This window comes from Patescibacteria group bacterium, assembly GCA_018817085.1.
Classification (GTDB): domain Bacteria; phylum Patescibacteriota; class WWE3; order CG2-30-40-12; family CG2-30-40-12; genus CG2-30-40-12.
The window spans coordinates 1-56,464 of the sequence record JAHIUT010000038.1 but is presented as its reverse complement, the minus strand read 5'-3'; the positions used below and the strand labels follow the sequence as shown (position 1 = coordinate 56,464).

The following is a 56,464-nucleotide window of genomic DNA, read 5'->3' as shown; positions in this document are numbered from 1 at the left end:
TTTTGCTCCTTTAGCAAATATGGCAGTAACCGTTAGATATGGGGATACCGTAGTTTTAGTTACCGCAGTTTCTAAAAAACAGACCGCTCCCGAAACAGTGGAATTCTTCCCGTTGAGAGTTGATTATCAAGAAAAACTATACGCGGGGGGATTAATTAAATCATCCCGATTTGTTAAAAGAGAAGGCAGACCTTCCGACGAAGCTACCATAGTGGCAAGGCTTATAGACCACGCCATACGCCCTCTTTTTCCAAAAGATTTTGCGGATGAGGTGCAAGTTATTGCCACCGCTTTGTCCATAGACCATGTGAGCGACGCCGAAGTTTCGGCAATGATTGGCGCTTCTGCGGCTTTGTACGCCTCGGACATACCTTGGAACGGTCCTATGGCAACCGCAAGAGTATCCATAGAAAAAGAGAACGGCGAAAATTTTATCCTAAACCCCACAAACGAACAGTTGGATAATTCTTCTTTAAATCTAATAATTTCAACTTTAGAAAACGATAAAGTTCTCGCTATGGAAGCGGGGGCAAATATTATTCCGGAAGAAAAAATTCTTAAAGCCATAGAATTTGCAAATAACGAGAATAAAAAAGTTATCGCGCTTATAAAAGATTTTGCAAAAGAGGTGGGAAATAAAAAATATGAATATGTATCCGTAAAACTTCCAAAAAAGTTAGTAGATGCGGTTAAAAAAGATTTTAACGAAAAGATAGAAAAGTTTGTTGAAACCCCTTCAGATAAAAAAGAGTCCGCGGAACTTATGGCAACCATTTTGAACGAGATGCACAAAAAGTATCAAGAAAAGTATTCCAGCGCTTATATAACCAAAGCCTTTGAGGAGTTGGAAAAAGCGGCGGTTAGAAAATTGGTTTTGGAAAAAGGCAAAAGATCCGACGGCAGAGATTTGGATGAAATAAGGCCAATAACCATAGAATTGGGTATCCTGCCAAGAACTCACGGAAGCGCGTTTTTCAGAAGAGGTTTAACCCAATCATTATCAATAACCACACTAGGTTCCGCTTCGCTGGAACAATTAATACAAAATATGTACGGAGAAGAAACCAAGAGGTATATGCACCATTATTATGGTCTGCCTTATTCGTTGGGCGAAATAAAACCTATATTCTCCCCCGGCAGAAGAGAAATTGGGCATGGGGCGTTAGCCGAAAAAGCGCTGATTCCCGTTATTCCTTCAAAAGAACTATTTCCTTACACTATACGAGTGGTATCGGAAATTTTATCACAAAACGGGTCGTCTTCAATGGCGGCAACCTGCGGTTCCACACTCTCGTTAATGGATGCGGGTGTGCCCATAAAAGCGCCGGTTGCGGGAGTGGCTATTGGTTTAATAACAGACGAAAAGCAAGAAAAGTTCGTTTTGTTAACGGATATGGCGGGGGTGGAAGATTTTAATGGCTTTATGGATTTTAAAATGGCAGGAACGAGAACAGGCGTAACCGCTATACAAATGGACATTAAACTAAGCGGAATACCCTTAAAACTGTTCGCCGAGCTTTTTGAAAGGTCGCAAACAGCGCGAGTTAAGATTTTGGACCTCATAGACCAAGCCATACAAAAGCCAAGAGATGAGGTATCAAAATACGCGCCTAGGATTGAACAGGTTAAAATAAACCCTGACCAAATTGGGCTAGTTATAGGTTCGGGAGGAAAGACCATAAGAGAGATTATGGCAAAAAGCAAAGCCACCGTGGATGTGGTGGAAAATGCCGACGGTAGCGCTTTTGTAAGCATAGCCGGAGTGGATATTGAGTCGGTTAAAAAAGCCAAGGAATTAGTTGAAGGCATAATCAGAGAAGTTAAAGTAGGCGATGTTTTTGATGGCGTTATTAAACGAGTTGCCGATTTCGGGGCGATTGTAGAAGTTTTGCCAAATAAAGAAGGACTTATGCATGTAAGCGAGATTTCGCACGAGTATGTGGACGACCCTAATAAATTATTTAAGGTGGGCGATACTGTAAAAGTTAAAGTAATCAATGTGGAACGAGACGGAAAAATGTCTCTTTCAAAAAAGGCGTTGGAGGAAACTTCCAAAAATTACGAAAGGAAAAGACCCGCGCCAAAACCCACCTCTGGTTTTGGAGGGAGGTCGTACTTCCAAGGTCCAAGAAGGGATCTTAACAAACGCCCTTCCTTTAGAAGATAATCGGCAAAAATGTTTAGAACCTGTCCTAAATGTCATAAAACCATAAGATCAGACTCCGCTCTTTTTTGCTATCATTGCGGTTCTGTTTTAGGCATTATGGACGGTAAAAACGACGAAAGCAAAATTCCCGCAAACGAAACGGGAAGCAATCCAAAACAACCGCTTGCTTGTAAAAGCAGATTTCCCAAAACAGCCCTTTTATTTTTCTTTCTCGCGTTAATTTTAGCGGGCGGATATTTTGGGTACACTAAATTTAAAAATCAAAAAAAGCCGTCCAACGATATCATCAGCCCTGTGGATTTATCAAAAGACCAAAAGTTTGAAATTGACCTAGCGAATCTGGACATAACCCTTTCCCCCGGCGCGTTTAACGCAAATATATTGTCCCAAATTTCTCCTGTGAGTGTGGATTTTTTTATAGCTCTAAACAACCCAAGCTCTTTTTACGAAAATTTTATAGAGAAAGATTCCAAAGTGGATATAAACAATTTAACCGGTCTTTCTGTGGAAGAGGTAGCGAGTTTTTTGGAACCCTCTTTTTTCATCATTGGCAGAGAAAAGTCGTGGGCATTTATTGCAAAAACTAAAAACAAGGAGTTTCTGCAAACCAAACTTGAGGAGATAAATACAAAAGACCTTGAATATGAAATATCTTTGGTAGGAGACTTTTTGATTATCACAAACGATGTTAATATATTAAATGAAATAGAAAATGTGGAGAAGGGAATTTCTTTAAGTTTGTCTAAAGACGCTTTTTTTGTAGAGGCTGTTAAAAACCTGCCAACGGACGGCGTGGCTTTAGTGTTTTATCGGGATATAAATAAACTAACGCCACTTTTTGAAAAGGTGGGCAATAAGGATAAAGTAGATTCTAAAGGAAAAAACGCTTTTGTGGCAATAAAGAGCGGAAAAGGAGTTATTTTGCAGTTTTAAAAAATTATGCCCAAAAATTCTCTGCTTGCGGAATTAAAAAGTCTAAACCAAAAAGTGGATGCCTGCGCCTTGCCAAAGGACCTTAAAGAAAGGGTATTGCAAATGCTTGATAGGTTAAACCGCATAAGCCAAACAAACACTTATTCTTCCGAGTTTGATGTTATAGAAAATTACATAAACTGGATAACCGAGATTCCTTGGGACAGAAAAACCAAGGACAATTTGGACTTGAAAAATGCCAAGGGGGTGTTGGATAAAAACCATTATGGATTGGAACAGGTAAAGGAGCGAGTTCTGGAGTATTTAGCGGTTGAGAATTTAAAAATCATCAATAAAGACAAAGTTGCGTCTTATGAAAAGGCGCCTGTTTTATGTTTAGTGGGCTTGCAAGGTCTTGGAAAAACCACACTCGCAAGTTCAATTGCCGAAGCTTTGGGCAGAAAATTTGTTAGGATATCTCTGGGAGCTTTAGGTTCTATACTAGAACTTAGAGGAAAAAGCAAATCTCTGCCCGCCGCCGAGCCGGGACAAATTATAAAAGCTTTAGTTAGAACAAAAGTAGGAAACCCATTAATACTTCTTGATGAAATGGACAAGGTAAGCGGAGAGCAGGGTTTGCGTAGCGATATGATGGCGGCTCTTTTAGAAATTTTAGACCCGGAACAAAACACCTCTTTTGTTGACCATTATGTGGATTATCCAATAGATTTATCCAATGTTTTGTTTATTTCAAGCGCGAACAATATTGGAACTTTTTCAGCGGCTTTAATGGATAGGTTGGAAATAATAAGAATGCCGTCTTATTCGGATAAAGAAAAAGAGATTATCGCAAGGGATTATCTTCTTTCTAAAATTATGAGAACAAGCGGTATTTTGCCAGAACAGCTCAAAATAAAAGAGGAGGTTTGGCCAAAACTAATAAGGCCTTTGGGATATGATTCGGGTATTAGAAGTTTGCAAAGGATTTTGGAAAGCGTTTGCCGAAAATCAGCGAAAATCATTATAGAACAAGGGGAAAGGGTTGTTGTGGTGGACGAAACAAACTTCAAATCCTTTTTACCCATACTTTAGAAAAAAGGGACTACCCCGAATCGGGGTAGTCCCTTTTTGGACATTGTAATTAAGGGTTAAACCCTCCGCCAGCTGGCGGAAGGGTTTATACCCTAATGGATTTGCTTTTTTCTTATATCCTTGTATAAAAGCGCAAACTGTGGTAATTTTATAAAATGCAAAACATATCAGACCTCACATTAACAATCAAAGTTTTCAAAGAGGCCAGCTCCAAGGAATATCCTTTTGTTGCGTATAATCCCGAATTTGATATATCTTCTTGTGGCAAAACTCAAGAAGAAGCGCAGAGAATGTTAAAGCAGGCTATCCATATTCTTTTAGAAGGGGCTACTGAAGATAAAACCTTATATAAGGTACTGGAAGAAGCGGGGTTCTCGTCAGATTCGCAAAAACCCGAAATTTATTTCTCCTTGTTTTCTTTACCTATTAAAACATCCAATAAATACGCTTATGCCTAAAATAACGCCCCAAAATTATAAAATTCTAGTTAAATTATTTGGAATGGATGGTTGGGAATATATTGGAACTTCAGGAGACCACATCCAACTTAAAAAAGCGGGCTTCATAAGGCGCATTGTTATACCCAAGAAAAAAGACATACCTGTCTTTATTATCTTAAATAATTTGAGAACGGCGAAAATTTCTCGGGACAGGTATTTTGAATTACTCAAAGAAGTATAAAGGGCTGATTTAAGGGTCGAACCCTCTCTTGGGGTCCCGCACCCCTATGAAATTTTCCATAAGTTAATTATACCACACTACAGGTCGTGTGTCAAACCCTTTTAAACATCTTTTCCAAATCCTCTTTTGTTATTTTTATCTTAAAAGGTCTTCCGTGCGGGCAGGTGTATATTCCTTTTAATTTAATATTCTCCTTTAAAAGCCCCAAAGCTTCGGTATGAGTTAATTTATCTCCCGCTTTAACAGCGGAACGACAAGCCATAATGGAAAGCGCCTTTTCCTCCATACTGCTTACCCCTTTAAACTTGTTTTTCTCCTTTAAATCTTCCGCAAACTCGCAAAGCATATTCGTTACCGCAGAAAAGTTAGCGCCCAAAAACGACGGGATAGCTTTAATTTCTATCGCGCGCGTCCCCCAAACTTCTATCTCAAAACCAAGTTTTATAAAAAGTTTGAGATTGCGATTAATAATCTGAAAATCATCCTCCGCAAACTCAAACGATTGCGAGGTTAACAAAACTTGCGAGGACGGTGTTTTTTCTAAAAGCGCTTTTTTAAACTTCTCGTACAGCACCCGCTCATGCAAAGCATGCTGGTCGTAAATTTCCAAGCTATCGTTAATATTTGCCACAATATACAAATTATTAAACACCAAAACTTCAAAAGTGTCTTGCGTTCCTAGTTGCGAATAAAATTCTAATGTATCTGAAACAGAAAGGGGGTTTGCGAAAGAAACATCCCTAACCTTTTCATGTATGTAGTAACCTTGTCTGCCCGAAACATTTTCAACATTGGACGACTTGTACGAAGACATTCCTTCCGGTCTAAACGACAAATCTTCTTTGGACAATGACTGTGAAATCGTGTTTTTAACCAAAGAATATATTAAGTTAGGGTTAATAAACCTAACCTCCTCTTTTCGGGGATGAATGTTGGCGTCCACAAAATCAAGCGGAGCAGTAATTTTAATAAAATATAAAGGAGAAGCACTATGCATTATTAAACTCCCAAAACCCTCTCTAACCGCGGAGCTTATTATTCTATCTTTTACAGGCCGGTTGTTAACAATAATAAACTGCTTAGATTTGGAATCGTAGGACATTTGCGGTTTGCCCACAAACCCCGAAATTTTAATATGAGGATGGTCGCAAAAAACAGGGATGAGATTTTCGTAAACATTTTTTCCAAAAAGCTGTTTAATCCGCAAAGAAAGGTCTGAAACCGCGCTTAAATTATAAACTTCTCTGCCATTATGGATAAGCTTAAAATCTTTGTTAATGTTTGCCAAACACAAATCCACAAAAACGCGTGTTATGTGCAAAAACTCGGTATATGGAGTTTTTAAAAACTTCTTTCGCGCCGGAACATTAAAAAATAGGTCTCTTACTTCAATACTTGTCCCATCTTGAAAAGCTTTAGTACCACTATCCAAAAAATCTCCCCCAGAAACTGCGTAAAAATATCCCGTTTGAGCTTTTTTAGTTTTGGATATTAAGCTTACTTTAGAAACTGAAGAAACGCTCGACAAAGCTTCTCCTCTAAACCCCATACTTTCTATATTTAATAAATCCTCCTCCGTCTCAATCTTGCTGGTGGCGTGATGTTCAAAAACAAGGGGCATATCTTCCTTCTCAATCCCAAATCCGTTATCCGAAACTTTTATTCTTTCAATCCCTCCTTTGTCCACTTCAACCACAATTCTTTCCGCTTTAGCGTCAATTGAATTTTCAACAAATTCTTTAACTACCGAAGCGGGTCTTTCCACCACCTCTCCCGCCGCAATTTTTCTATACACTTTTGAGTCCAGTCTTTTTATCTTCATTTTAATAGGGTTCAACCCTATTAGGGTTGAACCCTAATTGCACTCTTAATTGTAAATCTTAACTACAAATCTATGGTTAGTTGGTCATTACTCGCTAAACTTTCTTTAGGTTTCTCTATTTTCCGCTGTTCCAAAAGTTTAAGAACACTATACGCTCTTTTAACAACCGAGTCCGGAAGACCCGCGAGTTTAGCCACATGTATTCCATAACTTTTGGACGCTCCCCCCGCAATAACTTTATAAAGAAAAGTTATTTTTTCTTCCCCGTTATTTTTTTTCTCTTCCTCAACCGCTACTTGAAAATTAACCACATTCTCATATAGCTCGGACAATTTTAGAAGTTCGTGGTAATGCGTGGCAAACAAAGTTTTCGCCTTAACTTTTTTGGCAAGATACTCAACTATCGCCCAAGCAATGCTAACTCCATCATAAGTGCTGGTGCCGCGACCAACCTCGTCTAAAATAACCAAACTTCTATCCGTGGCGTTGTTTAAAACATTGGCGGTTTCTAGCATCTCAACCATAAAAGTGGAAAGACCTAAACTTAAAATATCCGAGGCGCCAATCCGCGTAAATATCCTATCCACCGGAGATATTACAGCTTCTCGCGCGGGAACAAAACAACCCATTTGCGCCATTAAAACAATAAGAGCCGTTTGCCTAATAAAAGTGCTTTTACCGCTCATATTGGGTCCTGTTATTATTAGAACTTGCTCCTTGTTACTTAACAAAACACTATTTGGAATAAATTCTCCTTCAGAAAGCAAAGTCTCTATAACCGGATGTCTACCCTCTTTTATGCTAATTAAATGCGGTTTATCCGCAGGCAAAATCGCTGGTCTTATATACTTTTTTTCCTGGGACAATTTGGCAAAACTTATTAAAACATCCAAAATCCCAATAGCAGTGGCGGAATTTTTAATTTCCTTATTATATTTTAATATCTCCGATATAATTTTTAGATATATCTCATACTCTTTTTGATTTATTAATTCTTTGGCGTTTAAAACTATTTCCTCGTGTTTTTTAAGTTCCTCGGTTATAAACCTTTCGGCGTTAACCAAAGTTTGTTTTCTTATATAGTAGCTTGGAACAAGATGCAAATTTGATTTGCTTACTTCAATATAATAGCCATAAACTTTGTTAAACCGAACCTTTAGAGAATTAATTCCTGTTTTTGATTTTTCGTCAAACTCCATTTTTGCCAAAAACTCGGTACTGCCCTTTATTGTATCTTTTAGATTGTCCAGCTCTTTGTTTACTCCAAAATTAATAAGACCCCCTTCTTTAGCCGAAAAAGGTGGCTCGCTAACCAAAAATTTTTCCGTCAACAAAACCACCTCTAAAATTTTTTCTTGTATGTTGCCGTCTATTTCTTTTAACAAAACGGAATTAAAATTTCTAATGATATTTTTTATCGCAAGCGCGCCTTTTATGGAATATTTTAAAGAAATTAAATCTTTGGGGTTTGCCGCGCCAAGAGATATTTTGGCAAAAATTCTTTCTATATCGTAAATATGAGTTAAAACACCCGCCATTTTTTCTTGGGTCGCCGAATCTTTGACTAACACGGTCACACTATCAAGCCTTTCATCAATATCCTTTTTCGCTTTGAGAGGGTTTAGTACAAACCTTCGTAAAGTGCGCGCGCCCATAGAAGTTTTGGTTTTATCAAGCGCAAAAATAAGCGAACCTTTAGTGTCCCCCTCTTTAAAAGTTTTAAATATTTCCAAATTGGTTATTGCGTTTGCATCAATTCTTGCGTATTTAGGATTTTTAATTTCCAGCGCTTTGGTAATGTGTTTTATCGCCATTTTTTGAGTTTCTTCCAAATACCCCATAAGGATAAGAGCGCTTTCTTGCGCGAGGGCGCTTTTAATGTTTTTTATAAAAGGACTGTTTCCGTTGCTGTATTCTCGGTTGAAGTGATAAATACTGTTTGAAAGATTTTTCATTAAGCTTAAAAATTCTGGGTCGTTATATAAAGAGGAAGGCAAAATTATTTCCGAAGGTTCTATCACTCCCAAAATTTCGGATATATTAAAATCAATTTCTCCGCTGTAAAAATCGCCAGTGGAGATATCGCAGTAAGAGAGGGCAAATGTTTCTTTTTTTCCTTTATCGGTTTTGGATATCGCCGCTATAAAATTATTTTCGTTTTTGTTTAAGGCATTTTCATCAGTAGTGGTGCCGGGAGTAATTATTCTTACCACTTCTCTTTCCACAATTCCGGGCAAATCGGGAGAGGACACTTGTTCACATATAGCAACTTTTAATCCTGCGCGAGTTAATTTGGCAATATAACTTTCGGCAGAATGATAAGGCACTCCGCACATAGGAATTTTGCCGTTTTTGCCTCTAGTTCTACTTGTTAAAACAATACCCAAAACTTTGGAAGCGGTTTTGGCGTCATCCATAAACATTTCGTAAAAATCGCCCAACCTAAAAAAGAGAATAGCGTCTTTGTACCCCTTTTTTATGGAAAGGTATTGTTTCATCATTGGCGTTTCCATTTCGGTTTTCATATCTTTATTGTATAGCAGAAAACCGCCCTCTTTGCCAGCGATTAATTAGGGATATGTTTGCAGGTAGTACAGAAATAATTTTGGTGTATAATAATTAAAATGACTGATGAAGAACTTTTGTCCAAACTAGAAAAAGCCGTTGAAGCTTGCAAAAAATGCCGCTTGTATAAAAACGCCACCAAAGCCGTTCCCGGACACGGAAATCCCAACGCCGAAATTGCGTTTGTGGGGGAAGCCCCCGGTTACAACGAAGACCAGCAAGGTCTGCCTTTTGTGGGAAGAGCCGGTAAATTGCTAGATTCCATGCTTAACTCCATAAAAGTTAACAGAGAATCCGTGTGGATAGGAAATATTATAAAACATCGACCCCCCGAAAACCGAGACCCTATGAAAGACGAGGTTAGGCAATGCTCCTCCTTTCTTGAAGAACAATTAAAAGTTATAAAACCAAAGATTATAGTAACTTTAGGGAGAATCTCCTTGGAATATTTTGTAAAATCAGCTAAAATAAGCGAGTATCATGGAAAACCGATTTCTTACAAGGGGCGCGTTTTCTTTCCGTTGTATCATCCTGCGGCGGCTTTAAGAAATTCAAATATCGCCCGCATCTTAAGCGAGGATTTTAAAAAACTGCCAAAAGTTTTGAAAGGAGAGTTATCCGCAGTATCTCTTGATAAAAAAGGACAAGAAGAGAAGGACGAGGAGCAAATGAGTTTTATATAATAATGCCTTTAAAAATAATCCCTCTTGGGGGAACAACTAATGTAACAAAAAATATTTATGTGTACGAGTATAACGAGGACATAATTATTGTGGACTGTGGAATAGGATTCCCCGACTCATCTGATTATGGGGTAGATTTGGTTATACCCGATTTTTCATATATCCTTAAAAACAAACATAAGGTAAAGGCTCTTCTTGTAACGCATGGCCACGAAGACCATTTTGGGGCAGTTCCCTTTTTACTTAACGAGTTTAACATTCCTGTTTACGCCACAAAGCTTGTTATCGGCTTTATTCAAAACAAACTTAACGACTATGGCATAAAAGACGCAAAACTAATAACTATAGATAAAAAAACTCCTCTAAATATAGGACCCTTCAAAATCACGCCTATAGCCGTAAATCACTCTGTTCCCGATAGCGTTGCTTTTGCCATTGAAACAACGGACGGGGTTGTTTTGCATGTGTCGGACTTTAAATTTGACTGGACACCGGTAATGGACCCTCCTTTTGATGTATCGGGACTTACCCAAATTGCGGATAAAGGCGTGGATGTATTAATGTCCGACTCGTTAGGTTCCACTTCAAAAGGGTACACCGAATCAGAACGATACATAGAACATACCTTTGATGACCTTATCTCAAAAGCAAGAGGGCAAGTTCTCATAACCACTATGTCCTCCAACATTTCAAGAATCCAACAAGCTATAAACTCAAGCCTTAAATTTGACAGAAAAATTGTTATAAGCGGAAGGTCTATTGAACAAAACCTAGAAATAGCGGTGCGGCTTGGGTACTTAAATTTCCCAAAAGAAGCTTTTGTTAAAGAACACGAGTCTCAAAGGTTTGCGCCTAATAAATTAACTCACATAGTGGCAGGTTCTTATGGTCAGACGAATTCCGCTTTGTATCGCATAGCAATGGACAAACATAAATATATCCAAATAAAAAAGGACGCTACTGTTATTTTCTCCGCCGACCCCAACCCTCCCGGAGTTTTGGAGCTAGTTAATTTTGTAATAGACAAACTCACTCTTCTTGGAGCCGAGGTTTTATATTCAGAAATACAAGACAACCTTCATGTATCTGGGCATGGTTCTAGAGGAGATATTTCTATGCTAGCCGCTTTGGCGCATCCCAATTTCTTTGTTCCTATTGGGGGGTCGGTTAAATTTATGCGAGCGTATGTAAATCTAATGGTGGATATGGGCTTTAAAAAAGAAAACATATTTGAACTCTTGGATGGGGAAAGTATAGTTTTGGACAATAAAAAAGTGTATCGCGGAGAAAAAGTCCATGTGGGCAATGTTTATGTGGACGGAAGCGGAATAGGCGATGTGGGTTCCATAGTTTTGAGAGACAGGAAAGAACTTGCCGATAGCGGCATGTTGGTTATAGCAATCCCTTACAAAAGGGACAAGAATTCGTTTGGAGACAGAATAGCCATAGCTTCAAGAGGATTTGTATATGTTAAAGAAGCAAAACAATTAATAAGTGAAATAGAAAACAAAGTTAAAGCAAAACTAAGGGCTAATAACAATCCAAAAGACATTACGAAAATAAAAGCGGATATTGAGAGGGATATTGCCAAATTTATATACAAAGAAACCGAACGGAACCCCATTGTTCTTGCTATTACCGTAGAAGTGTAAGATTGGCATCCTCGTTATCCAAAAGGTAAATAGCGGTAAAGTGAGAACCCCTCCAACCTACTTCAGCGGATTGCGCATGTAAATCGTAAAACCCCACATCTATTTTTGCCCCCTTTATAGCGCCCCCCACATCTAAAGCTTGGCAAATACCATAACCCGGGACATATATAGTGGTGTAAAGTTTGATAGTTTGAGGGTCCACCGCGCAAACCCCATAATCAAGTTTTGCTCCTAACGCCGTGTATTCATTGCACCCGTAACAACTTTTATCATAACTAGTTGCCCATACATTAGAGATTTTCCGCCAGTACGAAATTTCGTTATCCTCCACATTCTTTTCTCCCAGAGAATTTATTTTTCTCCATACAATTTTGGTTCCAATAGTTATAACCTCGTTTTTAGGTAACTCCCGTTTGGTGTCTAACAATTCCCTCTTAGTTTCCTCGCCATACCAATAGGTAACTTTGTATGTCTTAACAAGATTTCCTTCCGCGCCCTTTTCTGTTACAGTTTCTTCGCCAATCTCAATACTTTCATCTTTTACATAAATTGTTTCGTAGGGAATGGGTTCTTCCACCACTTCCTCTTTTTCCTCAAAGGAAGTTATCGTAGATATTACAGAGTGAGAATATTGCCTAATAGGCAAATTATTATAATTGGAAGCGGTCGCTCCTAAAACATGCGATTGCCCCGCCCACGCAACAGTTACTTTATACACAAAAAGTAAAGACAAAATAAAAATTGTAAGTCGCGCTATTTCCCTCATAGTATCTAAGGAGACTCCTTGTACAAGGAGTCTCCTTCCGTAAGGTCTCTCCTTAAAAAAGGAGAGACCTTAGTTAAATAATCGTTCATCATCTAAATCGTCTAGATATTTTTCTAACCCATGGGGGGTGTGAATAGTTTGCATCCCGCTTCTGGTATTGTAAAGCAGTAATTCCTGCGGGATTTCTGATACAAATCTGGATACCACGCTACTGCCCGATGAACCGAGGTATAACCTCCGTCTAGTATAAGTTAAATGCAATTTCTCTTTTGCTCTTGTTACTCCCACATAACAAAGTCTCCGTTCCTCCTCCAACTCTTCTTTGCTAAAAAGGCTTCGGGAATGAGGAAAAAGCCCTTCCTCCATACCCACAATAAACACCTCCCTAAACTCCAAACCTTTGGCGCTATGGAGGGTCATTAAAGTTACGGCATCCGCGTCTTTAGAAATAGCATCTAAAGATTCCACCAAAGAAACATTTTCCAAAAAATCTCCCAAAGTTAAAAACTGCCCAGCTACCGACTTTAATTCTTCCAAGTTTTCCAACCGCGCGAGGTTTTCTTCGGAACCGTCTTTAAGATATTCTATGTAACCCGTTTTTTGCAAAACCGTATCTAAAAGTTCAACCACCGAAAGGGTATCTTTTGCTGTCATAAGTTCAAAAATGGGTAGCTTGGATTTATTTTGGATGAAATCCAAATCCCAATTAACCTTTTTAAACCCTTCTAACGCCTTTTTTCCAATACCTCTTGGGGGAACATTTATTATCCTCTCCCACGAAACTGTGTCTTTTGGATTATGCAAGACTCTTAAAAAGGAAAGGGCGTCTTTAATTTCTTTCCTATCATAAAAGCGAACTCCCCCAACAAGTCGGTAAGGAATACCTAGCTTTATAAATTGTTCCTCCACTACTCTTGATTGAGCGTTAGTTCTGTACAAAACAGCAAAATCTTTAAAAGAAAAAAGATTTTTTGTGGTCTTTTCTAAAATATTAAGACCAACATACAAAATTTCTTCTTTTTCATCGTTTGCTTCGTATAAAGAAATTAAATCCCCGGTAGAATTTCTAGTCCAAAGTTCTAAAGGGATATGGGTGTTATTGTTTTTAATTAAATTTGTAGCCGCCTCCAAAATTACTTTAGTGCTTCTATAGTTTTGGGCAAGATTAAAAATTCTAGCGTGTGGATAATCTTTTTTAAAATTTAAAATGTTTCTAAAATCCGCTCCCCTAAAAGAGTAAATGGATTGGCTCATATCCCCCACCACATAAAGCTGGTTATGCTTTTTTGCCAATAACTTTGAAAAAACATACTGGGAATGATTAGTATCTTGATACTCGTCAATTAAAATATATTTAAAAATCTCGGAGTATTTGTTTAATATATCGGGGTATTTTCTAAAAAGTTCTACTGTTTTTGCTATTAAATCGTCAAAATCCACGGCGTTGTTTTCTTCAAGTTTTTTTTGATATTGGGGGTAAATTTTGGCAACTTGTTCTTGAAAAAAACCGTAAGCGAGTTTTTCGTAATCCAAAAAAGAAACCAGCTCGCTTTTTGCGCTTGAAATAGCCCCCGCCACCGCGTCGGGGCTTATTTTTTTAGGAGGGCTAAGCTTTTTTATTAAACCCCAAACTAAAGATTTTTGGTCAGAAGAATCATATATAACATAATTGGGGGAAAGACCCACAAATTGACCGTCTCTTCGCAAAATGCGCGAGCAAACGCTATGAAAAGTACCCAGCCACGGGATTTTAATGCCTCCATTTACAAGGTTAAAAGTTCTTTCTTTAATTTCGTTTGCCGCTTTATTGGTAAAAGTAATGCCCAAGATATTGTAAGACGGAATATTAAGAGTATTTATAAGATACGCTATTTTATGAGTTAAAACTCTAGTTTTGCCGCTTCCCGGTCCCGCCACAATGAGGGCGGGGCCGTTAAAATACATCACTGCCTTCTTTTGTTCCTCGTTAAGAGAGTTTAGGATATTATCCATAGAGTGAGTATATCACCTATTTAGAGGTGATATAATTAAACACACGGGGACTGGTCTAATGGCATGGCGCTGCGTTCGGGACGCAGAAATTCGCGGTTCAACTCCGCGGTCCCCGACATTAGAATTTCTCCCTGAGGAACGAAGGGTTAGAAATTCTTATGTCCTGAGAGAATGGCGAGCGAAGGCGAGCCAGAATCGAAGGGCAAGAAGTTTTAACGAGCGTAGGAGGACCGTTCAGAATTAGGGGAAAATTAAAAAATGGTATACTATCAGTAATGCTTTTATCACAACAAGCACAAACAACATTATTCGGGGAAACGATTAAATCGCACAAATTGCCGAAGACACAATATCTTGGCAGTAAAGAGCGTTTAGTAAGATGGATTTTTGAAAATGCCCCAAAAGAAATAGAGAGTTTTTTGGATGCATTCAGCGGCACTTCGGTTGTTGGTTACTATTTTAAGAACAAAGGTAAAAAAGTTATTGTAAATGATTTCTTAAAATTCAATTTTCATATTGGCAAGGCACTCATTGAAAATAAGGACATTACTCTTAACGACAACGATATTGACTTGCTCTTTTCACAAAATAAAAAGTCAGACTCTCTTATCGAAGATACTTTTACTGATGTTTTCTTTGAACGAGATCAAGCTCGTTTTCTTGATAATTTCAGATCAAATATCAATTTGCTTGATAACGAGTATAAAAAATCACTTGCTCTCGCGACAATGAGCAGGTCTTTAACCAGAAAAATTTTACTCGGACACTTTGCTCATTTAAGTGCTTTGCGTTACAGCAAAGACCCGCTACGAGTGAAAAGGAATCCTACTATAGCCCGCCCTCTTAAAGATTTATTTCTCGAATTGGTTCCGGAATATAATAATGCAGTTTTTGATAACGAAAAAGACAACGAAGTTTACTGCGAAGATACAATCCAACTAATCCCAAAACTGAAAAATATCGATTTGGTTTATTTTGACCCGCCTTATTACGGTTGCCACCCAGATTATCAGGCCTTTTATCATTTTCTAGAAACCTTTGTGGAATATTGGAAAGACAAGGAATTTATCAATGGAACAAAACAGTATTTTCCTAAAAAAGAAAGCGGTTTTGTACGCAAAGAAGAAACTATCGATTCTTTCAAAAAACTTTTTTCCGTAAGCGCACATATTCCTTTTTGGCTTATTTCTTACAACAGCGAAAGCTATCCCGGAAAAGAGACTATTGTTGATTTGATTAGTCAGCACAAAAAGGTAAAAGTTTTTGAGCACGAATATCAAAATCATTATGGTGGTAAGGGCTCAAAAAAAGGAACAAAAGAATATTTATTTTATTGCTATGAATAAATTTAAACATTTCAAACAACTTTATCAGGATAATAAATTTGATGTTCTTCTAAAAGAAGAGGGCAGTATTTATTGGCTCAAACTTCGCTCAATTTCAAGGAAAGATCTTTTGGTTGAATTTCGCATGCTCGCGAAAATTGACTGTTCAAATGTTAGAGGCACAGCACTTTTTGAGCATGTTTACGAAGCAAAACCATCAGAGGAGCTACTCGATAAATTTATAGCTCAAAAGCACCTCGCCGAAAGATCGGGGAGAAAGGCGAATGAAACCGCTCTTGTTTCCGAGCTTTACAAAATGAAAGTTTTTGATTGGGGCGGCTTGTATCAAAACAACCTCGAAAGAACTATAGTTGACAACTATATCAAGAAAATTCGTAGCTTTGATATGCTCAATGAAAAGATCGAGAATGAAATACACGACAGCATGCGCGGTTATGTCCAATCGTCTTGGTACAACCACTGGACTTCAATTTTGATTGAAGACATTTTCAAGGATCATAAAAAAGTTACTCCAACAGTAGGGCTGATCAAAAAAGTTGATTTTTTCATTGGCGATATTCCATTTGATTTGAAGGTTACCTATTTCCCCGACGGGTTTATGACGGCAAGTAGGAAAGCGGACGGCTTACCCACCGAATTACAGGTTTTGAAACGCTTTGTAAAAACGCTCGGCATTAAATATAACCGAGAACAGAAAAACAAAGCCCTGTTTGCGGAATTACTGGCACGAGTTGAAGAGAGTCAAAAACCAGAAGTGAAAAACTTCATTGCGGAATTTAGGAAAACGAGGTGGTCAATGATTCAAAGAGTTATCAAAGAACCGCAGAAACTCATAAAGTGGCTTTATGAGAAGCAGGGAGAACGACGTTTTGACGCGGCAAATCGCTTGTTCTTGGTGCTTATTGATAAGAATAATCTTGAGGAAAGCTGGAAAATGAAAAGAAATCTGGATATATTAAAAAATACTATCAGCGGATATCTTGATAGATTCAACGGCAAGGAAGCCGAGAAGTTAAAAATAGAATTTGACTGGATAGACGGAAAAAGATACACCGCTCTTTCCGATGTAATTTTTGTCGTTAAAGATTAAAAATATGGATAATATTACTAAACAAATTATTGAATTTACGCAAAAATTGGTTGCGATGCCGTCGCAGAATTTTATTGATTCGGAAAGCGGCATTGCTAATTTGGTTTTTGACAAGCTGAAAAGTTTTGGTTTTAAGCCCGAAATTATTGGACCAAAAGAGCACCCGTCTGTTATCTGTCATATTAAAAAAGAAAACCCATCTAAAACAATTTGGCTTGAAAGTTGTTTGGATACTGTTCCGGCTGGCGATGTCGAAAAATGGGAACATCCGCCTTTTGAGGCAAAAATCATCGACAACAAAATGTATGGCCGAGGCACGGCAGATTCAAAAATTGCAATCGCTTTATTTTGTCATCTCGTAAAAGAACTGTCCGAAGATAAAAATTTTAATGCCTCGTTTTTTCTTGGCTTTGACGCAGATGAACAAACAGGAAATTTTACTGGAGTTAAAGAAGTTATTAAACATGCACCGAAAGCCGATACTTGTATTCTCGGCTATCAAGGAATAAATGAAATCTCAATCGGTGCTCGTGGTTGGCTACGAATCAAAATTACTATTCTTGGCAAATCGGCACACACAGGAAGCAGAACGAATAAAGGAATAAACGCAATTCATGCAATGGGTAAAGTTATCAATGTAATAACTTCTCTAAATCTTGACCAAAAAACGGAACCGTTTTTTGAATTTGGCTCATCGCTCAATATTTCTCAAATCAACGGCGGGGTGGCAATCAATATTGTGCCGGATAAGTGCGAAGCAAATATAGATATTCGTTTACTTCCGTCGCAAACAAAAGACGAAGTTTTGGACATAATAAAAGCAAAGCTGGATGAGTTAAAAGTCCAGCATAATTTAGAAATTTTACAGCATGAACAGGCATATCTAACCGATTCCAAAAATTCTTTCGTACAAATTTTGAAAAATACTGCAAGCGAAGTTTTAGACCAAGAAATTTCGCTTGTCGCGAGCGGTCAAGGAAGCATAGGAAATGTTATCAGTAAACTTAATATCCCGATCATTAACGCTTTCGGCGTGGATAGTAATAATGTTCACGCACCAAACGAATGGATAAACATAGATACAATTCCAAAGATATTTGAAATATACCGAAAAAGTTTGATAGAATTCAGTAAGATTTAGGCGGCGCGCCAACTTTGTTGGCACGAAAAATTGCGGCGGCGAAGGCGAGCCAGAATCGAAGGGCAAAGGAGGATATTCCTTTATGCATTTTAATATTTTGGGGTCAGCCCACTATGTATGAAACTTCAACTCCCCCCACAAATAAATGGTATAATTTACAAAGATTAAGGCGTTAAAATTTCCCCGCACATGGAAAAGGCGAGTTTGAAATTAAATGGAATTGTTGAGGATTTAATAAAAAAATCATGCCAAACTTCAATGATATAAATTTAGCGGATTGGAAAAATACCGAAATTTGGACGGATAGTTTATGGATTATACCGGAACGAGATAAATCAGGAAAACACGACGGCTTTTATCATGGCAATTTTGTCCCGCAAATTCCTCGTCAATTAATTTTACGGTACACAAAGAAAAACGATGTTGTTTTTGATCCATTTGTCGGAAGTGGAACGACCGCGTATGAGGCCGAAAGTTTGGGCAGAAATTTTGTTGGTGTTGATATCCAACCGGAACTTATAAATCACATTAAAAACAAGGTAGATAACAAAAGTTACTTTGCAGAACTTATTTCTGGAGATAGTGCTGACAAAAATACTTTTTTTGGCATAGCCCAAGTATTAAATAAAAAGCAAAGGACAAAGGTGCAATTAGCAATTTTGCACCCCCCCTATGCTGATATTATTAAATTTAGCAACTTGAAAGATGATCTATCAAATGCCAAATCACTTAAAGAGTTCTTAGAAAAGTTTTCACTGGTTTTGAAAAACACCATTGAAATTTTAGATGACGACAGGTATTTGGCAATCGTTATTGGTGATAAATATACACAAAGTAAATGGGTCCCATTAGGATTTTATTGCTTAGATGAAGCTAAAAAGTTGGGGCTTACGCTAAAAAGTATTATAATTAAAAATATGAGCGGTAATAGAGCTAAACAAAATAAAGAGGCAATATGGAGATATAGAGCATTATCCAGCGATTATTATATTTTTAAGCACGAGTATATTTTAATTTTCAAAAAATAATTATGGAATACATTAAATCAAAATTATCAGAGGATTTGGCGCACAAAATTATTGGTAGCCAAGAAAAGGCAACGGAATATTTATTGCGCTTAAATTATATAAAACAGGTACCCTCTCTAAAATTTAGAACTATTAGTCGAGGACAGAATGCTGGTAAAAAGGTTTTGGATTTAGATACAAAGGAACTTTGGAAAGCCGTTGTTGATAGCTGGAATTATGAGGCAAGCAAAAAAGTAATCAGGAGTATTTTTAAAGAGACTGAAAAATATAAAAGCGGGAAAGAGGCCGACAGCGCAATGGATGTGCTTATTAAGGAATGGAGATCATTGAAATTGGGCTATATTGCGTGGCCTTTTTCGCAAGGAGCTTTTGATGACTTTGTGCAAAGAGTGAATTCTGAGAAAGAAAATGGATTTGTTAAAGATGAAAAAGTAAGAGTCGCCGCTGTAAAATATAGACGAATAAAGGAAATCAACACTGTTAGAAATGATTTTATAGAAACATTGATTTTCGAAAAAAATAGCAATATTTTGCCGACATTGAATCATAGGCGAGGTGTGGATTTTTTCATCAATGGAATTTCTTTTGATCAAAAGGTTGCAAAAAGTCCAACCGACGAGTTCAAAAGACATTTCAAAGATAAATGGCGCGAAACAGCAATTAACAAACCGGAGCTTGTTGCGGAATATCTTTACAAACATCAAGACGAGGGTAGATTTGGAGCCGACCCAAGATTACTAGTTGTTTATATTGACGAGGATGTTTCAATTGAGAAAATAAGAAAGATTATAAATAAAACCGATTTAGATAATCCACTTGAAATCAATTTTGCTTATAAGCATAAAATTCAAGGCGAGAAAAATTACAAAGCACCTTGCTTTGTAATCTTATTGCATAATTAAAATTATGAATTATATCGGCAGTAAATTATCATTGTTAGAATTTTTGGAAGATTCAATAAACAAAGTAGTAGATAAAAACTGTGCTACTTTTTGTGACCTGTTTGCGGGAACAGGAATCGTTGGAAGTTATTTCAAGAAAAGGGGTTATAAAATAATCGCAAATGACATTCAATATTACAGTTATGTTTTAAATAGACACTACATCGGCAATCACAAAGAGTTGTTTTTTTCAAAACTCGGAAAGAAAATTCCCGAATTAAAAAATATTGAAATAAAGAATCGGAAAAGATTTGTTTGTGATTATCTTTCACTCTTAAAAGGCAAGAAAGGATTTATTTACAAAAATTACTGCCTTGGAGGGACAAAAGATGAAAAAGAGCAACGGCAATATTTCTCTGATAAAAACGGAATGTTGTGTGATGACATCCGCCAAAAAATTGAAAACTGGAAAAAAGAAAAGCGGATTTCCGAAAACGAATACTATTTTTTGATTGCAAGTTTGGTGGAGTCAGTGGATAAACACGCAAACACAGCTTCTGTTTACGGGGCCTTCCTAAAAAAACTAAAGAGGACTGCTCAAAATACTTTGGTTTTGAAACCAGCTGAACTAATAATCAATGACAGAAAACACAAGGTTTTTAATGAGGATGTAAATATTGTGGCTGAAAAAGTTAACGGGGACATTGTGTATTTGGACCCTCCCTATAATCATAGACAATATGCTACAAATTATCACCTGCTCGAAACTATTGCAAGATATGACAATCCCGAAATTCACGGAAAAACAGGATTGCGTAGCTACCAAAATCAAAAATCGCTTTACTGTTCGGTACCCCAAGTTAAAAAAACATTTGAAGATTTGATTTTAAAGGTAAAAGCAAAATACATTTTTTTGAGCTATAACAACGAGGGTTTGATGACTTTGGACGATATTAAGGAAATAATGAGCCTGCGGGGCAAATATGGAAATTTTACGAAAGAATATAACAGGTTTAAAGCCGATAAGTCAGAAAATAGAGACTACACAGCAAACAAAACAATCGAATATTTACATTATGTAGTTTGCAATTAAATTCCAATAATTTTAACTATGACAGAAAATCTGCTTAAAAATATTGCCCATGTAGACGGGTTGTTTTTGGAATGGTGTGTTTTTGATTATAGAGATAAAACAGAAGCTATCTGTTTCGGTTCTTTTCTGGCAATTCCTAATTTATCAAAATCCTTGTCAAACGAAACTATTGTTATTTTGTCTTTAGAAACACTTTTTGTGGACGCTATCATACAATCAATAAATTTTACATTGTTATCCTCAAATAGTTGTAAAGCGGTTTTTATATCATAACCGTCTATGATGGATAACCCCCGCATATTTTTAATTGAATTAACCGCCATAATCACTTCGGATTTGGAAACTTTGTAAAAAGATAAAAGCGTCCATACAACCTCCGCAATAACAATACTTGCCGTCACCGCTTTGCATTTGTTGTTTTTAACTTTCTCAAAAAAGGCTAAACAATCATTAAAAGTGTTCTTATCTTCCTTTATAAGGGTTCTTAAAAAAACATTGGTGTCAATAAAGTATGTATTAATTTCTTTCATATCCTTTCTCTAAATATTCCCTTGCCAATAACGCGGGTTTTTTATTTTGCGTTTTAATTTTTCCCGCAATATCCAATATATCTTTATTAGGGTAAATAAAAATATATTTACCTTTGGACTTAACAGAAACTTTTTTATATGTTTCAATTCCAACAGCGTCCCTTAAAATTTTAGGAATGGTAACCTGCCCTTTTTGAGTTACTGTAGTAATGTACTCTTTCATAACTCCCCTATTATAAGTAACAAGTTACCAACTGTCAATACCTGCATTCAAGTATTACCTTATTAGGAAAAACCTCTGTTGAAAATAGAGTTATCTTGCTATAATAAATCTATGCCGGTAGAAACAATCCTATTAACAATCATAAGCCTTATTAATCTAGCGCTTCTGTTTTATCTAACAACTAAAAAAAAGGACGGGTATAGCGTTGAGCAAAGTTTATCCAATTTAGAAAAACTTCAGGAAAGAACCGAAAAAACCGTTAGGGATGAAATAAAACTAAACAGAACAGAATCTTCGGACAATGAAAAGAGAATCAGGGAAGAAATCTCAAACCTATTCAAAGGCTTGGGGGATATTATAGAAAAAAGACTTGAGACTATACAAAAAGACAACAGCGAAAAGCTTGAAAAAATGCGCGCCACCGTGGACGAGAAACTGCACGAAACTCTGGAGAAACGGCTTGGCGAAAAATTTAAACTTGTAAGTAACCAACTGGAACAAGTCTATAAAGGTCTTGGGGAAATGCAAACTTTGGCATCAGGCGTGGGCGATTTAAAAAAGGTTTTGTCCAATATAAAAACCAGAGGAGTTTGGGGCGAAGTGCAATTAGAAAATTTGTTGTCCCAGATATTAACCTCCGACCAATACGAAAAGAATGTCGCCACTAAAAAAGGTAGTAACGAAAGAGTGGAATTCGCCATAAAAATGCCGGGAAGAGGTGAAGAAAATTCCTTCGTATATCTCCCAATAGACGCTAAATTTCCGCTGGAAGATTACCAAAAAATCCAAGTGGCAAAAGATAAAGCGGATATTTTCCTTATAGAACAACTAACCAAAGCCTTAGAAAATAGAATAAAAGAAGAAGCCAAAACCATTAAAGAAAAATACATAGACCCCCCGCATACTACGGATTATGGTATTTTGTATCTTCCAACCGAAGGACTTTTTGCCGAAGTATTAAGTATCGCAGGGCTCGCCGACAAAATTCAAAGAGTGTACCGCGTGTCTGTTGCGGGACCAACCACCATATCAGCAATGTTGAACAGTTTGCAAATGGGGTTTAGAACTTTGGCAATTGAAAAAAGGACAAGTATTGTTTGGGAACTTTTAGGTTCAATTAAAACCGAGTTTGGGATTTTTGCCGACCTTTTGGACAAAACGCATAAAAAATTGGAAGAAGCCTCCCATACCATAGAATCCGCCAGCTCAAAGTCAAGGACAATAGAACGAAAACTAAATAAAGTCCAAAACCTCCCTGAAAGCTCTCCCAACAAAAACCTCCCCACACCCTAGAAAAGATATAAAAACTCTCATAAAAATTTTAACAATACAACAATATAACAATGAAACAATTAAAATTTTACCTCTTTGAATACTGTTGTTTTTTGCGCGCCTTGCGTTTGTAATACTTTTTGCTCTCAACCGCACGGGAATCCCTTGTTAAGAGACCTGCGTTTCTAAGCTTTGCCCTAAATTCTTCATTGTAGGAAATTAAAGCTTTAGAAATACCCAAAGCCAAAGCCTCTACTTGCGAGGTTTTTCCGCCTCCAAAAAGTTTTACCGTGGCGCTGAATTTAGCGGTAGGGTGGGCAACTCCAACAGTATGAAAGGGTTTTACCCAAACCAACTTTTCCTTTTCTGTTTTAAAACATTCTTCCACAGGTTTTCCGTTTATTGTTATATCTCCTTTTTTGTCGTAAAGCCACACCGCCGCAACCGCTCTTTTTCTTTTTCCTGTTCCGCTATAAAATTTTTTTTCTATTTTTTTAGGCATAATTACTTACTAATATTGGTATGAGGATGCTTTTCATCAACATATAAATACAGATTGTTAAGCCGTTCCCTCCTTAACCTGTTAACAGGAAGCATTCCTCTCACAGCCCGAAACAAAGCTTCGGTAGGCTTTCTCAAAACTAATTTTTCGTAAGATTCCTCTTTTAAACCCCCCATAAAACCCGTGTGACGATAATACTTTTTCTTCTTTTCTTTGCCCCCCGAAAGAACAATCTTGGAAACATTAATAACCACCACTTTATCTCCGCAATTTTGATTAAACGAAAAATCGGTTTTATTTTTTCCTGCCAAAATTTGAGCTATGTCGGAAGCTAGTCTTCCCATAACAAACCCCTCGGCATTAATTAAATGCCATTTCACTTTTATATCCTTCTTTTTTACCGCTTTTGTTTGTCCTTTCATTTGTCTTTAACTTCCTTTTTAATTTTTTTACCCTCCACTTCTTCCTCTTTTTTAACAGATACCTCTTTTTTTGGCATTTTTGACCATTCCAACTTAACCATACTAGCCCTGTCCCCAAGGCGAGTGCCTAAATTAACCATTTTTGTGTACCCACCTTGCTTGTCTTTAAAAACTTTGGCGTCTTCAATAAATTTGGATACTATCTTGCCATCGGGTATATCCGCCAAAAGTTTTCTCCTTGCGTTAACATCCCCCTTTTTTGCCCATCTCACTAACCGTTCCACTTTTGGTCTTAAAAATACCGCTTTGGGTTTTGTGGTTTTAATAAAACCATTAATCACAAAAGACCTAACAAGGTTTTTAAGCAAAGCTCGTCTATGATCATAATCCCTATTCAAATGCGTTCTTTTAACTCTATGCCTCATTTTTCTTAAAGCCCTTCTTTCTCCAAGAGTTTTCCTATCTCAATTATAGATTTTTCACCCAAATTCCTAATCTGGGAGAGGTTGTCCTTGGACAATTTGGTTAAATCTTCCAATGTCTTAATACCCGACTTTCTAAGAGCGTTTATGGTTCTTGTGGGCAAATGAAGTTCTTCTATCATTACATCACTTGGTTCGTAGTTGGGACTGTTTTGCGCAGAAGACTCCTCAACTTTAGGCTCCTCCTTAACACTTTCTTTGCCAGTGGAAAGCCTGCTAAAAAAATCCGACAATATGGTGGCGGCGTCCTTAAAAGCGACAAACGGGTCCACCGTTTCGTCAGTGGTAATTTCTAAAGTAAGCTTATCCAACCCGCTTTTATGCCCCACACGAGTGGACCCCACCGTAAAATTAACCGATTTAACGGGACTAAAAACGCTATCCAAAACAATAACTCCTATTTTTGATATTTGCCTTTCTTCCGCCGGCACATACCCAAAACCCGGTTCCACAACTAGAGATAATTTAAGACAAGATTTAGCATCCGCCAAAGTGGCTATATGCAAATCTTTGCTAACTATTTCGGCATCCGAAGGACATTCAAAATCAGACGCCTTAACTTTTTTGGGTCCTTTTTGGTCTAAAGTTAAAACAACCGGTTTGTCCGAATAAAGTTTAACTCTCAACCTTTTCAAATTTAAAGTCAACTCCACAACATCTTCCTTTACTCCTTTTATAGAAGTAAATTGATGCGAAACACCATCAATTTCTACCTGTGTGGGCGCCGCTCCTTTTATGGACGATAAGAGGATTCTTCTTAGGGAATTCCCTAAAGTATTGGCATACCCCGCAGAAAGGGGTTCAATAACTATTCTTGCGCAGGCTTTGCTTACCTTTTCCTTTCTTATCTTCAAATCTTGCGAAGTTAAAAACATACTAAAAATAATCCACCAAAAACTCTAAATTTAATATATTTAAAGTATCGGGATGGATTACCTTGAATAAAACTCAACTATCAATTGTTCATCTATATCCGCGTCAATGTCCTCTCTACCGGGCAGTCCAACCACCGTTCCCTCTTTTGATTTTTTGTTCCACTTAAGCCAAAGCGGAGTCTCCCTGTCTTCTTGAACAAATACACCCTTCTCCTCTTTTATATTAATAGTATCCCCTGCCAAAACCAAAATGGAAGGGGTTTTAACAGGTTTACCATTTTGCAAAAATTTTCCTTGATTTACCAACACCCGCGCCTGCCTTCTGCTTACCGCAAGCCCAAGTCTATATATCACATTATCCAGTCGCCTTTCAAGGAGCTGTAATAAGTAGGAACCGGTTACCCCTTGTTTTCTGGCGGCGGCGGTGTAATAATTTTTAAACTGCCTCTCACTAACCCCATAAATCCTTTTAACTTTTTGTTTCTCTCTAAGATGCGCCCCGTAGTTGGATGTTCTCCTTCTTCTCGTTCCATGTTGACCGGGAACCGCCGTATGTCTTACCATAGCGCATTTATCGCTTACGCACCTACTGCCCTTTAAAAAAAGTTTCACGCTTTCTCTCCTGCACAATTTGCATTTCGGACCAAGACTAGTTTTTGTCATAATTACATCCTCCTCCTCTTTCTGGGCCGGCAACCATTATGGGGCGTGGATGTTTTATCCGTAATAGAAGTAATATTTAAACCCGCCGCCTTTAACGCCTTAACAGAAGGTATCCTCCCCATACCAGGACCTTTGATATAAACAGCGACTTCCCTAACCCCTTTTTCAATAGCCTTTTTACCAACATTGTCGCACGCTACGGTAGCGGCATAAGGCGTGGATTTACGAGCTCCCTTAAATCCGGAATGTCCGCAACTCCCCCAACAAATAACATTTCCTTTTGTATCGGTAATGGTAATAACCGTATTATTAAAAGTGGCTAAAATATAAGCTCTTCCTGACCCGGTTATCACTTTGGCTATTTTCTTTTTACTTGTTTTAACTTTTTTTTTCTCCATATAAAATTAAGTTTTTTGCAGTATCTTCTTCATTCCGCCTACAGTTGCTCGTTTTCCCCTTTTTGTTCTTGCGTTAGTTCTGGTGTTTTGACCTCTTACCGGAAGCTTTCTTTGATGCCGAATACCTCTAAAACAACGGATATCCATTAACCTTTTAATATTCTGGCTTGTCGTTCTTTTTAGTTCCCCTTCTATAGAAACTTGCAAATCCTCTATTGCTTGCCTAATTTTAGCTGTATCTTCCTCCGTTAAATTCTTGGCGCGCGTAGCAGGGTCAATTTTTGCCAAAGAAAGTATTTTTAAAGAAACTTTATCGCCAATTCCATAAATATAAGTTAAGGCCGTGCCTATTGTTTTTTCATTTGGTATGTCAATCCCCACTATTCTTGGCATATTAATTAACCTTGTCTCTGCTTATGCTTTTGATTAGCAGAACAAATAACAAAAACAACGCCTTTCCGGCGAACGATTTTACAATTTCTGCACATTGTTTTTACCGAAGCCCTTACTTTCATTTTGTTTTGTTAAGTATATCTAAAAACGATCCGTCCTCTTTTGGTATCGTAAATACTCATTTCAACTTTAATTTTATCGCCCGGAAGAACCTTAATATGGTATTTGCGCATTTTACCTGAAATTTGAGCCAAAATTTCGCTCTCGTCTTCCATACGCGCCTTAAACATAGCATTGGGCAAAGACTCCAACACTATGCCTTCCTTAACAATTAATCCCTGTTTTTGCATATAGTTTTGTATAACTCTGGGTATTTTAACATAAATCAGGGTTTCGTCAACACCTCACAACCATTTTTAGTTACAGCCCCCGTGTGCTCAAACATAGCCGATAGACTTTTGTTCTTTGTTGCAAAAGTCCATCCATCCGAAAGCACTTTAAGCGGAATATTTTCCTTAGTGTACATTACCTCAATGGCTAAAACCATACCCTCAATAAGCTTGGGTCCCCTTCCTGCTTCTCCAAAACAAGGCACCTGCGGGTCTTCATGCAAGTTTTTTCCTATACCATGCCCCACCAAATCTCTGACCACAAAATAACCGTTTTCCTCAATTGTTCTTTGCATAGCGTAGGAGATATCTCCCACAAAATTTCCCGGTTTGCATTGTTCAATTGCTCTGTCTAACGCTTTAATTCCCACTTCTAAAAATTTGTTTTGACACCTTTCCAACTCCCAACTCTCCTTTGACCCTTTACACGGCAATAAAAGCTTACCAACGCCTACTTCCAAAGTTCCACACATATCCGAATGATAGCCATCATACAAAACCCCCAAATCTATAGACACTAAATCACCTTTTTTAATTTTTCTTTCCGAAGGCAAACCATGAACTACCTCTTCATTTACGCTTATACAAGAAGAAAACTCATAGCCATCTTGCCCTATAAAGGAAGGCAAAGCGTGAAAAGATTTTATTTGGGACTTTATAAATTTGTCCACCTGCATTGTGGTAAGGTGCGGATGAATAAATCCCAAAGTCCTTTTCATAACGGTAGCCGCCAAAAATCCGCTTTTTCGCATTTTATCTATTTCTAAAGGAGTTTTTATTATTATCATCTCGCCAGCTCTTTGATTAACTCCCGATATAAACCCTCAATTTCCTGTTCACCGTTAAAAGTTCTTAGAACTCCCGTTTTTTCGTAGTAGTCAAGAACAGGGGTGGTGTTTTTGTAATATTCCGACAATCTCGTTTTTATAACCTTGGGGGTATCGTCTTCCCTTTTCCTTTCAATTAAACGCGCAAAGGACACTTCTTTGGAAACTTTTAAATACAAAATTATATCCGGCTTAAATGGAGAATGTTTTGCTTGATACACATTTCTCGGAAACCCGTCTATGATAAAACCGTTTTTGTATTTTTGTTGGGACAATTCCCTTTTTATAACAAGCATAGTGTCATCATCGGAAACTAGTTTTCCAGACAACATCTCCTTAAAAACCCTAATTCCTAAAGGGCTTTTGCTTTTTTCCAGCTTTCTAAAAATGTCACCAGTTGAAATATGCGGAATATTAAGTTTTTCGGAAATTTTTTCCGCTTGAGTAGATTTCCCACAACCCTGCGGGCCCATAATAATAATCTTCATATTCTTAAAACCCCAAACCCAAATCCGAAAGCCTGCCTTGCATTTTTTTGGCGGTCTTTTTCTGACTCTCTTTTACAGCTTTGTTAAAAACGTCTTTTAATTTGGGGCTATCTTCCCCATCCACCATAACACTAACAACTTTCTGGTCGCCTTGCATTACTATTTTTACACCCTTTTCTTCCACTTCTACCACAATCTTTTCCATCTCGCGCTTCATCTCGTCGGCTTGTTTTTTTAAGTTGTATAAATCTTTAATTTTTCCCGGATTAAACATAAAAAACACCCCCTTTTTACTAATCTGTTCCATCCATTTCATCACAAAGTAACTTTCTCGTTCGTCATTGTGAGAATTTTGATTTTGTAAGAATATCAATGTTCGGCTTTGCGGTCTTGTGCAACCGCTTCCTCAATCGCGGCTTTCATAGTTATATCAATAACAGATGACAACCCCCACTCAATACATTTCTTTGCGGTGTATAATTCATCGTCTGTTAATTTTCTGCCGATTCGGCAAATAGCTTCATCTTGTAAATCCTCAACTGTTATGGAATAAATTATCTCCTTGTTTTGCTCATTATTCATACTTTTATTTTCTCAAAACCCGAATTATACTCTACCAATTTTGCCCAATTAATTTTCCCATCATCACAAAATTGCTGTGAAAATTCAAGCGTAAGTTTATTTATAATACAAGCGTAATTTTCCATAAATTCTTCATTTTTTTCTTTTGCTTCATACCCAATAGGCTCAATAATGTTTATGTATAATTCCTTGCTCCCAGAAATAAATTCCCAGAAGCGTTGCCCGCACAGTTTTAAATAATCACCTTTATCTGGTTTGTTGTCTCTGCCAAAGCAACATCCATTAATTGCAACTATTTCTTTACTAGTTTTGACCCGTATTGCTTTTTTCGCGGTTTCGAAATTGATCCGTAGTTGTCTGATTTGACTTGAATTACCCCAATTCCAACCAGCTTTAATTTCAACAATATATATAGTTCCATTTTTCTCAAATTCCAAATCAACACCCGTCAATTCTGATTTTTTTGCGCCAAATACTTTATCACAAACAAAAATCGCCAACCCTTCAATAAAATCCCCAAATAAAGTTTCCTCTTGTGATTGTAAAAAAGCGTCCAAAAACCCCTTAATCAAATCTTGTGCGGTAAGGATATTTTTGGCTTTGAAAAGATAAGGATTTTTCTGCTTCAAAATTTTGAGCAGGTCGACCCTATTTTGCACATAATCCAATCTCCTCTGATGAAAGATTGAGATGTGTTTTTCTACATATTCATAAATTTGTTGCAAATCTAATTCTTTCATACGATAATTTTATTATGACTAATTAAAGATGGTTCTTTTTGAGTTATTTTTTCTTTGAACATCTCTACATACTCAGGTATTATTTCAATGCCTATTGAGTTGCGTCTCATCCTTTGCGCTACCTCCGATGTTGTACCAGATCCCAAAAATGGATCTAAAATCCAATCGTTTTCTTGAGTAAAAAGTTTAATGAACCATTCCGGCAATTCTTCTGGAAAAGCAGCGCTGTGCTTTTTGTTATTGCAAACAGTAGCAAATTGTAAAACATTGGTCGGATATACCATGCTTCGCTTTAACCAGTTGGATATGTTCTTGCCAAACCCACTACCACTTTTAGAATCGTCCCGTATTTTATCAATTTCGCTTAAATTTTTCAGCCGCCCATTCGCCCAATCACCAATTGGCACCATAACCGCTTCTTGATACATATTGAAATCTCGGGTCTTATTAAACTGGAGCATTCGTTCCCACGCGTCGCGAAAACGATTTGGCCACTTACCCGGATAGCAATTTTTTTTATGCCAAATAAATTCCTCTGTCCACAACCAACCCTGTTTTCGTAAAGCCAAAATAAGTTCAAGAACATAAGTAGTGCGCTCCCCGTTTTCCGCCTTTTCTTTAATGTTCAAAATAAATGTTCCTGTTGGTTTCAAAACCCGCAGTAATTGTTCACTTATTGGCAAAAACCATTCAACATATTTTTTTGGCGCTATACCCCCATAAGTATTTTTTCGTCTATCGGCATACGGTGGGGAGGTTATAATCAAATCAATTGAGTCTTCGCTCAAGGTTTCCAACACTTCTTGCGAGTCGCCAAGCAATATTGTTGTCGTTATATCGTCCATAATTGTATTCTATCACAAAAAACCTTCATAATCCCTCATAACAAGTTGGGATTCTACTTGTTTCATAGTTTCAAGAACAACTTGCACCACAATCAAAACACTCGTTCCGCCAATGCTTAAAGTGGATATTCCCGTTACCGATTGCATAACCGCAGGCAAAATGGCAATTAATCCCAAAAACACCGCCGAGGGCAAAGTTATTCTGGTTAAAATAACATTTAGATATTCCGAAGTGGCTCTTCCAGGACGAATTCCCGGCACAAACCCGCCGTTCTTTTTAATCTCGTCGGCAACTTTTTCGGGATTAAAAGTAACCGCAGTATAAAAATAGGTAAACCCCACAACCAACGCAAAATATAAAACATTATAAAGAATGCTGTTTGGCTGAAAGTTATAAGTTAAAAACTTAGCCATCCCGCTTATGGTTGAATTATTAACTCCTTGCAGATAATTTCCCAAAACGGAGGGGAGCAAAACCAAAGACACCGCAAATATAATAGGTATAACCCCCGCTTGATTTATTCTTAAAGGCAAATAGGTAGAAGACCCATATCCTGACGAACCTTTTTTTACAAGACGGGCGTATTGGATAGGGATATTTCTCGTTGCCTCATTTACAAAAACTATACCGGCAATAACCACAAGCGCCAAAACAAAAAACAATGTAAGGTTAAGGGCCCCATCTCCCGTTGTGGATACCGCTGTTCTTCCAATAGAAGAAGGCAATCTTGAAACTATTCCCGCAAAAATCAAGAGAGATATGCCGTTACCCAGCCCATACTCGCCAACCAGCTCCCCAAGCCACATCAATAAAACAGAACCCGCCGTCATAGTAATAACCAAAATAGCTATTGAAAAGATATCCAAACTCGGAACTATTTTTTGAGAATGCAGGAAGAAATACATTCCATAAGCTTGCAAAACGCAAAGAGGCACGCTCACAAGCCTGGTGTATTGATTAATTTTCTGCCTTCCACTCTCTCCTTCTTTTGACAACTCCTCCAGTTGAGGTATTGCCATAGTTAAAAGCTGAAAAATTATGGATGCGTTAATATAGGGGTTTAACCCCAAAGTAACCACCGAAAAATTTTGCATCCCCCCGCCGCTAAAAATATCTAAAAGACCCAAAAGCTGGCTTGACGCAAAAAATTCTTTTATCCCCGAAACATTAACCCCCGGAACGGGAATATGCGCCAAAATCCTAAAAATACCAAAGATAAGCAGTGTGACCAGAAGTTTTTTTCTCAATTCCGGCGATTTCAGTATATTTGAATAATTCTCTATAACTTTAATCATAGATAGTTCACAACGCTAAATACCAATCTAAAAGGTTTTTTGTGTCAGTAAAGCGGGACCCCTCGCTACTGCCCATAACTATAATAATTACTTTTTTATCCTTGCTGGTGTTCGCATAAGCATAGATTAAACACTCTCCCGCTTTTTCCGTAGTACCCGTTTTCATACCCACCGTTCCCGGAAGCGAGAACAACAACTCATTAGTATTTCTAATCGTATAGGTCTTGCTGGAATCGTGGGACGGCGCTTTATAATATCTTGTACCCACAATTTTCATCAGCTCCGGGTTTTTCCATACCTCTCTTGCAATAATCAGCAAATCGGACGCTGTAGAAAGTTGGTTTCCATTATCGCTGTCCAGCCCTATCACATTGTCAAAACGGGTGTGCGTTAAACCCATTCCCTCCGCTTTTTTGTTCATTTTAGCCAAAAAATCCGAAGGGTTATTATGTCCCTGCGCCAAAACACAAGCCGCATCGGATCCTGAAGGAAGCAAAAGAGCATAAAGTAAACTCTCCACTGATAAAAAATCTCCGTCTAACAGATACGCCTGCGTTCCCGGAAGTTTTAGACAATCTTTTGGTATAGGCAAAACATCTTCAATAGAGTATTCGTCCAAAGCCACTAACGCCGTCATTAATTTAGTAGTGGAAGCGGGAGGAAGAATAAGGTCGGGGTATTTATCCGCTACTATTTTGTCTTGCATTACATCGTAAACAATGTAAGACAACGCGGTAACTTTAGGAACTGGGGGGGTTTCTTTTTTAACTGGCGCGGGAGAATCTTCCGTTTTTTCACCCAAAACTACAGTTTCGGTAAGGTTTTCTTTAGGCTCTTCTTGTACTGTTAAAGGCGGGTTAAATTTTTTAACCGGGTGGGTATAGCGAAAATAAAGCGCGTATAAAAAAACTCCTAAAGATAAGACAATTAGAAAAAGGCTAAATATGGATATTTTAGATTTATTTCGCGCCATCCTTTTTCTCCTTGGAAATTTTTATATCCACCCTTTGCATATCTCGGGGAAAGAGCGATGCCTCTCTAATATTTTTAAGTCCCAATACCTGCATAGTAACCCGTTCGGCGCCAACCGCAAAACCGCCTTCGGGGGGCATACCGTACTTAAAAGCCTGTAAATAAATCTCAAAATCCTCTTTTTTATTGCCCCATTTTTTAATGTTATCCAATAACTTATTGTAATTGTTTATTCTTCTTCCGCCGGTAATCCACTCAAGACCTCTGCCCAAAAGGTCAAAGCTGTCTGTATATTCAGGGTCGTCGTCGCTTGGGTAGGTGTAAAACGGTCTTTTCTTGGTAGGGTAGTGAGTTATGAAAATAAGTTCCGACTGATATTTTTCTTTTGAATACTGGCAAATTTCTTTTTCGTCCTCAGGACTTAAATCAGGTTCTTTTGTGTTATCTCGCCCGGTTCTTTTAAGAATAATTTCTTGCGCTTCTCTCATTTTTATTCTTGGAATTTTCTCCGAGACAAGGGGAGTTTTGGCATTGTAAAGCGCAAGCTCTTTTAGACAAGTGTTGTTTAAACTTTTAAAAATTCCTTTAACCACAATTTCCACCACATCCAAAATATCCGAAAAACTTTCTATGAACCCCATTTCGCAATCTAAAGACACATATTCACTCATATGTCGCGTAGTAACGCTAGGCTCCGCCCTATAAGCGTGAGCTATGGTAAACACTCTTTCAAAAACCCCCACCATAATTTGCTTGTAAAGTTGAGGACTTTGCGCAAGGTACGCTTTTCCATCGTAATAATCCACCTTAAAAACTTCGGCGCCCCCCTCGGTGGCGCAAGGAACAAGCGTGGGAACAAAAATTTCCGTAAACCCAAGAGATTTAAGAGTTTCTCTAAAAGAATGGACGATTGTTTCCTGAACTTTAAAAATCGCTTTTGTTTTGGGGTGTTTTAAAGTAAGCGGACGATAATCCAACAAAATTTCTAAAGACACTTTTAAATCAGCATCCCCCATATCAAAAGGAAATTCCCCCGCTTTCTCCAACACTTCCAATTTTTCTATTTCAAGTTCCACCGTACCTGTAACGATTTTGGTATTAACCATTTTTTCGGGTCTTTTTTTAATGGTTCCCAAAACTTTTAAAACATCGCCCATAGAAACTTCTTTTTCGGAGGATAAAACTGTTTGCAAGATGCCACTTCGGTCGGAAATATCCACAAATTTTATTTTTCCGTGGTCCCTAATTGCAGAAACCCAACCTTTAATAATAACTTTTTCATTTAGTTTTTGGAAAGAGTCTATAATTAATGTTCGTTCCATTATGGACATATTCTATAACAAATATCTATTCACACACAACCTCTTTTTTGATTAAGTAAGGAGGCAAGCCTTTTATTTTTGGCAAAGATTGCACCGCCCTAAATTGAGGATAAAAGTTCTCGTTAAAATCTATCCACGAGAAATGGTCAAAGGGGGGATTGTACCTAATAGTAAATGGGGTAACCGCTACAACACGGGTATCCGGTCCCCAAACTTCTTTAAAGGCTTTTACAAAATAGCTTGCCACAACATCTTGGCTCAAAAAATTGTCATTGTAAATAATACCTTCGCGGTGTGCCCAACCAGTCTCGGTTATAAATACGGGCAAATTATTTACTCCAAATAGTTTATTGAGTAAATTTAATTCCCAATCATAAGCCTTTATGCTGTCACGCCCAATCGAAAATGGGCTCCCTCTATAAGCAGGTTGGGGGTAAGGGTGGCTTGCCCACCCGTCCAGTTTATTAAAAATCCCGGGAACGGCTTTGTTCATTGCGATAATAAATTCTTCCTCGTCAATGTACCCATCTCCATTTCTAGCGGAAGAGTTAAAAGCGCCGTTTAACATAAAAAAGTTTTCATTTTGATTTTTAAATATGGCTATAGTTTTGTCTAACACCTCCGCGTACTCGCTAGGGTCCGCCCCCTCTCTCCAAAATCGCGAGTCGTTTGGCTCGTTAAAAACACTTACAAATCTTTTCTTAATAGGCCACTCTAAGGAATCTAAAAGTTGCGCGCATTCTTTTAGTTGTCCTTCTTCGTCTTCTTTGGACAAATCCCATAATTGCAAAATTGGAATTAAATGTTTTTCGTTAAGTTTTCTAAAAACCTCTCTCCATTTACCGCCATCGTAGTCTCTAACATTTATAGGAATAAGAACATATCCCCAATCTCCGCCGTTAGAATTTACAAGGTCGCCGGCAAGTTCCACATAATCTTCTTCCGCGTAAATATAAAGTCCGAATTTATTGTTTTGGTAACCAATAATATCTTGAACATTCCCCAAATTGGTATTGTAGCTTGTGGAAACGCAAGTTTTTGACCCCTCAAATTTTATTTTTGAATAGTTTATTTGGGATACTAACTCTTCAACAGGATGATATCTTTCTTCCAAAGGACGAAAAGAACGGTTTTTCATAGCAACTATTCCCGAAAATAATAAAATCAGAAAGGATAGTAGTAGCCCAAAAAGGACAAGTGCTCTATTTTTATGTTTTTTCCCCCGCCATTTCCAAATACGCATATCTTCTATTTTACCTTAAAAAATGGTAGAAATTAAGAAATGCCGAAGTGGTCTCTTTCGCTAAAGCTACAAAGACCTCTCGGGCAAGGATTCGCAAACAGCTCATCTCTTGCCGAAGTGGCGGAATTGGCAGACGCGCACGGTTCAGAACCGTGTCCCAACTAAAAATCGGGATGTGGGTTCAAGTCCCACCTTCGGCACCAATAAGAAAAGGAAATTTTTGGTTTTGCTTCGCCGTTTCAGACTACAAAATGAACATTTGTATTATATCATTTATGGTTCTTTGGAGTTGTTCATTTCTCCGTCCTCACGGCGATACGAGGCGCTTCCTCTCGGCGTTCTGTGGTGGCTCTAAACTCTGTGGCTTCGATGACTGGTAGTGGTAACTCAAAATATGGATTGTGCTAGGCACAAACAAATCTATATGTGCTTGCCCCGCCCGCCCTGTGCGCGCACAAATCCCCGCCGTTTTTAGGAGACATTATAAAACGGCGGGGATTGCTCCCTTGAATCAGGAAAAACTTAAAGTTTTTCCTTAGTTAATCCAACATGGCATATCATGGTATGTTGTTTCCTTGGTTACAAGAGACAACTCGCCACGATAGCATTTGTTTTGACTTTGGTTGATAGTACCTGACACCGATATAAATGCTTCGCCACCTTCGCCAGCGAAAGGATAACCGGATTTTTCTGCACTTTCTTTATTCCAGAAATTTTGGAAACCTTGTTGCTGAATTTTGGCACCAGTACCTTTCAGATTATACGCACTTACATAATAGTTAAGGGCTTGGGTTTGGCTCTTGAAAGACAACGAGTCGTGAAGATTTACTGTTGATACTCCTATTCGTCCAGATTGTGTTGGGTCGCTCTCAAGAGGAAGATTGCTAGGCGAAATAGTTGGCGGAACACCAAGCGTCATGCTGTCTATTTGATTCACTAGCAACCAATCTTTCTTTACTGCATATCTTATCTCTAATTCACAAGTAAGTCCTAGTGGTCTCAATGATACAGAACTAACAGTAATATAAGCATTAAATTCTGAGTCGGAAAGATTATTTTCTTTCTTGAATGTTTTTTCCCAGCCATCTTGATATGCTTTTGCACTGTAAGTAACTAAATTTTCACAATTATTACTTAATGTAGGGTTTTTAGTTGAAGGTTGGATTGGAGAAGGGGTTGGAGTTTGGCTGGGAGTTTTCGTATCTGTCTTTTGCTGATCTTGATTTGATGACTCTGTTTCAGTATCAATGACAACAGGTGCTTCTATCTTTTTATTTTCGTAAATATAAACACCGCCTCCGACTACCAACACCGCAATAATCACGAGAAGTAATGGCACGATAAAACCTTTTTGTGAGTTTTTCATCTGTTTAAACAATACTCTTATTTTAATAATTTATCAACCGAAATGCCAAGCGCTTGCGCTAATCTATCTAATTGGGAAATAGTGATATTTTTCTTGCCATTCTCAATCGCGCTCATATAACTTCTATCCATATCAAGCGCTCGGCAGATGTCGCCTTGCGACATCTTATGGAGAACCCGTATGCGCTTGATATTTCGCCCTAGTTTTTTGGAAATTTGATTCATATTTAAGATATCCACATCATAGCAGTTGTGGCTTTCTAATTCTATATGGTATTATAGTTCCATATGATAGCGGCGAGATCTGCGAAAAGAGATGTTAATTATGTCCCTTGTTATCGCCCCAATGGGACCTCTATCCGAATTGTTTTATTTGCGCGATTACTGGCAACCAAAAATTCTTACTGGGAGAAGCTTTGGAATAGAAGATCTATTTTTTGCTTTTACTATTGGAGGAATTGCCGCAGTGATATATGAAGTGTCTTTTAGAAAAAATATACAAAAAGATGTGTATCCGCGCGTCCAAAATATATGTTAATGTCCGCAATTTTCGGAATAACTTGGATGTTTGTTGGCAATATAGTTTTGGGTTTTAATTCCATCTATATTTCCACGATGGGGTTTTTATTAATCGGGATTTTCATACTCTTACTTCGACACGATCTCTTTAAGGACGCTTTATTCAGCGGGATATTTGTTGGAGTCCTTATGCTTATCTTTTATTTAATATTTTGCAATATTTTTGACGGAATTATCCAAAAGTGGTAGCTCCTCGAAAACCTTTCTGGCATCTTTTTCCTCGGCGCGCCTATTGAAGAATTGATGTGGGGTTTTAGTTGGGGATTTGTCGCAGGACCTACATATGAATTTATCTGCGGACTCAAATTATCTAAACAGGGTTAAACCCTTATGAATTAAAAACTTGCGGAAAATTCTAAAAGTGTTTAATATAATCTTAATGAGAATCCTAACTAGAGGAGAATATAATGTCCTTTCGGATTTTTTTAATAATATCTCGGTAGCTTGGTTTACAGGAGGCATCGTAGCTCCCTTTTTTTCCAAAACATTCGCCGTGGAAAAAATGCTTTTTCTCATTTCCGGGTTTGGACTTTCTTATCTATTTCTTAATTTATCGTTGCTATTCGCAAGGGAGGCCAGATGAACACATCTACATTTTCAGACACATACTTTATGGCCGTTATAGCAAGCGCAATCTTTGTTATATTAACTTATATTTTATTTAGAAAGAGATAATTTATTATGCTTACTAATGCCAATCCTGCTATCGTAATTTTAGCGTTTGCGTCTCTGTTCCTTGCTGGATATATTGTTTTATTCTCTTCCAAACAACATAAAAAGTGCAGTAAAATCAGTTCAACGAAAGGTGGTGATAGAGAATAATTACTAAAGAAGATGTCTTAAAATTTCTCAAAAATAATGACCTTTGTGTTGTGGCAACTGTTAATGAATCCGGGAAACCAATTGCGGCAACGATGGCTTACGCCATTGACGACAAGATGGTTTTTTACCTCGAAACATCGAACAAGGCACGCAAATACAAAAACTTGCTGGTTAATCCGCGAGCGGCAATCGTCGTTGGGATCGCAAACAATCTTCCGACCGTGCAAATTGACGGTAAGGTCACGGTTTTAAAAGGCGAGGACGCGATTAACGCTCGAAACTTCATTGTCGGACAACATCCGGAATGGGAAGGGTATTACTTGGGCCCAGATAAAAATCCAGAGGAAGTTTATTTTACCGTTAAATCGACTCGGGTTTGCTATTCTGACTTCACCAAAGAACCAATGGTGGTTGAAGTGGTTAAAAATTAAAAATGGGGAAAATTTTAAATCTCAAAAACAGAACCACTGTTGAACTCAACCCCGTTCCTCCATTTACCTTTGACCCTTCGATGCACAAGCCGGGACATTTTCCCTCGCAAGACACAGCTTGGGGCAGAGGTTGTCGCTGGCAGACGATGTTGTGGGGTGGGCAGTGCTTGGGTTTGAAGTTTATCAATGCAGGAGCAATTAAAAGACCGAAAATCGATCTTGAGGTTTATTCCAAAAATAAACTAGCTTCTGATTTCATCAGTGGACTAACCGAGGAGATCAATTACCGCTACGATTTCCAAACCGACCTCTCAAATTTTATCAAAAAATTCAAAAACGATGGACAACTTGGTTCCGTTCTCAAAAAGTGGCCGGGAATGAGAATTATGAGTCCGCAGTCTCTCTACGAATATCTAGTCATCGGAATCGTTTTACAAAATTGTACAGTTAGACGCTCGGTTAATATGATGCAAGTTTTGTTTGAGAATTGCGGAACCTTACTAAATTATGACAACAAAAATTTCTACTGTTTCTGGGAACCGGAAGTTTTAACTAAAGTTTCCGAGCAAGAACTTCGAGACCTCAAAGTCGGTTATCGGGCAAAATCTTTAAAAAGACTTTCCGAACCATTTGCCAAAAATGAGATTGATGAATTGGAACTTAGAACCAAAGGCAAGGAAGAACAACGAGAATCTTTAATCAACCTTTACGGCATCGGACCTGCCACCGTTGGTTACATCCTCCTTGATGTATTCAAACACTATGACGAACTTTCTCATATTTCTCCTTGGGAGCAAAAAATCTATTCCAAACTTTTCTTTAATCGAGATCCGTCAAATCCCATCTCGGAAAAAGAGCTCCTCAAATTTTTTGATAACCGCTTTGGCAAATACAAAATGCTCGCTGTCAATTATATTTGGGAAGATCTATGGTGGAAGAGAAAACACGAGAAAATCCCCTGGTTGGAAGAATTAATTAGATTATAATCACCACCACATGCTACTAAAATTCCATAAATTAAACTTCCTTTTTGCAAAGTTGTGCCATTAAGGAGATTTAAATAAGCAACTCGGGAAGGTTTTTAAGAGCGTATTCAATTGGCAATATTTCAATATTGCCTTCGCTCATTTTTCTTTTTCCTCCATAGATAAGAAAACTTTTTGATTGAGGATATTCCTTAGAGAAATATTTTAGACCCTTAGTTAAATCAGAGGAAATTTTGTTGGTTCTTTTAATTTCAAAAGCGCGAATTCCCTTTTCTCCATACATTACAAAATCAACTTCTATTCCTGTTACGGTTCGGTAATAAAAAAGCTTATACCCTAAATTCAAACTGCTGTTAATAGCAAGGATGTCCTGAAAAAACAAGCTCTCGTAAGACATACCTTCTACCATTTCAGGCATATCCAAAGGACCCATCGGACGCAATACCTTATAAACACCCACATCAAAAAAATAGAATTTAGAATGAGCAAGAAGTCTCCTTTTCGCCCTTTTATTAAAAACAGGGATGCGATATCCAATTAACAAATCCTCAAGAATCTTAAAATAATTTTCCACCACCTTCCTATTAATAGCCGCTTCCCTTGCTACTTCCGATGTATTTAAAATCGACCCTTGAGAGAAACTTGCTGTTTCCAGGAAACGGGCGAAAACGGAAAGATTTCTTGTTAGTCCTTCTTGAAAAACTTCCTCCTCAAGGTAAGTCTTAATATAACTTTCCAAATATTTTTGGGGATCTTTCTCTTTATTTATAGAGGGGAGATGCCCATAATTTAAAGATTGTTTAAGATTAAAATCAGTACCAAGTTCCACCGCTGTTAATGGGTGCAAAAAATAAGTAAGCGCTCTGCCCGCTAACAAATTCTGCCCGCCTTTTCTTAATTTTCTAGCGCTAGAACCAGTGAGGATAAATTTAAGACGTTCTTTTTCAATTAAACGATGTACTTCGTTTAGTATTTCGGGAATTCGCTGTACTTCATCAATAATAATATAATCGGTAAAGTTTTTTGGTATATAGTTCTCCAACCTTTGCGGATTGGCTAATAAAATGTTAAATACCTCCGCTTCCAATAAATCTAAATATACTGCTTTCGGAAAAGTGGCTCTTACCCAAGTTGTTTTTCCGGTTCCGCGAGGACCAAACAAAAAGAAGCTTTTATCTTTTGGAGGCGTTATTAATCTGGAATACATAACTCCATTTTACATAGTTTTTTGGAGTTGTCAACTCCATTTTACATAGTTTTTTGGAGTTACCGACTCCATTTTGCACAGTTTAATAGTCACTAAATTTTAGGGGGAGTAGATATACTTACTTTGGGAGACCTGACAATTCTTTTTGGGCTTGTAAAATTTGTGTGTCGTATTTACCATCTTTATTTTGACTTTGAAAGATTTCTATTCCTTTCTGTAAATGTTTTCTCGCCTCGTCATACACCCCTAAATTTTTATAAGCTGTTCCTATACTTACATAAGCATAACCCGAACTGTCCGTTAATCTAAGTGTCTTTTGAAATTGCAATACGGCTTCCCCATTTCTTCCAAGTTTGATAAGCTCATCTCCCACAAAGTTTATATATATAACATTGTTTGGGTCAAGTGCCTCTGCTTTTTTGTAAGCAGGCAGACCATCTTCTTCAGTTCCTACAGTATTTGGCCAGCCATAAGCATCCCCCAAGTTAGACCAAAGTATGGGATTTGTAGGTTGTGCGTCCACAGCTAGTTTTGCTTCTTCAATCGTTTTATCGGCAAGAGGTTTAAGCGCAGAAACATCATTACTAACAGCTTGCATTTGCTTAAAAAGCGCTTGACTATTCTCATAATGAGTTTTAGCTTCAGGAGACATGTTTTCTTGATTTTGTTTTAAAGATTGGGCTGGACGACTGTCCACTTCTTTGTTACCTGCTTCCTGCATTCCTAGTTTAAAGCCCATATACATAAAACTACCCATATAAACAGAGAAAAATAGAATAGTAAAAATGGTTATAATAATTGCCAAAATAGTTTTTGGTTTCGCTCCTGTCTTAACAACTACAGTCTTGGCAATTTTATCGTGCCACGCTTGCTTTTTCTTATCCCACGCTACCCAAAGATAGCCAAGCCCAAGAGAGCATGCAGACACGAATATACCTAAATACCGCACAAAGGCAACAGGGTAGGTTACCTTTGAACCGTCATCTCTTGTTACTTTTATGCCCAATAACCTTTTTCCGGGGGTAGCCCCATCATAATTAACATAGAATAGCAAAAAATACGCTAACCCAAAAAGTAGACTAACAAAAGAGACTAGAGTCATGGAAGTAGAATTTTGAATTTGTTGAAACTCCTCTAGAGACTTAATGTTTTGGAAAACTAAAGCTGGATTTCTTCCCAACGCGGTTTGGATAAGCATTCCAATCAAAAATACTAGAAGAAAATCCACCCAATATGCAAGAAACCTTACTCCGAAACCTGCGTATTTTACTTGCGAATCCGAAACGGAATTTAATTGACTTGCTTGTTCCATAATTAAAAGACTTTCTATTTTCAGCTTAAGATAGTACAACACCCTTGTCAACACTTTTTTCAATAGGTTTCAATAGGGTTTAACCCTAAAGGGTTAAACCCTTCTCATTTTCAAATATTGTATAATGGGTGTATGGAAAAACTTTTTTTATACACCGACGGGGGGTCAAGAAATAACCCAGGACAGGCGGCTATTGGCGTTGTCTTAATGGACAACGAAAAAACTGTGATAAAACTCGGCAAAAAAATAGGTATTGCCACCAACAACATCGCCGAGTATTCCGCATTAATTTTTGGCATTGAAACCGCTCTAAAATACCAGCCCAAAGAACTTATATGTTTTATGGATAGCGAACTTGCGGTAAAACAACTAACCGGAGCTTACAAAATAAAAAACGCGGAACTCCAAAAACTTGCCATAAAAGTAAAAAATCTAGAAAACCAATTTGAAAAAGTTCAATTTAAATATATCCCGCGAGAACAAAATTCTATGGCAGATTCCCTTGTTAACGCCGCTTTGGACAATTTATTATGAATACTCCCAATTTGGACAACATATCCAGAAAATCCAAAATACGAGTAACGGATATAATAAACATTATTGAAATAATTAAAACCCAAACTCCCACCGTTTCGGAACTTACCCGAATAACCAACCTTTCGCATGGGCAAATGAAAAGGTTAGTTTTGTTATTAAATCCCAAATTTGTCAATTACAATACGGCCTCCCCGCGATTAACGCTCACCAATATGGGAGGAACGCTTCTTTCCGAAAAATCTGAAAAAGAACCACCTTTTAACTTGCAAGGTATCCAAGATTTTATTCGCCATATAAAAAGTTTAATGCCCGTCCCAAAAAGAGAATACGACCAGTTTTACGCCACGGAAGAAACCGTTATAAATCGCGTAAAAAAGCTTAATGGCCAGAAAGATTTACAAGATAGGAAAATAGTTTTTCTTGGGGACGACGATTTAACATCTCTAGCCGTAGCTTACACATTTAGAGCTTGCGATATTTCCGTTCTTGAAATCGATACAAACATACTTAATGTTATTGAAAAGGTGTGTAAAGAACATCGCTTAAAAATAAATTATGTTTTGTGGGATTTAAAAAAGGCTATTCCAAAAGAGTTTTTGCATAAGTCGGATACCGTTTTTACCGACTCGCCATACACCGAAAACGGATTTGACCTTTTTTTGCGAAGAAGTTTGGAAGCCACCAAAGAAAACGGATTATCCTCACACTACATTTGTTACGGCACATCCCCTTTATCAAGAGAAAAATCGTTAAAAGTTCAACAAATAATAAACCAATACGGACTTTTTATAAGAGAAAAAACCCAAAACTTTAATAAGTACATAAAAGGAGCGGAAACGGTAGGGAACACAAGCGATTTGTATATACTGGAAAAAACTCCTCAAACAAAACTTGGAAAATCCAAACCTCTATCAAAATTGTACACTTGGGAATGAAAAGGCGTTACCTAAAAAGTTCTAGGCAACGCCCATAGTCCCTAATGAACAAACAACAACCGCAACCTCTCAAGAAAGGTTAAATTACGCGCCGTGAAAGACGAAAGCCCAACGGCGCTAAAGTCAAAACTCGCCCTGTTCCACGCTAATGTGGCGCAGGGGTCCCAACCAATAGTTTCTTGATTGGGATACAGAATTTCCAACGAACTTTTGTCCTTATAAAATTCTTTAGTCCCGCCGGAAGACAACTCTTCCCATGTTATCCCCTTATCCCCGCTCCAGAGAAGAGGAAGAGGGGAAAGGTTGGTAAGGCGGGTTTCAACAGTTCCACTTTTTAGCACTGCCACAAAATCCAAGTTGGAGCAAACTCCTAACCAACTGGACTTAAAAAATGGGGCTGTTTTTTCTTCAATCGCAACGGCAATCTCCCCAAGCGCAAACCCATTTGAAGGGTCGGCATTGAAATTAAGAGGGGTGATCTCCCCCGTAATAATGTCCACATAAGAGGAGGCCCCCTCCTCTCCGCCAACGCTTTTTGTGGACACCCACAGTTTGTCGCGAGAGGAACTCAAAAAAACTGACGAGATGGGGGATTCATCTACAACATACCCCCAGTGAACCTCCACCCTCGCAAGAATTGTCCCTTCCTGCGCAAAGACAAAAGATGGTGTCAACAGAACCACCAAACAACACAAAAAAACCGCCACAGAAACCTTTTTCATTGTTCCCCCTTATTTTTAGGCTGAATTTAGACAGTTAATGAATTATAATGGATTCCCCACTATAAGTCAAACTCTATGGGATTTGCTCTTGGCAAACTATTTCTGCGCGGATTACAGTTATTTCCGGTTGTTTTTCAGCAAAATATCTATTTATTATTTTTACATCTTTTTTGCTTATTTCTCTGCTGGACAAAATATCTATGTAAGCTAATTCGTACTCTGGCCAAGTATGAATAGCTAAATGACTTTCTAATAAAACCAAAAAAGCGGTAGCGCCTTGTTTTTCAAAACGAGCAAAACCTTCTTTTAGTACTTTTAGGTTGGAAAGACTGGCCAAATCCCTGCACAAGGACATAAGCCATTTTTCATCTTCAAGATTTGCGCTTATAGTTTTAATTGTAATTGTAAATCTGTGTAGTGTTACCATAACCTTACATCCCCATTCCGCTCATATCCATACCAGCGCCGGGTGCTGAGTTTTCTTTATTCTCCGGAACATCCGCCACTAAAGCCTCGGTGGTTAATATATTAACCGCAACACTCACCGCATTTTGAAGAGCGCTTCTAGTTACCTTGGCGGGGTCAATAATTCCTTTTTCAATCAGATTAACAAATTTCATATCCACAACATCGTAACCTTCATTTTTTCCTTTGTTTTGTAGTTCTTTAACCACCCAACCACCGTCCCCACCAGCATTTTCCACAAGTTTTCTAGTTGGTTGTTCAAGAGCCTTTTTAAGAATCTCAACCCCAATTTGCTCCTCCGAACCCAATTTTAAAAACTCCAAAACTTTGCGCGCCCTCAAAAACGCAACCCCGCCACCCGGCACAACACCTTCCTCTACCGCCGCTTTTGTTGCGTTAACGGCATCTTCCACGCGGTATTTTTTCTCCTTCATTTCCGTTTCAGTAGCCGCCCCAACGCTTATAACCGCAACCCCGCCGGAAAGTTTCGCCAACCTCTCTTCAAGCTTTTCTTTATCAAAATCGCTGGTTGTTTGTTCTATCTGCTTTTTTATCTGCTCAATTCTAGCTTTTACTTCTCTGGAATCTCCTTTACCTCCAACAATAACTGTTTCTTCCTGTTTGGCTATAATTCTATCAGCGCGACCTAAATCTTCCACTTCAGCGGATTCAAGTTTCCTGCCCATTTCTTCACTTATAACTTTTCCGCCCGTTAAAACAGCTATATCTTCAAGCATAGCTTTTCTCCTGTCGCCAAAACCCGGCGCTTTAACCGCAAGAGCCGTAAAAGTTTTTCTTAAAGTATTAACCACAAGTGTAGCCAAAGCTTCGCCTTCAACATCATCCGCTATTATAACAATATTTTTGGATACTTTAACAAGTTTCTCCAAAAGCGGAAGGATATCGGCAATAGCCGAAATTTTCTGGTCGGTGATTAATATATAAGGACTTTCAATAACCGCCTCCATTCTTTCAGGATTGGTTATAAAGTAAGGAGAGGCATACCCTTTGTCAAAAACCATCCCATCTTTGTATTCCACTTCCATTTCAAGCCCTTTGCCTTCCTCAACTGTAACAACACCTCTATCGCCCACTTTTGCTAGAGCGTCGGCAATTATTCTTCCTATTTGAGGGTCTCCCGCGGATATAGTGGCAATTTGGGCTTTTTCTTCGCTACTGCCTATTGGTTTGGCAATTTTCTTAACCTCGGCAACAACTGCGTCGGTAGCTTTTTCAAGACCTCTTTTTAAAATCATCGGGTTTGTCCCAGCGGCAATGTTTTTAAATCCCTCATCCACTATCGCTTGAGCAAGAAGGATTGCGGTGGTTGTGCCGTCTCCCGCCACATCGTTTGTTTTGGTGGCAGCTTCTTTAACTAGCGACGCCCCCATATTTTCAAAAGGGTCTTTAAGCTCAATTTCTTTGGCAACGGTAACACCATCATGAACAATACTCGGAGAACCCCATTTTTTATCAAGCCCAACATTTCTTCCTTTAGGTCCAAGCGTTGTTACCACCGCTTTAGCCAAAGCGTCCACACCGTTTTTTAATTTTCGCCTTGCATCTTCTCCGTACATTAATTGTTTTGCCATAACACTATAAATTCCAAACCTAAAACTCCAAATTTCAATAAATTTGAAATTAAGATTTAGAATAACAATAAACTAAATTAACCAACAATAGCTAAAAGATCTTCTTCTTTTACAAACAAATATTCTTTTCCTTCTATTTTAACTTCGTTTCCGCCCCACTTTTTGTATAATATTTTATCTCCCTTTTTCACAGCAGGTTTTATCATCTGCCCGCTTTCGGTAAATTTTCCAGGACCCACGGCAACAACCGTACCCTCTTGAGGCTTTTCTTTAGCGGTATCAGGAATAACAATCCCAGATACAGTTTTCTCTTCTTTTTCGGAAGGTTCAATCAAAATATAATCTAAAACAGGTTTTATGGTGGCCACACCTTTTTTTGCCATAATTTTATCCTTTCATAAAAACTAAAATTCAACCAAGCATAGAAATATATAGCAGACAATCGCATCAAGTGTCAAGGGCGAAATTTACTATTGACTAAACCTGAACAAATCCTTATCATAAAAACAATGCTGATAATTGAATGGGTTAAGAAAAATAAACTTTCCTTTTTTTTAATACTTTTTGTTTTGTATCTTTTGTTTAAAGGTTTTGCTCTTAGGCTTGTTGGCGGGTCCCTGCCCTCAAAAAATGTTCCGCCCTCTTCCATCAGCGGTTCTTATGAAGGAATGGATTTGATGTATTCCAATTACTCGGAACCTTCTTATGGTAGAGGAATTGAAAGTGTTGATGTTACTGCCGAAAACAGAAAGGTCGTAGAGGAAACATCATTATCTTTGCAAGTTAAAGATGTTTCAAATTCCATAGAAGCGATTAAAAAAGAGGCGCAGGTTTTAGGGGGATTTATGGTTTCGGCAAATTTGTCAAGACCTCTTGAAGCGGCTGATGGAAATATAACTATAAGAATACCCGTGGATAAAGCGGATGCTATGTTAAGTTTTTTAAGGGGTTCGGCGGTTAAAGTTGTATCGGAAAGTTTAACTGGTTTTGATGTTACCGACCAATATAGCGATATAACCGCGCGGCTTGCGGTTTTGGAAAAAACAAAAAAGATTTTTGAGGATATGCTTTCTAAAGCGGTTAATGTGGAAGAGATACTGCAAGTGCAAAGGGAGATTTTAAATTTGCAAAGTCAGATGGATTCTTATAAAGGGCAAGCGCTATATTTGGAAAAAACATCCAGTTCCATAAAAGTTACAGCATATTTATCCACCGACGAGTACTCTTTGCCATTTGCGCCGCAAGATGGGTTTAGACCAAAGGTGGTATTTAAGCAAGCGGTAAGGGCGTTGGTTTTAACAATAAGGGGACTTACGGTTAAAGCAATTTGGATTGGAGTATACGCAATAATTTGGGTTCCTGCATTACTCATATTTCTTCTAGTAAAGAAATTCTTAAAGAAATCTTCAGTTAAAAAAGTTCCGCCTTCAAGGTAGGGCAGTGGGTAGATCGTCAAGTTTTACCTCAATTAGGGATAGACCCATCCGCCTTCGCCAGCTGGCGAATGGCGGATGGGTCTATCCCAAATGGGTCTATCCCTATTTAAAATCCCTATTTAAAAAAATACCGTCATTGCGAAAAACATCCACTTCTCGCAATAACGGTTTTGAGTTTTAACTCTCCTCATCCCAAGCTTCTACCATCTCGCTCCAAACATCTCTCATAATACGAGCCAATTCTTCGAAGGAGACACCTTCTTCAACCAACAACAACGCCCCCGACAAGTTTTCTGGGGGTATGTGCCAATAAAATCGTACTAATTCTACTACCCTCTCAGAAACACCGACCTTCCTCGCCACCTGCTCAATGGACGCCCACTCATCCCCCAAAATACCTCCAATCTGTCCTGCGCTAACTTGCATCTCTCCGTCTCCTTTCTCGTTTGGGTAGCCCATCCCGACTGAAAATGTAATAAGGATTATATCATTTTTAAAATTTTCCTCTTGACTACTCTTGGCAGTCAATGTAAACTGGTGCTAGTATGCAAGAAGTAACGCCCAGACAAAAAGAGCTCCTAAGAGTTGTGGTGGACGAATACATTGATTCTGCCAGTCCTGTTGGTTCCGAGGCTTTGGTAAAAAAGTATAAATTAAAATACAGCCCCGCGACTATCCGAAACGAAATGGCGGACCTTATTCGAAAAGGGTTTTTAGAAATGCCCCACTCCTCTTCAGGCAGAAAACCAACCAGCCTTGGTTTAAGATATTACATAACAGAATTGATGGAAGAACAAGATGTCCCCGTTCTAAACGAGGTAGCTATAAAACAACGAATATGGCAAGACCGCTACGAATTTGAAAAACTTTTGCGAAACATAACTTTAGCTTTGGCAGAATCCACAAAACATTTATCTGTGGTATCCTTAACCGACGGGTTTGTTATTCACGCTGGAAGCGTTAACATATTAGATTACCCCGAGTTTTTTGATATGGATGTGGCAAAAGCCGCCTTAAATCTACTTGATAATTTTGAACTTTTAAACGATTTATTGTCTAAAGGATTTGGAGATAATGATATAAAGGTTTTAATAGGAAAAGAATTGAATTTTAAAAATCTTGATTGTTGCGGATTTGTATACACTAATTTTAACGGCAGGGGAAAATCGGGAACTATTGCTATTCTTGGTCCCGATAGAATGGCGTATTCAAAAATAATACCCATCGTTAGATACATCAAAAATTTAATTAACGAGGTAATATCCAGTTTTTAAAATATGGAAAAAAAACTTGAAAAACTTGAAAAAGAAATAGTAGAATTGCAAGAAAAGGTACAAGAAACAGAAAATAAATGGAAACGAGCTTTGGCGGATTATCAAAATCTGGAAAAAAGGACCAATGAACAAAAAATAGAATTTATAGAACTGGCAAACCATAAAGTGATATTAGATTTTTTGGATGTTTTAGACTGTCTTGAGGATTCCGCAAAACATATAAAAAACGAGGGGCTTAATTTGAGCGTTAAAAAGTTTAAGGACGCTCTTTTAGGGAACGGGGTCAGCGAGATACAAACGGACGATGTTGATTTTGACCATAACTTAATGGAAGCCGTGGATACGCAAAAGGGTACGGAAAACAAAGTGTTAAAAGTAAACAAAAAAGGGTATATACTAAATAATAAAGTTTTAAGACCTGCTCAAGTAGTAGTAGGCAGAAAGGAATAAAATTATGTCCAAAATATTAGGCATAGATCTCGGAACAACAAACTCCTGCATGGCGGTTATGGAAGGGGGCAAACCAAAGGTGGTGCCAAACGCCGAAGGTATGAATACCACTCCTTCCATTGTTGTTCCCGACAAAAATATCGTGGGGGTATCCGCAAAAAGACAACAAGTGGTTAACCCTAAAAACACCGTTTTCTCGGTAAAAAGATTAATGGGACGACGATTTTCGGACCCCTCCATTAAAGAGGCATTAAAACATGTGCCTTACACCATTAAAGAAGGCAAAAACGGCATGGCGGTTGTTGAAGTGGAAGGCGTTGAATACACTCCGCAAGAAATATCCGCAAAAATCCTCCAAAAATTAAAAACCGATGCCGAAAGTTTTTTAAACACCTCCATAAAAGACGCTGTGATTACTGTTCCCGCCTACTTTGACGACGCGCAAAGGTCCGCCACCAAAGAAGCGGGGCAAATTGCCGGGCTAAATGTGTTAAGAATAATCAACGAACCTACCGCCGCGTCGCTGGCGTACGGATTAGACAAAAAAACTAACGAACAAATCGCCGTTTACGACCTTGGAGGAGGCACATTTGATGTTTCTATATTAGAAATCGGCGAAGGTGTTTTTGAAGTTAAATCCACAAACGGCGACACTTTTCTTGGCGGAGACGACTTTGACCTTAAGGTCATAGATTTTATTATTGAAGAGTTTAAAAAGGATCAAGGGGTGGACTTGAAAAACGATAAACAGGCTATGCAGAGACTAAAAGACGCCGCGGAAAAAGCAAAAATTGAACTTTCTTCCACACAAGACACCGAAATTAACATTCCGTTTGTTACCGCGGACCAATCGGGTCCAAAACATTTGGTAATTAAACTTTCAAGAGCCAAACTTGAGCAAATAGTGGGAAATCTAGTCCAAAAAACTATAGAACCCTGTAAAAAAGCCGTTTCCGACGCTAAAATGTCTTTTTCGGATATAGACGAAGTGGTTTTAGTTGGCGGAATGACCAGAATGCCTAAAGTGGTGGAAATTGTAAAAGAAGTTTTCGGCAAAGAGCCTCATAAAGGCGTTAATCCCGATGAGGTTGTAGCTGTGGGAGCGGCTATTCAAGGCGGGGTTTTATCCGGCGAAGTAAAAGACATTTTGCTTTTAGATGTAACTCCGCTAACCTTGGGCATTGAAACTTTGGGAGGAATAGCCACACCGCTAATAAAAAGAAATACTACTATACCAACAAACGCGGCTCAAGTTTTTTCTACCGCCGCCGACAACCAAACCAGCGTTGAAGTGCATATAGTACAAGGCGAACGGGAAATGGCGACCGACAATAAAAGTTTAGGTCGGTTTATTTTGGACGGCATCCCTCCCGCGCCACGGGGCGTTCCTCAAGTAGAGGTCTCATTTGATATAGACGCAAACGGTATGGTAAATGTTTCGGCTAAAGATAAAGCCACCGACAAAACACAGAGCATAATTATACAAGGGGGTACGGGTCTCTCTAAAGAAGAGGTAGAAAGAATGGTAACTGAAGCGGAAAAACACGCTCAAGAAGACAAACAGAAAAAGGACATTGTGGAAGCCCGAAACCAAGCTGAAAATCTATGTTACACCGCCGATAAAACTCTTAAAGACGCCGGGAATAAAGTTTCTGAAGATATTAAAAAACCGGTGGAAGAAAAGGTTAAGGGATTAAGAAGTGTTTTACCTACCGCCACACTGGAAGAGCTGAAGAATAAAACGGAAGAACTTTCGCTAGATTTGCAAAAGATAGGACAAGAAATGTATAAACAGCAAGACAAAGGGGGTTCCGAAACTCCGAAAAGTCCCGATGATAAAAAAGGTTCGGAAAACCCCGAAGAACCTGTTGAAGGCGAGGTTGTGGACGACAAGGGCTAAGATATGTCTAAAAACTACTACGAAATTCTTGGCGTCCCAAAAAGCGCTCCTATAGAAGATATTAAAAAAGCTTATAAAGAGCTTGCTAAAGAACATCACCCCGATGTAGCTAAAGATAAAACAGCCGCGGAAAAAAGATTTAAAGAAATAAACGAGGCTTACCACATCTTAAGCGACCCGGAAAAAAGAAAAATGTACGACCAGTTCGGTCGCGTTGATACGGGAGCTGGAGGAGGACAGGGTCCCTTTGCGGGAACGCAAGGCAGTGCTTGGGGACCTTTTACTTGGTCTTATGCTTCATCGGAACCAGAAGCTAACGGAGTTGACTTTGGAAACTTTACCGACCCGTTTGACATTTTTGAAGAAGTTTTTGGGTTTAGAGGTTTTTCTGGCGCGAGAAAACCTAGAAAAGGGAGAAATTCATACTATTCTCTTGAAATCTCTTTTGGGGAAAGCATAAAAGGTGTTGAGAAACGAATTCAAGCAAACGGCAATACTCTTAACATAAAAATACCCGCCGGTGTTTCAAACGGAACCGAAATAAGATACGCAGGTTATGGCGAAGCTGGCCCCCCAAATACCGAAAGAGGCGACCTATTTATAACCATAAAGGTAAAACCACACCATAAACTAACTATTCAAGGCGACGATGTTTTTAGTATGGAAACAATAAGTTTTATCCAAGCTATTTTGGGAGATTCTATAAACATAGACGCGCTTGACCCAAGTTCGGAAACTGGGGTTTCTCAAATAAAACTCAAAATCCCGTCAGGAACACAACCGAACACCCAATTTAGGCTAAAAGGAAAAGGAAAACCAAGGATGAGAGGTTTTGGTCGCGGTGACCATTACATACAAATTGTCGTTAACATACCCACCCGCCTTTCCCGTCAGCAAAAAAACCTTTTGGAAGACTTTAGAAACTGATGTGTTGGGGGTCTATTGCTTGAACATAAATATAAAAAGCGCCACTTTCCCTTTCTTTAGTGGTAAAAACTCCTTCAAAAACATAAATGGGCTGTAAAAAAGCCGTTGGGGTTTGGGGTTGAAAATACGAAAGCTTTACATCACGCATTTCCATTTTCGCCACACTCAAAGGTGTGTACACAGAATAATAATCTTCCGTGTTTTTCTTTAAGTAAATAACATTTCCCCCCCCATTTTTTACAAAATCCCACGCTTTCTCAACAGAAATCAGAGGATAGGCAGATTTGTCCAACAATAAAACCTGATTGTTGTAGTAGAGGATAGGATAGATAAGCGAGATGTCGCTTCTTTTCTCGTAATCGCTGGGGTTTGAAATATAAACAGAAACCATCGCCTTCGGCGGGCTATCCCCATAAATTAAATTTTCGGTATCTTCATTGCTTTTAACTTTTCTGTAAAAATCTACCCTAACAAGATTTGCTTGCAGATAATTTGCGGTCTCGGAAAAACCCCTACTATCCGCTCTAATGTATGCGGTTTTAATTTCTCCGTTTTGCAAATCTTCGCTTAAAAGCCCGCGAGCTTGCAAAAAACTTTGCGCCTTGTTTTGCGCCTCAATAGGGGATAACACAAACCCCAGTGATAAATTGTCCCCAAGATACTCGGAACTAGTTTCTAAAAAAATCTCTTTGGTAGCAATATTAAAATACAAACTTCTTTGATTTCCGTTTGTGTTCCATACAAACTCTATTAAAGATTTTTTAGCGGGGCTCCCCAAAAAGTTTACGCTTTTAGCAAACTCTTTAGCTTCCTTCTCCGCAGATATGCGAGGTATGGGCATAAATAGTTTGTAAACCCAAGTTCTATCTGGAAAAGAGGGAAGTTTACCCGTTTTGGTGTCCAACACATATTCAGGAAAAGAACCTTCCGAAAAAGACAGGCTCTCAAATTCAAGTTGCGGAACATTTCCAAAAGAGGCTTCTGCGGGAGGTTGTTTTGGGGGATTTAGAGTTAGATACAAAGATTTAGCCTTAATGAACACAAATTTTAAGGTGTAAAAAGAAAAGACCACAATAACAAACCAAAGCAATGCCCGTTTAGTTGCAAATGATAATTCGGTAAGAGTCATATTCTTTTAATGATATAATACTTATATGGTAAGAACAAGAATGGCTCCAAGCCCCACTGGAGAATACCACATTGGCCACATAAGAACCCTACTTTTTAACTATGCGTACGCCAAAAACAGGGGCGGGAAATTTATTATAAGAATAGAAGATACCGACCAGCAAAGATACATTAAAGAAGCGACTCCCAAAATCCTAAATGTAATAAAAGCGTACGGGTTTAGTTGGGACGAAGGTCCTGATATAGGCGGTCCTTTTGGTCCCTACACACAATCCGAACGAATCCCCCTATATAAAAAATACGCCTTGGAACTTATTGAAAAAGGGTTTGCGTACTATTGTTTTTGCGATAAACAAAGGCTCAACGAAATTAGAAAAAAGAGCGAGCAGGAGCATAAAATTCCAAAATACGATAGACATTGCAAAAATATATCTTTTAAAGACGCCGAAAAGAGAGCCGAAAAAGAGCCTTTTGTTATAAGGTTAAAGGTACCGGATGGTGAGATTTTGGAATACGAAGATTTGGTAATGGGAAAAATATCAATTAACGCGGATAATTTAGACGACCAAATTCTTATTAAATCAGACGGATTCCCTACCTACCATTTGGCAGTGGTGGTGGACGATTATTTAATGCAAATAACACATATTTTAAGAGGCGCGGAATGGATATCAAGTACCCCTAAACACATACTTCTTTATAGATATTTCGGATGGCAAATGCCCCAAACCGGGCACCTGCCCGTGTTTTTGGATCCTTTGGGAGAAGGAAAAATGAGTAAACGCAAAGGTAGCGTGTCTGCCCAAAGCTTTTTAGATAAAGGGTATCTCCCCGAGGCGCTATTAAATTTTGTGGCTCTACTTGGATGGTCTCCAAAAGAGGGTAAAGATATTTTTACTTTGGACGAATTTATTAAAAATTTTGATATTTCCGATATAAACAAATCTAACCCAACATTTAATATGGATAAACTAAATTATCTTAATGGGTACTACATAAGAAATTTAGATAATAATGATTTGCTCATGCGCTTGCTAACTTTTGACCCCGACTTAAAAAATACGGACAAGGAAAAACTTAAAAAAATTGTTGCTCTTGAAAAAGAACGGTTAAAAACTTTAGGGGACTTTAAAGATAACACCAAATTTTTTTTCACAGACTTTGAAGCCGATACACCAACATTAAAAACCCTACTTGTACCCACCGGGCGCGCGTCCGAAAAGATATTACGCCACCTAACAAACTTAGCCAACTTACTGGCTAACATTGACCCTTGGAATTTAGAAAACCTAAAAAAACTTGAAGTAGGAATTAGGGATACGGCAAAAAAGAATAATTGGAAAGTTATAGACGCTTTTTCACCCATAAGGGTTGCTGTTTCCGGAAGCCTTGTTTCCCCCCCACTTTTTGAAACAATAGAAATACTTGGCAAAGAGGAAACTGTAAAAAGGATTAAACAAGCAATTAAGATATTAAATTAAAAAAAGGAGTCTCCTTGTACAAGGAGACTCCTTAGTCTAATTGAAACAATGTTCAAACACATAATTAAGAAATCTATAGAAGACGCAGTAATTAAACTTAAAATCAAGCCGGTGGATTTTGTGGTGGAACACCCCGAAAATGAGGATTTTGGAGATTATTCAACCAACATTGCTATGGTTTTATCCAAAAAACTAAAAAAATCGCCTATGGTGATTGCAGAGGAAATTACCAAAAATATAAAGATTGAATCCCCAATTTCAAAAATACAAGTTGAGAAACCCGGTTTTATAAACTTTTGGCTTGAAAAAACCTCCCTGCTTTCGGTTTTGGAAAGGATCCAAAATGAAAAAGAACTTTTTGGAAAAGGAAACATCCTAAAACATAAAAAAATAATGGTGGAATATACCGACCCAAATCCCTTTAAAGAGTTCCATATCGGGCACCTTATGAGTAACACCATTGGCGAATCTCTGTCCCGCATACTTTATTTTAATGGGGGGGTCGTGAAAAGGGCTTGTTACCAAGGAGATGTAGGCGCGCATACTGCCAAAGCTTTATGGGGACTTAAAAAAATCCTTGCGCAAAACGGCAAGGAAATCGAAAATTTGAGCCGAAAACCCTTGCGCGAAAAAATAGAAATTTTAGGGAAAGGGTACGCTTACGGAGCTGAAAAATATTTGGAGGACAATGTAGCAAAAGAAGAGATTGACGAATTAAACAAAGCAATTTACAAAAAAAGCGATAAAGACATTATGCATTTATATAATTTAGGAAGGAAATGGAGTTTGGATTACTTTGAAACAATTTACAAAAAGCTAGGAACAAAATTTGACTATTATTTCTTTGAAAGAGCCGTCGGCGAAAAGGGCTTGTTATTAGTAAAAGACTATCTCAAAAAAGGAGTTTTTGAAGAAAGCGCGGGAGCTATAATATTTAAGGGCGAGAAGTATGGCTTGCATACTCGCGTCTTTGTAAATAAAAGCGGTTTACCAACTTACGAAGCAAAAGACCTAGGTCTGCCAATATTGAAAAACGAAGCCTTTAAATATGACCTCTCTATTGTTGTAACGGGAAACGAAATTGCCGATTATTTTAAAGTCGTTCTAAAGGCGTTAAGCATAATAAATCCTAACCTTGAAAAGAAAACCAAACACATCCCTCACGGGATGTTACGACTAAAAGAAGAAAAAATGTCTTCAAGGACAGGAAAGGTTGTTACGGCAGAAGGTTTGATCAACAGGGTAGAAGAAAATATAAAAATAAAGGTCCCTGATATAGAAACTAAAGAACTTACACCTATTGTCATAGGAGCAATAAAATATTCAATGCTTCGCCAAGGACCTGGCAAAGATATAATTTTTGACTTTAAAACTTCTCTTTCCTTTGAGGGAGATTCGGGACCATATCTTCAATACACCTACGCAAGATGTAACAGCATTTTGAGAAACGAAAAATTGGATAAGGGGGTAACTATGTCCTATGCAATAAACAAGGATGAAGAAAAGATATTAAAACATATTTATAAGTTTCCAGAAGTTG

62 protein-coding genes and 2 tRNA genes (1 of these 64 cut by a window edge) are annotated in these 56,464 nt (G+C 38.1%); 28 read left to right on the top strand and 36 right to left on the bottom strand.

The window, feature by feature from the left end:
- From pnp to KJ678_02660, 5 genes are all read left to right on the top strand, one after another.
- Window positions 1-2,167 carry the 3' portion of a polyribonucleotide nucleotidyltransferase gene (pnp, locus tag KJ678_02680; GenBank protein ID MBU1017046.1) on the top strand. 62 nt of this gene lie to the left of the window's left edge, so the window shows 2,167 of its 2,229 coding nt (coding positions 63-2,229); its start codon lies off the left edge, out of view; its stop codon occupies window positions 2,165-2,167.
- A 9-nt stretch (window positions 2,168-2,176) separates the two neighbouring features.
- Window positions 2,177-3,100, top strand: coding sequence for a DUF3352 domain-containing protein (locus tag KJ678_02675; protein MBU1017045.1), 924 nt, complete (start codon window positions 2,177-2,179; stop codon window positions 3,098-3,100).
- Window positions 3,101-3,106: 6 nt separating this feature from the next.
- On the top strand, window positions 3,107-4,171 hold the full coding sequence (locus tag KJ678_02670; GenBank protein MBU1017044.1) for an AAA family ATPase: 1,065 nt from the start codon (window positions 3,107-3,109) through the stop codon (window positions 4,169-4,171).
- Between the two features lie 155 nt (window positions 4,172-4,326).
- Window positions 4,327-4,629, top strand: a complete 303-nt coding sequence (locus tag KJ678_02665; protein ID MBU1017043.1) for a hypothetical protein — start codon at window positions 4,327-4,329, stop codon at window positions 4,627-4,629.
- Complete coding sequence (locus KJ678_02660) at window positions 4,622-4,852, top strand: type II toxin-antitoxin system HicA family toxin (GenBank protein MBU1017042.1); 231 nt, start codon at window positions 4,622-4,624, stop codon at window positions 4,850-4,852. The genes KJ678_02665 and KJ678_02660 overlap by 8 nt, the downstream gene beginning before the upstream one ends.
- A gap of 91 nt (window positions 4,853-4,943) precedes the next feature.
- On the opposite strand, the gene mutL is transcribed toward KJ678_02660, so the two are convergent.
- Window positions 4,944-6,674 (bottom strand): DNA mismatch repair endonuclease MutL, encoded by a 1,731-nt coding sequence (mutL, locus tag KJ678_02655; GenBank protein ID MBU1017041.1) that lies wholly within the window; start codon window positions 6,672-6,674, stop codon window positions 4,944-4,946.
- Between the two features lie 62 nt (window positions 6,675-6,736).
- Entirely contained in the window at window positions 6,737-9,199 is a 2,463-nt protein-coding gene (gene mutS / locus KJ678_02650) for a DNA mismatch repair protein MutS (protein ID MBU1017040.1), read from the bottom strand.
- A 99-nt stretch (window positions 9,200-9,298) separates the two neighbouring features.
- Between mutS and KJ678_02645 the strand changes: the two genes are divergently transcribed.
- Window positions 9,299-9,922 carry a uracil-DNA glycosylase gene (locus KJ678_02645; GenBank protein MBU1017039.1) on the top strand — a complete coding sequence of 208 codons (624 nt, stop codon included), beginning with the start codon at window positions 9,299-9,301 and terminating at the stop codon, window positions 9,920-9,922.
- 2 nt (window positions 9,923-9,924) lie between these two features.
- Window positions 9,925-11,574 carry a ribonuclease J gene (locus tag KJ678_02640; protein MBU1017038.1) on the top strand — a complete coding sequence of 550 codons (1,650 nt, stop codon included), beginning with the start codon at window positions 9,925-9,927 and terminating at the stop codon, window positions 11,572-11,574.
- Here the strand turns inward: KJ678_02640 and KJ678_02635 are convergent.
- On the bottom strand, window positions 11,558-12,001 hold the full coding sequence (locus KJ678_02635; protein ID MBU1017037.1) for a 3D domain-containing protein: 444 nt from the start codon (window positions 11,999-12,001) through the stop codon (window positions 11,558-11,560). The two genes, KJ678_02640 and KJ678_02635, sit on opposite strands and share 17 nt — an antisense overlap.
- A gap of 408 nt (window positions 12,002-12,409) precedes the next feature.
- Complete coding sequence (locus KJ678_02630) at window positions 12,410-14,332, bottom strand: UvrD-helicase domain-containing protein (protein ID MBU1017036.1); 1,923 nt, start codon at window positions 14,330-14,332, stop codon at window positions 12,410-12,412.
- Window positions 14,333-14,376: 44 nt separating this feature from the next.
- Between KJ678_02630 and KJ678_02625 the strand changes: the two genes are divergently transcribed.
- The 7 genes from KJ678_02625 to KJ678_02595 all read left to right on the top strand — a co-directional run bounded on the left by KJ678_02625 (window position 14,377) and on the right by KJ678_02595 (window position 20,911).
- Window positions 14,377-14,448, top strand: a tRNA-Pro gene (locus KJ678_02625).
- 159 nt (window positions 14,449-14,607) lie between these two features.
- The gene (locus KJ678_02620; GenBank protein ID MBU1017035.1) at window positions 14,608-15,678 is read left to right on the top strand and encodes a DNA adenine methylase; all 1,071 of its coding nucleotides are present in this window, start codon (window positions 14,608-14,610) and stop codon (window positions 15,676-15,678) included.
- Window positions 15,671-16,768: a hypothetical protein gene (locus KJ678_02615; protein ID MBU1017034.1), complete on the top strand. Its 1,098-nt coding sequence runs from the start codon at window positions 15,671-15,673 to the stop codon at window positions 16,766-16,768. The genes KJ678_02620 and KJ678_02615 overlap by 8 nt, the downstream gene beginning before the upstream one ends.
- Before the next feature lie 4 nt (window positions 16,769-16,772).
- Complete coding sequence (locus tag KJ678_02610; protein MBU1017033.1) at window positions 16,773-17,909, top strand: M20/M25/M40 family metallo-hydrolase; 1,137 nt, start codon at window positions 16,773-16,775, stop codon at window positions 17,907-17,909.
- A 245-nt stretch (window positions 17,910-18,154) separates the two neighbouring features.
- A complete protein-coding gene (locus KJ678_02605; protein MBU1017032.1) occupies window positions 18,155-18,937 on the top strand; it encodes a DNA adenine methylase in 783 nt (260 codons plus the stop codon).
- 2 nt (window positions 18,938-18,939) lie between these two features.
- On the top strand, window positions 18,940-19,839 hold the full coding sequence (locus tag KJ678_02600; protein ID MBU1017031.1) for a hypothetical protein: 900 nt from the start codon (window positions 18,940-18,942) through the stop codon (window positions 19,837-19,839).
- Between the two features lie 4 nt (window positions 19,840-19,843).
- Window positions 19,844-20,911 carry a DNA adenine methylase gene (locus KJ678_02595; protein ID MBU1017030.1) on the top strand — a complete coding sequence of 356 codons (1,068 nt, stop codon included), beginning with the start codon at window positions 19,844-19,846 and terminating at the stop codon, window positions 20,909-20,911.
- 86 nt (window positions 20,912-20,997) lie between these two features.
- Here KJ678_02595 and KJ678_02590 read toward each other — a convergent pair whose 3' ends face one another.
- Both KJ678_02590 and KJ678_02585 read right to left on the bottom strand, forming a co-directional pair.
- Window positions 20,998-21,441, bottom strand: coding sequence for a PIN domain-containing protein (locus tag KJ678_02590; GenBank protein MBU1017029.1), 444 nt, complete (start codon window positions 21,439-21,441; stop codon window positions 20,998-21,000).
- Window positions 21,428-21,664 (bottom strand): AbrB/MazE/SpoVT family DNA-binding domain-containing protein, encoded by a 237-nt coding sequence (locus KJ678_02585; protein ID MBU1017028.1) that lies wholly within the window; start codon window positions 21,662-21,664, stop codon window positions 21,428-21,430. Before KJ678_02585 ends, KJ678_02590 begins: the two co-directional genes overlap by 14 nt.
- 111 nt (window positions 21,665-21,775) lie before the next feature.
- Between KJ678_02585 and rmuC the strand changes: the two genes are divergently transcribed.
- Window positions 21,776-22,957 carry a DNA recombination protein RmuC gene (gene rmuC, locus KJ678_02580; GenBank protein MBU1017027.1) on the top strand — a complete coding sequence of 394 codons (1,182 nt, stop codon included), beginning with the start codon at window positions 21,776-21,778 and terminating at the stop codon, window positions 22,955-22,957.
- Window positions 22,958-23,024: 67 nt separating this feature from the next.
- Here the strand turns inward: rmuC and rpsI are convergent, their stop codons facing one another.
- From rpsI to KJ678_02485, 19 genes are all read right to left on the bottom strand, one after another.
- Complete coding sequence (gene rpsI / locus KJ678_02575) at window positions 23,025-23,438, bottom strand: 30S ribosomal protein S9 (GenBank protein MBU1017026.1); 414 nt, start codon at window positions 23,436-23,438, stop codon at window positions 23,025-23,027.
- Window positions 23,439-23,440: 2 nt separating this feature from the next.
- Window positions 23,441-23,860 (bottom strand): 50S ribosomal protein L13, encoded by a 420-nt coding sequence (rplM, locus tag KJ678_02570; GenBank protein ID MBU1017025.1) that lies wholly within the window; start codon window positions 23,858-23,860, stop codon window positions 23,441-23,443.
- Window positions 23,857-24,285, bottom strand: coding sequence for a 50S ribosomal protein L17 (gene rplQ / locus KJ678_02565; protein ID MBU1017024.1), 429 nt, complete (start codon window positions 24,283-24,285; stop codon window positions 23,857-23,859). Before rplQ ends, rplM begins: the two co-directional genes overlap by 4 nt.
- Before the next feature lie 5 nt (window positions 24,286-24,290).
- Window positions 24,291-25,217 carry a DNA-directed RNA polymerase subunit alpha gene (locus KJ678_02560; GenBank protein ID MBU1017023.1) on the bottom strand — a complete coding sequence of 309 codons (927 nt, stop codon included), beginning with the start codon at window positions 25,215-25,217 and terminating at the stop codon, window positions 24,291-24,293.
- 57 nt (window positions 25,218-25,274) lie between these two features.
- The gene (gene rpsD / locus KJ678_02555; protein ID MBU1017022.1) at window positions 25,275-25,880 is read right to left on the bottom strand and encodes a 30S ribosomal protein S4; all 606 of its coding nucleotides are present in this window, start codon (window positions 25,878-25,880) and stop codon (window positions 25,275-25,277) included.
- Between the two features lie 2 nt (window positions 25,881-25,882).
- Entirely contained in the window at window positions 25,883-26,278 is a 396-nt protein-coding gene (gene rpsK / locus KJ678_02550; GenBank protein MBU1017021.1) for a 30S ribosomal protein S11, read from the bottom strand.
- A 6-nt stretch (window positions 26,279-26,284) separates the two neighbouring features.
- Window positions 26,285-26,671 carry a 30S ribosomal protein S13 gene (gene rpsM / locus KJ678_02545; GenBank protein MBU1017020.1) on the bottom strand — a complete coding sequence of 129 codons (387 nt, stop codon included), beginning with the start codon at window positions 26,669-26,671 and terminating at the stop codon, window positions 26,285-26,287.
- A gap of 5 nt (window positions 26,672-26,676) precedes the next feature.
- A complete protein-coding gene (gene rpmJ, locus KJ678_02540; protein MBU1017019.1) occupies window positions 26,677-26,793 on the bottom strand; it encodes a 50S ribosomal protein L36 in 117 nt (38 codons plus the stop codon).
- A gap of 9 nt (window positions 26,794-26,802) precedes the next feature.
- A complete protein-coding gene (gene infA / locus KJ678_02535) occupies window positions 26,803-27,021 on the bottom strand; it encodes a translation initiation factor IF-1 (GenBank protein MBU1017018.1) in 219 nt (72 codons plus the stop codon).
- A 35-nt stretch (window positions 27,022-27,056) separates the two neighbouring features.
- Window positions 27,057-27,848 carry a type I methionyl aminopeptidase gene (map, locus tag KJ678_02530; GenBank protein ID MBU1017017.1) on the bottom strand — a complete coding sequence of 264 codons (792 nt, stop codon included), beginning with the start codon at window positions 27,846-27,848 and terminating at the stop codon, window positions 27,057-27,059.
- Window positions 27,845-28,375, bottom strand: coding sequence for a nucleoside monophosphate kinase (locus KJ678_02525; protein ID MBU1017016.1), 531 nt, complete (start codon window positions 28,373-28,375; stop codon window positions 27,845-27,847). The genes map and KJ678_02525 overlap by 4 nt, the downstream gene beginning before the upstream one ends.
- A gap of 4 nt (window positions 28,376-28,379) precedes the next feature.
- The gene (locus KJ678_02520) at window positions 28,380-28,682 is read right to left on the bottom strand and encodes a YbaB/EbfC family nucleoid-associated protein (protein ID MBU1017015.1); all 303 of its coding nucleotides are present in this window, start codon (window positions 28,680-28,682) and stop codon (window positions 28,380-28,382) included.
- A 62-nt stretch (window positions 28,683-28,744) separates the two neighbouring features.
- Window positions 28,745-28,957: a hypothetical protein gene (locus tag KJ678_02515; protein MBU1017014.1), complete on the bottom strand. Its 213-nt coding sequence runs from the start codon at window positions 28,955-28,957 to the stop codon at window positions 28,745-28,747.
- Window positions 28,954-29,697, bottom strand: a complete 744-nt coding sequence (locus KJ678_02510; GenBank protein MBU1017013.1) for a cytosolic protein — start codon at window positions 29,695-29,697, stop codon at window positions 28,954-28,956. The genes KJ678_02515 and KJ678_02510 overlap by 4 nt, the downstream gene beginning before the upstream one ends.
- Window positions 29,694-30,542 carry a site-specific DNA-methyltransferase gene (locus tag KJ678_02505; protein ID MBU1017012.1) on the bottom strand — a complete coding sequence of 283 codons (849 nt, stop codon included), beginning with the start codon at window positions 30,540-30,542 and terminating at the stop codon, window positions 29,694-29,696. Before KJ678_02505 ends, KJ678_02510 begins: the two co-directional genes overlap by 4 nt.
- A 12-nt stretch (window positions 30,543-30,554) precedes the next feature.
- Window positions 30,555-31,838: a preprotein translocase subunit SecY gene (gene secY / locus KJ678_02500; protein ID MBU1017011.1), complete on the bottom strand. Its 1,284-nt coding sequence runs from the start codon at window positions 31,836-31,838 to the stop codon at window positions 30,555-30,557.
- A gap of 7 nt (window positions 31,839-31,845) precedes the next feature.
- Window positions 31,846-32,811, bottom strand: coding sequence for a hypothetical protein (locus KJ678_02495; GenBank protein MBU1017010.1), 966 nt, complete (start codon window positions 32,809-32,811; stop codon window positions 31,846-31,848).
- Window positions 32,798-34,132 (bottom strand): aspartate--tRNA(Asn) ligase, encoded by a 1,335-nt coding sequence (aspS, locus tag KJ678_02490; protein MBU1017009.1) that lies wholly within the window; start codon window positions 34,130-34,132, stop codon window positions 32,798-32,800. The genes KJ678_02495 and aspS overlap by 14 nt, the downstream gene beginning before the upstream one ends.
- Window positions 34,133-34,157: 25 nt before the next feature.
- Window positions 34,158-35,270, bottom strand: a complete 1,113-nt coding sequence (locus KJ678_02485; GenBank protein MBU1017008.1) for a hypothetical protein — start codon at window positions 35,268-35,270, stop codon at window positions 34,158-34,160.
- Window positions 35,271-35,486: 216 nt separating this feature from the next.
- Here KJ678_02485 and KJ678_02480 point away from each other — a divergent pair.
- Window positions 35,487-35,578 (top strand) — tRNA-Leu (locus KJ678_02480).
- A 332-nt stretch (window positions 35,579-35,910) separates the two neighbouring features.
- On the opposite strand, the gene KJ678_02475 is transcribed toward KJ678_02480, so the two are convergent.
- The gene (locus KJ678_02475) at window positions 35,911-36,741 is read right to left on the bottom strand and encodes a hypothetical protein (GenBank protein ID MBU1017007.1); all 831 of its coding nucleotides are present in this window, start codon (window positions 36,739-36,741) and stop codon (window positions 35,911-35,913) included.
- A 17-nt stretch (window positions 36,742-36,758) separates the two neighbouring features.
- Window positions 36,759-36,965, bottom strand: a complete 207-nt coding sequence (locus tag KJ678_02470) for a helix-turn-helix domain-containing protein (GenBank protein MBU1017006.1) — start codon at window positions 36,963-36,965, stop codon at window positions 36,759-36,761.
- A gap of 91 nt (window positions 36,966-37,056) precedes the next feature.
- Between KJ678_02470 and KJ678_02465 the strand changes: the two genes are divergently transcribed.
- The gene (locus KJ678_02465; GenBank protein MBU1017005.1) at window positions 37,057-37,278 is read left to right on the top strand and encodes a hypothetical protein; all 222 of its coding nucleotides are present in this window, start codon (window positions 37,057-37,059) and stop codon (window positions 37,276-37,278) included.
- Between the two features lie 347 nt (window positions 37,279-37,625).
- Here the strand turns inward: KJ678_02465 and KJ678_02460 are convergent, their stop codons facing one another.
- Window positions 37,626-37,835, bottom strand: coding sequence for a hypothetical protein (locus KJ678_02460; protein ID MBU1017004.1), 210 nt, complete (start codon window positions 37,833-37,835; stop codon window positions 37,626-37,628).
- Between the two features lie 302 nt (window positions 37,836-38,137).
- Here KJ678_02460 and KJ678_02455 point away from each other — a divergent pair, with 302 nt between their 5' ends.
- A complete protein-coding gene (locus KJ678_02455; GenBank protein ID MBU1017003.1) occupies window positions 38,138-38,572 on the top strand; it encodes a pyridoxamine 5'-phosphate oxidase family protein in 435 nt (144 codons plus the stop codon).
- Between the two features lie 2 nt (window positions 38,573-38,574).
- Window positions 38,575-39,558 (top strand): hypothetical protein, encoded by a 984-nt coding sequence (locus KJ678_02450; protein MBU1017002.1) that lies wholly within the window; start codon window positions 38,575-38,577, stop codon window positions 39,556-39,558.
- 70 nt (window positions 39,559-39,628) lie between these two features.
- Here KJ678_02450 and KJ678_02445 read toward each other — a convergent pair whose 3' ends face one another.
- On the bottom strand, window positions 39,629-40,765 hold the full coding sequence (locus tag KJ678_02445; GenBank protein ID MBU1017001.1) for an AAA family ATPase: 1,137 nt from the start codon (window positions 40,763-40,765) through the stop codon (window positions 39,629-39,631).
- Window positions 40,766-40,883: 118 nt separating this feature from the next.
- Window positions 40,884-42,119: an RDD family protein gene (locus KJ678_02440; protein MBU1017000.1), complete on the bottom strand. Its 1,236-nt coding sequence runs from the start codon at window positions 42,117-42,119 to the stop codon at window positions 40,884-40,886.
- A gap of 90 nt (window positions 42,120-42,209) precedes the next feature.
- Here KJ678_02440 and KJ678_02435 point away from each other — a divergent pair, with 90 nt between their 5' ends.
- A complete protein-coding gene (locus tag KJ678_02435; GenBank protein MBU1016999.1) occupies window positions 42,210-42,611 on the top strand; it encodes a ribonuclease HI family protein in 402 nt (133 codons plus the stop codon).
- Window positions 42,608-43,549: a bis-aminopropyl spermidine synthase family protein gene (locus KJ678_02430; GenBank protein MBU1016998.1), complete on the top strand. Its 942-nt coding sequence runs from the start codon at window positions 42,608-42,610 to the stop codon at window positions 43,547-43,549. The genes KJ678_02435 and KJ678_02430 overlap by 4 nt, the downstream gene beginning before the upstream one ends.
- 41 nt (window positions 43,550-43,590) lie before the next feature.
- On the opposite strand, the gene KJ678_02425 is transcribed toward KJ678_02430, so the two are convergent.
- The 4 genes from KJ678_02425 to groES form a co-directional block, all read right to left on the bottom strand.
- Window positions 43,591-44,271 carry a hypothetical protein gene (locus tag KJ678_02425; protein ID MBU1016997.1) on the bottom strand — a complete coding sequence of 227 codons (681 nt, stop codon included), beginning with the start codon at window positions 44,269-44,271 and terminating at the stop codon, window positions 43,591-43,593.
- A gap of 73 nt (window positions 44,272-44,344) precedes the next feature.
- On the bottom strand, window positions 44,345-44,698 hold the full coding sequence (locus KJ678_02420) for an S-adenosylmethionine decarboxylase (protein MBU1016996.1): 354 nt from the start codon (window positions 44,696-44,698) through the stop codon (window positions 44,345-44,347).
- A 4-nt stretch (window positions 44,699-44,702) separates the two neighbouring features.
- Window positions 44,703-46,328 (bottom strand): chaperonin GroEL, encoded by a 1,626-nt coding sequence (gene groL, locus KJ678_02415; GenBank protein MBU1016995.1) that lies wholly within the window; start codon window positions 46,326-46,328, stop codon window positions 44,703-44,705.
- A 77-nt stretch (window positions 46,329-46,405) separates the two neighbouring features.
- Window positions 46,406-46,711: a co-chaperone GroES gene (gene groES / locus KJ678_02410; GenBank protein MBU1016994.1), complete on the bottom strand. Its 306-nt coding sequence runs from the start codon at window positions 46,709-46,711 to the stop codon at window positions 46,406-46,408.
- A 126-nt stretch (window positions 46,712-46,837) separates the two neighbouring features.
- Here groES and KJ678_02405 point away from each other — a divergent pair, with 126 nt between their 5' ends.
- Window positions 46,838-47,764 (top strand): DUF4349 domain-containing protein, encoded by a 927-nt coding sequence (locus tag KJ678_02405; protein ID MBU1016993.1) that lies wholly within the window; start codon window positions 46,838-46,840, stop codon window positions 47,762-47,764.
- 177 nt (window positions 47,765-47,941) lie between these two features.
- Here KJ678_02405 and KJ678_02400 read toward each other — a convergent pair whose 3' ends face one another.
- Window positions 47,942-48,223: a hypothetical protein gene (locus KJ678_02400; GenBank protein MBU1016992.1), complete on the bottom strand. Its 282-nt coding sequence runs from the start codon at window positions 48,221-48,223 to the stop codon at window positions 47,942-47,944.
- A gap of 86 nt (window positions 48,224-48,309) precedes the next feature.
- On the opposite strand from KJ678_02400, the gene KJ678_02395 reads away from it, so the two are divergent.
- From KJ678_02395 to KJ678_02380, 4 genes are read left to right on the top strand one after another with little or no spacing between them, the layout of a single operon-like run.
- Window positions 48,310-49,038, top strand: coding sequence for a hypothetical protein (locus KJ678_02395; protein ID MBU1016991.1), 729 nt, complete (start codon window positions 48,310-48,312; stop codon window positions 49,036-49,038).
- Window positions 49,039-49,041: 3 nt separating this feature from the next.
- Window positions 49,042-49,488, top strand: coding sequence for a nucleotide exchange factor GrpE (locus KJ678_02390; GenBank protein ID MBU1016990.1), 447 nt, complete (start codon window positions 49,042-49,044; stop codon window positions 49,486-49,488).
- A gap of 4 nt (window positions 49,489-49,492) precedes the next feature.
- A complete protein-coding gene (gene dnaK / locus KJ678_02385; GenBank protein MBU1016989.1) occupies window positions 49,493-51,388 on the top strand; it encodes a molecular chaperone DnaK in 1,896 nt (631 codons plus the stop codon).
- A 3-nt stretch (window positions 51,389-51,391) separates the two neighbouring features.
- Window positions 51,392-52,315 carry a DnaJ domain-containing protein gene (locus tag KJ678_02380; protein MBU1016988.1) on the top strand — a complete coding sequence of 308 codons (924 nt, stop codon included), beginning with the start codon at window positions 51,392-51,394 and terminating at the stop codon, window positions 52,313-52,315.
- On the opposite strand, the gene KJ678_02375 is transcribed toward KJ678_02380, so the two are convergent.
- Window positions 52,305-53,444 carry a hypothetical protein gene (locus KJ678_02375; GenBank protein ID MBU1016987.1) on the bottom strand — a complete coding sequence of 380 codons (1,140 nt, stop codon included), beginning with the start codon at window positions 53,442-53,444 and terminating at the stop codon, window positions 52,305-52,307. The genes KJ678_02380 and KJ678_02375 overlap by 11 nt on opposite strands.
- A gap of 25 nt (window positions 53,445-53,469) precedes the next feature.
- On the opposite strand from KJ678_02375, the gene KJ678_02370 reads away from it, so the two are divergent.
- Entirely contained in the window at window positions 53,470-54,924 is a 1,455-nt protein-coding gene (locus tag KJ678_02370; protein MBU1016986.1) for a glutamate--tRNA ligase, read from the top strand.
- Between the two features lie 48 nt (window positions 54,925-54,972).
- A partial coding sequence (argS, locus tag KJ678_02365) for an arginine--tRNA ligase (GenBank protein ID MBU1016985.1) occupies window positions 54,973-56,464 on the top strand: 1,492 nt, incomplete at its 3' end.

Excerpts from the sequence above, each read along its gene's own strand:
- rpsD (MBU1017022.1), bottom strand. The coding sequence starts at position 25,880 with ATGACAAAAACTAGTCTTGGTCCGAAATGCAAATTGTGCAGGAGAGAA.
- rpsI (MBU1017026.1), bottom strand. The coding sequence starts at position 23,438 with ATGCCTAAAAAAATAGAAAAAAAATTTTATAGCGGAACAGGAAAAAGA.
- infA (MBU1017018.1), bottom strand. The coding sequence starts at position 27,021 with ATGCAAAAACAGGGATTAATTGTTAAGGAAGGCATAGTGTTGGAGTCT.
- KJ678_02380 (MBU1016988.1), top strand. The coding sequence starts at position 51,392 with ATGTCTAAAAACTACTACGAAATTCTTGGCGTCCCAAAAAGCGCTCCT.
- aspS (MBU1017009.1), bottom strand. The coding sequence starts at position 34,132 with ATGGAACGAACATTAATTATAGACTCTTTCCAAAAACTAAATGAAAAA.
- map (MBU1017017.1), bottom strand. The coding sequence starts at position 27,848 with ATGATAATAATAAAAACTCCTTTAGAAATAGATAAAATGCGAAAAAGC.
- KJ678_02370 (MBU1016986.1), top strand. The coding sequence starts at position 53,470 with ATGGTAAGAACAAGAATGGCTCCAAGCCCCACTGGAGAATACCACATT.
- KJ678_02400 (MBU1016992.1), bottom strand. The coding sequence starts at position 48,223 with ATGGGCTACCCAAACGAGAAAGGAGACGGAGAGATGCAAGTTAGCGCA.
- mutL (MBU1017041.1), bottom strand. The coding sequence starts at position 6,674 with ATGAAGATAAAAAGACTGGACTCAAAAGTGTATAGAAAAATTGCGGCG.
- KJ678_02630 (MBU1017036.1), bottom strand. The coding sequence starts at position 14,332 with ATGGATAATATCCTAAACTCTCTTAACGAGGAACAAAAGAAGGCAGTG.
- KJ678_02505 (MBU1017012.1), bottom strand. The coding sequence starts at position 30,542 with ATGGACGATATAACGACAACAATATTGCTTGGCGACTCGCAAGAAGTG.
- KJ678_02605 (MBU1017032.1), top strand. The coding sequence starts at position 18,155 with ATGCCAAACTTCAATGATATAAATTTAGCGGATTGGAAAAATACCGAA.
- KJ678_02375 (MBU1016987.1), bottom strand. The coding sequence starts at position 53,444 with ATGACTCTTACCGAATTATCATTTGCAACTAAACGGGCATTGCTTTGG.
- KJ678_02590 (MBU1017029.1), bottom strand. The coding sequence starts at position 21,441 with ATGAAAGAAATTAATACATACTTTATTGACACCAATGTTTTTTTAAGA.
- KJ678_02525 (MBU1017016.1), bottom strand. The coding sequence starts at position 28,375 with ATGAAGATTATTATTATGGGCCCGCAGGGTTGTGGGAAATCTACTCAA.
- KJ678_02595 (MBU1017030.1), top strand. The coding sequence starts at position 19,844 with ATGAATTATATCGGCAGTAAATTATCATTGTTAGAATTTTTGGAAGAT.
- rpsK (MBU1017021.1), bottom strand. The coding sequence starts at position 26,278 with ATGGAGAAAAAAAAAGTTAAAACAAGTAAAAAGAAAATAGCCAAAGTG.
- groES (MBU1016994.1), bottom strand. The coding sequence starts at position 46,711 with ATGGCAAAAAAAGGTGTGGCCACCATAAAACCTGTTTTAGATTATATT.
- KJ678_02520 (MBU1017015.1), bottom strand. The coding sequence starts at position 28,682 with ATGGAACAGATTAGTAAAAAGGGGGTGTTTTTTATGTTTAATCCGGGA.
- rpsM (MBU1017020.1), bottom strand. The coding sequence starts at position 26,671 with ATGCCAAGAATAGTGGGGATTGACATACCAAATGAAAAAACAATAGGC.
- rmuC (MBU1017027.1), top strand. The coding sequence starts at position 21,776 with ATGCCGGTAGAAACAATCCTATTAACAATCATAAGCCTTATTAATCTA.
- KJ678_02405 (MBU1016993.1), top strand. The coding sequence starts at position 46,838 with ATGCTGATAATTGAATGGGTTAAGAAAAATAAACTTTCCTTTTTTTTA.
- KJ678_02495 (MBU1017010.1), bottom strand. The coding sequence starts at position 32,811 with ATGGCGCGAAATAAATCTAAAATATCCATATTTAGCCTTTTTCTAATT.
- KJ678_02460 (MBU1017004.1), bottom strand. The coding sequence starts at position 37,835 with ATGAGAAAAAGCATTTTTTCCACGGCGAATGTTTTGGAAAAAAAGGGA.
- KJ678_02640 (MBU1017038.1), top strand. The coding sequence starts at position 9,925 with ATGCCTTTAAAAATAATCCCTCTTGGGGGAACAACTAATGTAACAAAA.
- secY (MBU1017011.1), bottom strand. The coding sequence starts at position 31,838 with ATGATTAAAGTTATAGAGAATTATTCAAATATACTGAAATCGCCGGAA.
- KJ678_02485 (MBU1017008.1), bottom strand. The coding sequence starts at position 35,270 with ATGAAAAACCGTTCTTTTCGTCCTTTGGAAGAAAGATATCATCCTGTT.
- KJ678_02510 (MBU1017013.1), bottom strand. The coding sequence starts at position 29,697 with ATGAAAGAATTAGATTTGCAACAAATTTATGAATATGTAGAAAAACAC.
- KJ678_02675 (MBU1017045.1), top strand. The coding sequence starts at position 2,177 with ATGTTTAGAACCTGTCCTAAATGTCATAAAACCATAAGATCAGACTCC.
- KJ678_02395 (MBU1016991.1), top strand. The coding sequence starts at position 48,310 with ATGCAAGAAGTAACGCCCAGACAAAAAGAGCTCCTAAGAGTTGTGGTG.
- KJ678_02450 (MBU1017002.1), top strand. The coding sequence starts at position 38,575 with ATGGGGAAAATTTTAAATCTCAAAAACAGAACCACTGTTGAACTCAAC.
- rplM (MBU1017025.1), bottom strand. The coding sequence starts at position 23,860 with ATGAAAGGACAAACAAAAGCGGTAAAAAAGAAGGATATAAAAGTGAAA.
- KJ678_02425 (MBU1016997.1), bottom strand. The coding sequence starts at position 44,271 with ATGAAAAAGGTTTCTGTGGCGGTTTTTTTGTGTTGTTTGGTGGTTCTG.
- KJ678_02610 (MBU1017033.1), top strand. The coding sequence starts at position 16,773 with ATGGATAATATTACTAAACAAATTATTGAATTTACGCAAAAATTGGTT.
- KJ678_02585 (MBU1017028.1), bottom strand. The coding sequence starts at position 21,664 with ATGAAAGAGTACATTACTACAGTAACTCAAAAAGGGCAGGTTACCATT.
- rpmJ (MBU1017019.1), bottom strand. The coding sequence starts at position 26,793 with ATGAAAGTAAGGGCTTCGGTAAAAACAATGTGCAGAAATTGTAAAATC.
- KJ678_02670 (MBU1017044.1), top strand. The coding sequence starts at position 3,107 with ATGCCCAAAAATTCTCTGCTTGCGGAATTAAAAAGTCTAAACCAAAAA.
- KJ678_02435 (MBU1016999.1), top strand. The coding sequence starts at position 42,210 with ATGGAAAAACTTTTTTTATACACCGACGGGGGGTCAAGAAATAACCCA.
- KJ678_02475 (MBU1017007.1), bottom strand. The coding sequence starts at position 36,741 with ATGAAAAACTCACAAAAAGGTTTTATCGTGCCATTACTTCTCGTGATT.
- KJ678_02420 (MBU1016996.1), bottom strand. The coding sequence starts at position 44,698 with ATGGTAACACTACACAGATTTACAATTACAATTAAAACTATAAGCGCA.
- KJ678_02620 (MBU1017035.1), top strand. The coding sequence starts at position 14,608 with ATGCTTTTATCACAACAAGCACAAACAACATTATTCGGGGAAACGATT.
- mutS (MBU1017040.1), bottom strand. The coding sequence starts at position 9,199 with ATGAAAACCGAAATGGAAACGCCAATGATGAAACAATACCTTTCCATA.
- KJ678_02470 (MBU1017006.1), bottom strand. The coding sequence starts at position 36,965 with ATGAATCAAATTTCCAAAAAACTAGGGCGAAATATCAAGCGCATACGG.
- KJ678_02445 (MBU1017001.1), bottom strand. The coding sequence starts at position 40,765 with ATGTATTCCAGATTAATAACGCCTCCAAAAGATAAAAGCTTCTTTTTG.
- KJ678_02665 (MBU1017043.1), top strand. The coding sequence starts at position 4,327 with ATGCAAAACATATCAGACCTCACATTAACAATCAAAGTTTTCAAAGAG.
- KJ678_02430 (MBU1016998.1), top strand. The coding sequence starts at position 42,608 with ATGAATACTCCCAATTTGGACAACATATCCAGAAAATCCAAAATACGA.
- KJ678_02515 (MBU1017014.1), bottom strand. The coding sequence starts at position 28,957 with ATGAATAATGAGCAAAACAAGGAGATAATTTATTCCATAACAGTTGAG.
- KJ678_02390 (MBU1016990.1), top strand. The coding sequence starts at position 49,042 with ATGGAAAAAAAACTTGAAAAACTTGAAAAAGAAATAGTAGAATTGCAA.
- KJ678_02615 (MBU1017034.1), top strand. The coding sequence starts at position 15,671 with ATGAATAAATTTAAACATTTCAAACAACTTTATCAGGATAATAAATTT.
- KJ678_02465 (MBU1017005.1), top strand. The coding sequence starts at position 37,057 with ATGTTAATTATGTCCCTTGTTATCGCCCCAATGGGACCTCTATCCGAA.
- dnaK (MBU1016989.1), top strand. The coding sequence starts at position 49,493 with ATGTCCAAAATATTAGGCATAGATCTCGGAACAACAAACTCCTGCATG.
- rplQ (MBU1017024.1), bottom strand. The coding sequence starts at position 24,285 with ATGAGGCATAGAGTTAAAAGAACGCATTTGAATAGGGATTATGATCAT.
- KJ678_02600 (MBU1017031.1), top strand. The coding sequence starts at position 18,940 with ATGGAATACATTAAATCAAAATTATCAGAGGATTTGGCGCACAAAATT.
- KJ678_02660 (MBU1017042.1), top strand. The coding sequence starts at position 4,622 with ATGCCTAAAATAACGCCCCAAAATTATAAAATTCTAGTTAAATTATTT.
- groL (MBU1016995.1), bottom strand. The coding sequence starts at position 46,328 with ATGGCAAAACAATTAATGTACGGAGAAGATGCAAGGCGAAAATTAAAA.
- KJ678_02645 (MBU1017039.1), top strand. The coding sequence starts at position 9,299 with ATGACTGATGAAGAACTTTTGTCCAAACTAGAAAAAGCCGTTGAAGCT.
- KJ678_02560 (MBU1017023.1), bottom strand. The coding sequence starts at position 25,217 with ATGTTTTTAACTTCGCAAGATTTGAAGATAAGAAAGGAAAAGGTAAGC.